This window comes from Mesorhizobium sp. P3_A2 (assembly GCF_056403115.1).
Map to the genome: position 1 here is coordinate 907,438 of NZ_JBFUGC010000001.1, position 44,149 is coordinate 951,586.

The 44,149-nt window shown below is 60.3% G+C and carries 37 protein-coding genes and 1 pseudogene (1 of these 38 cut by a window edge); 11 read left to right on the plus strand and 27 right to left on the minus strand.

Going from position 1 to position 44,149, the window contains the following annotated elements; genetic code table 11:
- On the plus strand, positions 1–651 hold the 3' portion of the coding sequence (locus tag AC1DXM_RS04280; RefSeq protein WP_477231895.1) for a LacI family DNA-binding transcriptional regulator. 564 nt of this gene lie to the left of the window's left edge; only the last 651 of its 1,215 coding nucleotides appear in the window; the start codon falls outside the window, past its left edge; its stop codon occupies positions 649–651.
- 380 nt (positions 652–1,031) lie between these two features.
- Here AC1DXM_RS04280 and AC1DXM_RS04285 read toward each other — a convergent pair whose 3' ends face one another.
- The 6 genes from AC1DXM_RS04285 to AC1DXM_RS04310 all read right to left on the minus strand — a co-directional run bounded on the left by AC1DXM_RS04285 (position 1,032) and on the right by AC1DXM_RS04310 (position 7,377).
- Positions 1,032–1,913, minus strand: a complete 882-nt coding sequence (locus AC1DXM_RS04285; protein WP_477231896.1) for an ROK family protein — start codon at positions 1,911–1,913, stop codon at positions 1,032–1,034.
- A 317-nt stretch (positions 1,914–2,230) separates the two neighbouring features.
- Positions 2,231–3,004, minus strand: a complete 774-nt coding sequence (locus AC1DXM_RS04290) for an SDR family NAD(P)-dependent oxidoreductase (protein ID WP_477231897.1) — start codon at positions 3,002–3,004, stop codon at positions 2,231–2,233.
- Between the two features lie 111 nt (positions 3,005–3,115).
- Positions 3,116–4,147: an ABC transporter permease gene (locus AC1DXM_RS04295; protein WP_477231898.1), complete on the minus strand. Its 1,032-nt coding sequence runs from the start codon at positions 4,145–4,147 to the stop codon at positions 3,116–3,118.
- Between the two features lie 26 nt (positions 4,148–4,173).
- Positions 4,174–5,700, minus strand: a complete 1,527-nt coding sequence (locus AC1DXM_RS04300) for a sugar ABC transporter ATP-binding protein (protein WP_477231899.1) — start codon at positions 5,698–5,700, stop codon at positions 4,174–4,176.
- Between the two features lie 142 nt (positions 5,701–5,842).
- On the minus strand, positions 5,843–6,799 hold the full coding sequence (locus AC1DXM_RS04305) for a substrate-binding domain-containing protein (protein ID WP_477231900.1): 957 nt from the start codon (positions 6,797–6,799) through the stop codon (positions 5,843–5,845).
- 143 nt (positions 6,800–6,942) lie between these two features.
- The gene (locus AC1DXM_RS04310; RefSeq protein WP_477231901.1) at positions 6,943–7,377 is read right to left on the minus strand and encodes an RbsD/FucU family protein; all 435 of its coding nucleotides are present in this window, start codon (positions 7,375–7,377) and stop codon (positions 6,943–6,945) included.
- 169 nt (positions 7,378–7,546) lie between these two features.
- Between AC1DXM_RS04310 and AC1DXM_RS04315 the strand changes: the two genes are divergently transcribed.
- The 3 genes from AC1DXM_RS04315 (at position 7,547) to AC1DXM_RS04325 (ending at position 12,606) form a co-directional block, all read left to right on the plus strand.
- On the plus strand, positions 7,547–8,887 hold the full coding sequence (locus AC1DXM_RS04315) for an ROK family protein (RefSeq protein WP_477231902.1): 1,341 nt from the start codon (positions 7,547–7,549) through the stop codon (positions 8,885–8,887).
- Positions 8,888–9,943: 1,056 nt separating this feature from the next.
- The gene (locus tag AC1DXM_RS04320) at positions 9,944–10,417 is read left to right on the plus strand and encodes a hypothetical protein (RefSeq protein ID WP_477231903.1); all 474 of its coding nucleotides are present in this window, start codon (positions 9,944–9,946) and stop codon (positions 10,415–10,417) included.
- 101 nt (positions 10,418–10,518) lie between these two features.
- A complete protein-coding gene (locus AC1DXM_RS04325; protein ID WP_477231904.1) occupies positions 10,519–12,606 on the plus strand; it encodes a sigma-54-dependent Fis family transcriptional regulator in 2,088 nt (695 codons plus the stop codon).
- A gap of 103 nt (positions 12,607–12,709) precedes the next feature.
- Here the strand turns inward: AC1DXM_RS04325 and AC1DXM_RS04330 are convergent, their stop codons facing one another.
- The 10 genes and pseudogenes from AC1DXM_RS04330 to AC1DXM_RS04375 form a co-directional block, all read right to left on the minus strand.
- The gene (locus tag AC1DXM_RS04330) at positions 12,710–13,345 is read right to left on the minus strand and encodes a DUF1097 domain-containing protein (protein ID WP_477231905.1); all 636 of its coding nucleotides are present in this window, start codon (positions 13,343–13,345) and stop codon (positions 12,710–12,712) included.
- Positions 13,346–13,949, minus strand: a pseudogene (locus AC1DXM_RS04335) (aquaporin).
- A gap of 71 nt (positions 13,950–14,020) precedes the next feature.
- Positions 14,021–15,064: an NAD(P)-dependent alcohol dehydrogenase gene (locus AC1DXM_RS04340; RefSeq protein WP_477231906.1), complete on the minus strand. Its 1,044-nt coding sequence runs from the start codon at positions 15,062–15,064 to the stop codon at positions 14,021–14,023.
- Positions 15,065–15,095: 31 nt separating this feature from the next.
- The gene (gene groEL, locus AC1DXM_RS04345; RefSeq protein WP_477231907.1) at positions 15,096–16,727 is read right to left on the minus strand and encodes a chaperonin GroEL; all 1,632 of its coding nucleotides are present in this window, start codon (positions 16,725–16,727) and stop codon (positions 15,096–15,098) included.
- A 77-nt stretch (positions 16,728–16,804) separates the two neighbouring features.
- Complete coding sequence (locus tag AC1DXM_RS04350) at positions 16,805–17,602, minus strand: iron-sulfur cluster assembly protein (protein WP_477231908.1); 798 nt, start codon at positions 17,600–17,602, stop codon at positions 16,805–16,807.
- 5 nt (positions 17,603–17,607) lie between these two features.
- Positions 17,608–18,630: an amidohydrolase family protein gene (locus AC1DXM_RS04355; protein ID WP_477231909.1), complete on the minus strand. Its 1,023-nt coding sequence runs from the start codon at positions 18,628–18,630 to the stop codon at positions 17,608–17,610.
- 69 nt (positions 18,631–18,699) lie between these two features.
- Positions 18,700–19,071, minus strand: coding sequence for an MmoB/DmpM family protein (locus AC1DXM_RS04360; RefSeq protein ID WP_477231910.1), 372 nt, complete (start codon positions 19,069–19,071; stop codon positions 18,700–18,702).
- 16 nt (positions 19,072–19,087) lie between these two features.
- Complete coding sequence (locus AC1DXM_RS04365; protein ID WP_477231911.1) at positions 19,088–20,146, minus strand: aromatic/alkene monooxygenase hydroxylase subunit beta; 1,059 nt, start codon at positions 20,144–20,146, stop codon at positions 19,088–19,090.
- 48 nt (positions 20,147–20,194) lie between these two features.
- Entirely contained in the window at positions 20,195–21,256 is a 1,062-nt protein-coding gene (locus AC1DXM_RS04370) for a 2Fe-2S iron-sulfur cluster-binding protein (RefSeq protein WP_477231912.1), read from the minus strand.
- 54 nt (positions 21,257–21,310) lie between these two features.
- Entirely contained in the window at positions 21,311–22,984 is a 1,674-nt protein-coding gene (locus AC1DXM_RS04375) for an aromatic/alkene/methane monooxygenase hydroxylase/oxygenase subunit alpha (protein ID WP_477231913.1), read from the minus strand.
- Between the two features lie 555 nt (positions 22,985–23,539).
- Here AC1DXM_RS04375 and AC1DXM_RS04380 point away from each other — a divergent pair.
- Genes AC1DXM_RS04380 through AC1DXM_RS04395 form a run of 4 tightly spaced genes read left to right on the plus strand, consistent with a single transcriptional unit; the run spans position 23,540 to position 25,674 of the window.
- Positions 23,540–24,013: a hypothetical protein gene (locus AC1DXM_RS04380; RefSeq protein ID WP_477231914.1), complete on the plus strand. Its 474-nt coding sequence runs from the start codon at positions 23,540–23,542 to the stop codon at positions 24,011–24,013.
- Complete coding sequence (locus tag AC1DXM_RS04385) at positions 24,010–24,327, plus strand: hypothetical protein (protein WP_477231915.1); 318 nt, start codon at positions 24,010–24,012, stop codon at positions 24,325–24,327. Before AC1DXM_RS04380 ends, AC1DXM_RS04385 begins: the two co-directional genes overlap by 4 nt.
- Before the next feature lie 13 nt (positions 24,328–24,340).
- Positions 24,341–25,468 (plus strand): WD40 repeat domain-containing protein, encoded by a 1,128-nt coding sequence (locus AC1DXM_RS04390; RefSeq protein WP_477231916.1) that lies wholly within the window; start codon positions 24,341–24,343, stop codon positions 25,466–25,468.
- Positions 25,469–25,500: 32 nt separating this feature from the next.
- On the plus strand, positions 25,501–25,674 hold the full coding sequence (locus tag AC1DXM_RS04395) for a hypothetical protein (protein ID WP_477231917.1): 174 nt from the start codon (positions 25,501–25,503) through the stop codon (positions 25,672–25,674).
- A gap of 1,457 nt (positions 25,675–27,131) precedes the next feature.
- Here AC1DXM_RS04395 and AC1DXM_RS04400 read toward each other — a convergent pair.
- From AC1DXM_RS04400 to AC1DXM_RS04430, 7 genes are all read right to left on the minus strand, one after another.
- Entirely contained in the window at positions 27,132–27,572 is a 441-nt protein-coding gene (locus AC1DXM_RS04400; RefSeq protein ID WP_477231918.1) for a hypothetical protein, read from the minus strand.
- Between the two features lie 164 nt (positions 27,573–27,736).
- The gene (locus AC1DXM_RS04405; protein WP_477231919.1) at positions 27,737–28,279 is read right to left on the minus strand and encodes a hypothetical protein; all 543 of its coding nucleotides are present in this window, start codon (positions 28,277–28,279) and stop codon (positions 27,737–27,739) included.
- Positions 28,280–28,346: 67 nt separating this feature from the next.
- Complete coding sequence (locus tag AC1DXM_RS04410; RefSeq protein WP_477231920.1) at positions 28,347–31,445, minus strand: efflux RND transporter permease subunit; 3,099 nt, start codon at positions 31,443–31,445, stop codon at positions 28,347–28,349.
- On the minus strand, positions 31,445–32,416 hold the full coding sequence (locus tag AC1DXM_RS04415; protein ID WP_477231921.1) for an efflux RND transporter periplasmic adaptor subunit: 972 nt from the start codon (positions 32,414–32,416) through the stop codon (positions 31,445–31,447). Before AC1DXM_RS04415 ends, AC1DXM_RS04410 begins: the two co-directional genes overlap by 1 nt.
- A gap of 334 nt (positions 32,417–32,750) precedes the next feature.
- Positions 32,751–33,581, minus strand: coding sequence for a 3-hydroxybutyrate dehydrogenase (locus tag AC1DXM_RS04420; protein ID WP_477231922.1), 831 nt, complete (start codon positions 33,579–33,581; stop codon positions 32,751–32,753).
- Positions 33,565–34,350 (minus strand): acetoacetate decarboxylase, encoded by a 786-nt coding sequence (locus AC1DXM_RS04425; RefSeq protein ID WP_477231923.1) that lies wholly within the window; start codon positions 34,348–34,350, stop codon positions 33,565–33,567. Before AC1DXM_RS04425 ends, AC1DXM_RS04420 begins: the two co-directional genes overlap by 17 nt.
- A gap of 105 nt (positions 34,351–34,455) precedes the next feature.
- Positions 34,456–35,628: a patatin-like phospholipase family protein gene (locus tag AC1DXM_RS04430; RefSeq protein ID WP_477231924.1), complete on the minus strand. Its 1,173-nt coding sequence runs from the start codon at positions 35,626–35,628 to the stop codon at positions 34,456–34,458.
- Positions 35,629–35,778: 150 nt separating this feature from the next.
- On the opposite strand from AC1DXM_RS04430, the gene AC1DXM_RS04435 reads away from it, so the two are divergent.
- Entirely contained in the window at positions 35,779–36,378 is a 600-nt protein-coding gene (locus AC1DXM_RS04435) for a TetR/AcrR family transcriptional regulator (protein WP_477231925.1), read from the plus strand.
- A gap of 102 nt (positions 36,379–36,480) precedes the next feature.
- Here AC1DXM_RS04435 and AC1DXM_RS04440 read toward each other — a convergent pair whose 3' ends face one another.
- Positions 36,481–37,182 carry a TetR/AcrR family transcriptional regulator gene (locus tag AC1DXM_RS04440; protein WP_477231926.1) on the minus strand — a complete coding sequence of 234 codons (702 nt, stop codon included), beginning with the start codon at positions 37,180–37,182 and terminating at the stop codon, positions 36,481–36,483.
- A 124-nt stretch (positions 37,183–37,306) separates the two neighbouring features.
- A complete protein-coding gene (locus AC1DXM_RS04445) occupies positions 37,307–38,200 on the minus strand; it encodes an alpha/beta hydrolase (RefSeq protein ID WP_477231927.1) in 894 nt (297 codons plus the stop codon).
- Between the two features lie 591 nt (positions 38,201–38,791).
- Here AC1DXM_RS04445 and AC1DXM_RS04450 point away from each other — a divergent pair.
- Positions 38,792–39,283: a tetratricopeptide repeat protein gene (locus AC1DXM_RS04450; RefSeq protein ID WP_477231928.1), complete on the plus strand. Its 492-nt coding sequence runs from the start codon at positions 38,792–38,794 to the stop codon at positions 39,281–39,283.
- Positions 39,284–40,172: 889 nt separating this feature from the next.
- Here the strand turns inward: AC1DXM_RS04450 and AC1DXM_RS04455 are convergent.
- Together AC1DXM_RS04455 and AC1DXM_RS04460 are read right to left on the minus strand one after the other, a co-directional pair.
- Positions 40,173–41,771 carry an adenylate/guanylate cyclase domain-containing protein gene (locus AC1DXM_RS04455; RefSeq protein WP_477231929.1) on the minus strand — a complete coding sequence of 533 codons (1,599 nt, stop codon included), beginning with the start codon at positions 41,769–41,771 and terminating at the stop codon, positions 40,173–40,175.
- Between the two features lie 30 nt (positions 41,772–41,801).
- Positions 41,802–42,026 carry a hypothetical protein gene (locus AC1DXM_RS04460; protein WP_477231930.1) on the minus strand — a complete coding sequence of 75 codons (225 nt, stop codon included), beginning with the start codon at positions 42,024–42,026 and terminating at the stop codon, positions 41,802–41,804.
- 817 nt (positions 42,027–42,843) lie between these two features.
- On the opposite strand from AC1DXM_RS04460, the gene AC1DXM_RS04465 reads away from it, so the two are divergent.
- A partial coding sequence (locus tag AC1DXM_RS04465; protein WP_477231931.1) for an Ig-like domain-containing protein occupies positions 42,844–44,149 on the plus strand: 1,306 nt, incomplete at its 3' end.

Sequence of the window (44,149 nt, forward strand, 5' to 3'; positions counted from 1 at the left end):
GTGGTGCTTGTTGGCTCAACGCACCGGCCAGCAACGCTGGCCATGTTCGAGCAGAAGCGCATCAATTACGTTTACACCTACACGTCGAAAGCGACCGAGGCTGGTGCGGCCGTGGGGTTCGACAACGAAAAAGCAGGGCGAACGGCCGCACGTTACCTACTCGACCTCGGCCACACAAAATTCGGGATGATCGCCGGCATCACACAGGACAATGATCGCGCGGCCGGCCGCCGCGACGGTTTCTTGATTGAACTCGAACAATCAGGCATCGATCGACGCATGGTTCCGGTCGTCGAGGGAGCCTACAGGTTGGATGACGGCCGCACCTGCATGCAGCGGCTGATGGGCGACGCCAGGAGGCCTACTGCGGTATTTTGTGGGAGTGATATTCTCGCCGCCGGCGCCATCAAGTACTGCCACGCCGAAGGCATCGCAGTCCCGCAAGAGGTTTCGGTGGTCGGATTCGACAATCTGGAGATTGCAGAATTGACCTCGCCCGAACTGACCACACTGGAGGTGCCCGCGCGCGACATGGGCCGGATTGCCGCCGACTACATCCTGGCCTCACCATCGCAGCGACTGCATCTCAGACAACGGGAACTGGCCATTAGGCTGATTGTTAGGGGAAGCACGGCTGTCGTGAGACGCTAAAAACAGGCGGTCGCGTGAGCCGTACCCATCCTGAGGCGATTGGACCGAATGACCACTAGGGGCCGTTTGCTGCCAGTCCGGTTCGGCACAATCTGCAAGTAAGTTGCCGTTTGGTCCGCAGGATCGTTCAACACGTTCTCCATCAACAAGGCGTGCTGTGCCACACCAACTGGCCTTGACAATGATCATCGCTTTATAGACGCCGTCCGTCATGATGCGAGCGAAAGCGACGAGATCGTCGCACTCGGGATTAGCGAAGGCGAATATCGGACCGCTCTGCCCGCGCTACCCGGATTCCGCCAAGTCCGCCGTTTCATGACCAAAATCGTGAACTGCGCCGAAACCGCGTTGCCTTGAAGCGCAGCGACTGAATTGCGCGATCACACTGCGGCGAGCAGCACGGCGCCATGAATGGCCACCTGCCAGCCAAGGGCCGCCCAGCGTATATCCACAGGCTCGACAACACGCGAATGCCGCAGGCTCTCGGCAATGCGCTGCATGAGCGTCTGGCGGGGATAGGACTTCATGTCCACGATGCCGCCGCCGATCAGGATTGTTTGAGGAGAGAACAAGGCGGCTGCAGTTGCGATGGTCACCGCCTGCTGCCAGACGATCTCGTCGAGCGACGGGCGCTGCCCGACAGCCGCAAACAAATCCGCCACCGGAAGCTCATAATCTGATACAAGTTCGACCAGTCTTGCCCCCGACGCGTACGTCTCGGCGCGCTTTGGCCGTCCGCCATCATCAGGCCTGTACACTGGCATATGGCCGATTTCGAGCGCCCAGCCGCCGCCGCGAGAAATGCCGTCCTTGCCGAGATAGGCAGCGCCAACGCCCGTACCGAGATAGACCGCCAGCACCTCGCTCTGCTGCGCCACTGCACCGGCAACGCTTTCGCCCAGTAACTGCAGCACAACGTCGCGTTCCAGGCGGACGGGAACGCCGAGCTTCGACGCCAATTCGGTGCCCAGCCGAATGCCTTCCAGCTCGGGAAAGTTGGCCGTGTGCAGTACGGTGTCAAAATCCTTGCCTATGAAGCCAGGCACGGTCGCCACCACGCTGGCCGGCTTGAGGCCGGAGTCGCGGGAGGCCGCCGCGACGACATGGGCCAGCCCTGCCACTGGCGCCCCTTGGCGCAGCTGCGCAGTGGGGTAGGTGCGGGCAAAATTCACCGGGATGCCATGGTCGGCAAAGCCGACCTTGACCGACGTGCCGCCGATCTCGACCACGGCGATTGTTTCGTCCGTCGTATTGTTGGTCATACGAGCGTTTCCAGAAACTCCGAAAGACAGGCGCGGAATTCCCGCCGGTAGGCTTCGCGATCCTGCGATTTGGCGGTGATGGTGCAAAGCCGGGCGGACGGAATGAGCCCGGCCAGCGCCTGCGCGTCGGCCAGTCGATGGACGAGGTCATGGTCGTGACCGATAACCAGGACATTCCAGCTCAGCTCTACGCACAGTCTTGCCTCGATCCGCAGGATCGCGCTTCACGTGGCGAGCCGGCCGTGCGCAACCGGCCCTGCTTCTGAAAAGCAGCCAAACGGGATCGCGGCAACGATCCCATTCGGCGTCGATTGATCTCACGCAATTGACCAGCCGCCGTCGATCATCAGGTTCGCTCCGTTGACAAGAGAGCCTGCCTGTGAGGCCAGGTAGATGACGGCTCCGGTGACATCTTTCGTCTCCCCAATTCGACCCAACGGGATATGTGCGAGCGTCTGCTGGTGAGCTGCAGGGTCGCTCAGATACGGACGGGTTGAGTCTGTCCAGATAAAGGTCGGTGAAATGCTGTTCACGGCTATTCCCAGTGGCCCCCACTCCGCTGCCAGGCACCGGGTGAGGTGATTGATCGCTGCTTTCGACATGCAGTAGATCGCTTCCCCACGCAATGTGACGGTCCCCGCTTGCGAACTTATGTTCAGGATGCGGCCGGCCCTACGCTCGATCATCGTCTTTGCAACAGCCTGCGTCAGGAAGAACGTGCCTTTCAGATTCGTGCCGAGAACCAGATCGAAGTCTTCTTCACTGACGGACTCGGCCGGGCTTCGGCGCGATATCCCGATATTGTTGACCAACACATCGATCCGTCCGAAATGGGCTGCCGCATCTCGCACACCGTGCTCGATTTGCCGGGTTTGGGATATGTCCAGCCTGACGAGCAGAGCGCGGCGCCCGAGCGCTTCGATGGCAGAAACCAGATCTGCGCCGGCACTGTTGTCGCGAACAATTGCCACGATATCGGCTCCGACCTCGGCGCATGCCAGCGCACAGGCACGACCGATGCCGCGCCCGGCGCCGGTCACCATCACGACCTTCCCGTCAAGACCGAAATTGGGCAGAGAACTTCTTGTCATCTCAAGGGACCTCCATAGGTGACGAGGCTTTTCGACGAGGCAGTGTTTGGGTGTTTGCGAACTGGCGAAACTCAAGAGCGATGGGTGGCGCTCGAGCGTTCGCACCGGCCCTCACAAGGCTCTACGCCGAGATTTCACGAAGGTGTCGAACGCGACTGCCAGAACGATGATGACGCCGATGATGATTTGCTGGACGTAGGCGGAAACGTCGAGAAGGACCAAGCCGTTGAGCAACACGCCGATCAGAACGGTACCGATGACCGTGCCGAATATCGTGCCGGTGCCACCAAACAGACTGGTCCCACCGATCACGACCGAGGCGATAACAGTCAGTTCAAAACCGGTCCCCGCCACAGCTTCAGCCGAGTTCAGCCGTGCAGCGAGGACGAAGGCTCCCAGCCCCGAAAAGAAGCCAGTGATGACATAGACGCTGAGGATTATCTTCCGGACATTGAGGCCCGCGAGACGCGCGGCCTCAGGGTTTCCCCCAACGGCGTAAATCTGCCGGCCGTAGCGGGTGTAGCTCAATGTTATGTGGGCAATGATGGCGAACAGGACAAAGATCAGAACTGGAACCGGGACCGGCCCAACTTTGCCTTGACCCCACCAAACGAATGCATCGTCGAATCCGCTTACGGGGCCACCTCCAGAAAAGAGCAACGCCGCGCCGCGAAAGGCTGACATGCCCCCGAGCGTCACAACAAAAGGCGGCACCTTGAACCTGGTGATGGCCAGCCCTTGAACAAGACCGGCTGCGACGCCGACACCAACCGCTGCAAGTGCGGCGAACTCCCAACCCAGTCCCAACGAGGCGGAGCCATCGCCGACGCTGAAACGGTTGTCGAGGCCGCCTTTTGCTACTACCGCAGCAACCAGCCCGGCCATAGCGAGAATTGAGCCGATTGAAAGGTCAATGCCGGCCGTGAGAATGACGAACGTCATTCCGATCGCCAGCAATCCGTAGATGGAGACTTGTCGAAGGACATTGAAGAGGTTCAGCGGTGTGAGAAAGCGCGGCTCAAGGATCGAGAATCCGATCATGAGAACAACCAGGAACAACACCGGCGCGAAACGTGCCGCAACATTGATTGGCCGAAACTGGTGCCGCCTTCCGACCGCCTCACCTGCTGTCACTTGTACCATGGTCTTCTCCCCTGATTCATCCTTCCTCATGCCGCAACCGCATCCACGGTCATCAGGGCCATGAGCATCTCAGGACTGGCGGCATCCGCTTGCACTTCGCCCGTTACACGGCCTTCGCGCATCGTGATGATCCGGTCGCTTATCGCCAGCACCTCAGGCAGTTCCGAAGAGATCACGACGATCGCGATCCCACTGCTTGCCATTTGAAACAACAAATTGTGGACTTCCGCCTTGGCGCCGACATCAATTCCGCGGGTGGGCTCGTCGACGATAAGGACCTTGGGACCTAAAGCGAGCCAGCGCGCCAGAACCACCTTCTGTTGGTTGCCGCCGGAGAGGTCGGATACAATCTGCTCTGGTCCCACCATTCGGATGCGAAGCAGTTTCTTGTATTGCGCGATTAATGTGTCCTCGGCGTTTGAATCGATGAAGACACCCAGTCGGGAAACTCTGTCGTGCGCAGCCACCGTCAGGTTTGCGCGTATCGACAATGACAGGAACAAAGCTTGCTGCTTTCTGTCTTCCGGAACCAATCCGATGCCTTGGCGAATTGCGTCTTGCGGTGAAGTCGCCTGCAACAAAACCCCATCGATGAAGACCTTGCCGGAATCGAAGGGGTCAGCGCCAAAGATAGCTCTCGCGGTTTCCGTCCGGCCGGAGCCAACCAGGCCGGCAATCCCAAGAATTTCTCCGCGTCGAACCTCGAGGCTAATGTCACTAAGGGCCATCGCATTGAGCCCTTCAGCACCCCGGCGCCGCGAAAGATGCTCGACACGGAGAACGACCGCATCGGTGGCCGCCAGCGCCGGACGCCGTTGCGTTGCGGTGATCTCGCGGCCGACCATGTGGTGAATAATTGCATCGACGGATGTGTCGGCAACGTTTCCGTCGCAAACGAACCTGCCATCCCGAAGTATGGTGAAGCGGTCGCACACGCGCATCACCTCTTCCAGGCGGTGCGTGACGAAGATGACACTGAGACCATTGGCCTTGAACCCGCTCACGATATCAAAGAGCCGGTCTACTTCAGCATTTGAAAGGGCTGCGGTCGGTTCGTCCATGATGATAAGTTTCGATCTCATCGAAAGGGCGCGGGCGATCTCGACCAGTTGCTGTTCGGCCACCGACAAGTCCCGGGCGGGTGTGAGAGGATCTTTCTCCAGCCCGACCCTCGCCATCAAACCTTGCGCTTGGTTCACCAACCTTCGCCAGTTCACGAGGTTCGCCCAGCCCGGTTCACGACCCAGGAAGATGTTCTCGGCAATCGACATTCCAGGAACGAGCGTCAATTCTTGATAGATCGTCGCAATGCCACAGCGTTGCGCATCCTGGGGAGAATTGAACGCCGCCTTCACGCCGAGAAAGGTAACCTCGCCACCGTCTGGCAGCTGAGCGCCCGATAGGATCTTGAGCAAGGTTGACTTGCCGGCACCGTTCTCTCCCAGCAGTGCGTGGACTTCACCCGTGTCCACGCGCAAGTCCACCGACCTGAGTGCGGAAATGCCGCCAAACGACTTGGTAATGCCGTTCATCTGCAAGAGAGCCTGAGACATAGGAGTATCCGAATGAAAATCAGTGGCTCGGAAAGCGCGTGAGGCTGTGAGCCGGTCGGGGTGAGGCCGCTGCTGGCGGCCTCACCCATGCCCGCGATCGAAATTGGGGGGAATTTGCGTTCGCGCGCTGACCGCCGGATGGCTACTTGAGTTCGCCCAGGCGTTCGCCTGCATCCAGGTTGTCCTTCGTCACAGCGATCGGGGTCAGGAGGGTGATCTTGTTTTCCGGCGTCTTTCCATCGCGCGCGAAAGCGACCAGAATATCGACCGCCTGCCTGCCCTGCTTGCCCGGCATCTGCTCGATGGTCCCGGTCATGCTTCCATCGCGAACCTTGCCGAGGGATTCCGGCAGGGCGTCAAATCCGATCAGTTTTACCTTGCCAGTCAACTCGCGGCCCTTCAGCGCCTCCAAGGCCCCGAGCGCCATGTCATCGTTTGCCGCGGCAATCGCGTCCGGCGGCGTTCCCATCGACGCCAAGGCAGACTCAGTAACGGAAAGGCCTTTGGCACGATCAAATCCGGCGGTGTCCTCGAAGACGAACTTGTATTTGGTCGCCAGTGGATCAAGCGCGTTGTGTAGACCTTTGTTGCGGTCGATCGCTGCGCTGGTGCCCGGCTGCCCCTGCAGGTTCATCACGTTGGCTCCGTTCGGAAACAGCTTGACGATGAGTTGGCCCTGAACCTCGCCGCCTTTCACATTGTCGGCACCGACATGGGCGAGAATTCCCTTGACGCTGTCGACAGAGCGATCGACGGTCACAACCGGAATCTTGGCATCGATCGCCTCCTGGATTGCCGGCGCCAGTGCTGCGGAGTCATTCGGGCTGATCACGATGCCGTCGACGCCCTTTGTGATTGCAGCCTCGATGTCGGCGCTCTGTTTGCTAGAATTGCGCTGACCGTCACTCACCACCACATCGATGTTGCCGAGTTTTGCCACTTCATCCTGCATCTCTTTCATGATGTGGACCGAGAACGGGAACGCGAGATCGGGGCTCGACAGCATGATTGTCAGATGCTTGTCCGCTGCCGATGACGGGGCCGACATCAGCAGAGAGCCGACAACTGCCAGGGCTGTCGCTAGGGTCCTTGTGCTCATTTTATCCATCCTCCCAGGTTTGATGCGCAGGCTGCGGACAAATGTCCTCCCCAGAAAGCCGACGCCGGAATTTGTTTACATTCAATACATATTCTCGAAACAAGAAAAACGCAAGCCCCCCCTCGGCAGATGCAACGAGCTCGTTAGTTCGCAGGGGCGACAACGCCCTTCTTCAACAGGATGTTTCCATAGAGGCGCCCGTCGCCGCTCAGGACGATTGCAAAGCCTTTCTTGGCGCGCGCCTTGAACTCGGCCGGCGTAATCGGCGCCAACGCCAACGACCGGCTGGCATGCTTCGAGACGATTTCCAGGAATTCGCCGAATATCGGCAGCTCGGTTTCAGGATTTCCGTCGACAATCATGCGGCACGCCGCATTTGAATCGGCACTTTCAAGCGGCATTACCGAGAGGATGGCTTCGAGGATCCGACTGCCTAGGACACCATCCAGGCGAATGATGTGGGCGTCGTTATCGCAGGGATAGTTGGCATCCACGATCGCGATCTCATGGCCATGCCCCATGGACCGCAACACATGGAGCAGATCGGGTGACAACACGGGATCAATACCCTTCAGCATGACAGATGTCCTTTTTTGGATTGGGATTTTCGCCGGATGAGTGCGCAGGTCACCCATCAGCCAGAGGTTTGGTCAGAGGTCGTCAAAACTGATCGCTATCAAGGTTCTATCTTGTATTTGCATTGAACCTATACTAATAGGCTTCAGTGGTCGTCAATGGGCAATTTCGATGCAAGTTGCCACGGCTCTGAAGTGGGGAGCGTCCAATCACGCTGGACGCGACCGGCTGCCTGACGTTAACAGGACGATTGCAACCGAACAGACGATCGAAAAGACGAGCAACTTGAAAACCACCAACCTCATCCGACACGTCAATGAGACGAGGTGTCTGCGCTTGTTGCGAAGGGCTTCCCCTCTTTCGCGCGCCGACATTGCCCGCGAACTCGGCCTAACCCGCGCAACGGCTGGCAACGTTATTGCAGTGCTGCTGCAGGCAGATCTGGCGATGGAACTGAACGAACCGCAGGAGGCCGCCAAGGTCGGCAGGCCGGGAATACGGGTCGCGCTAAACCCGAAGGGAGCCTTCTTCATCGGGATAGACGTGTCGAGCACGTGGCTGACCGGCGTGCTTGTCGACTTCAGCGGGACTTTGCTCAACAAGATAGTCGTCCCCAACAGCAAGAATTTTCGCGATGCGGGCCCTGTTGCTCAAGCAATTGCGGACCTGGCCCGCCGTCTCGTCGTGGGGGCGGGAGTCGATACGAAGCGGGTGCGGGGCGTAGGAATCTCCGTCCCCGGCATCGTGGATCGCAACGGAGTCGTGGTATCGGCAAAACTGCTGGAGTGGGAGGATGTCGATATCGGACAACTGATCGCAACCTCGCTTGGAGCACCTTGGCCGATTCGGGTGTGCAACGACGCAGTCGCGCTTTCCGCCGCCATCGGTGCGCTGGATACGCATGACACGGAGGACTTGCTGGTCGTATTGCTGTCGGAAGGCGTTGGCGCGGCGATCATTCGCAACGGGCGAGTTGCTGAGGGCGTCAGCGGGTTTGCTGGCGAAATAGGTCATATGGTCCTCTCCGCCAAACCCGAAGACGCCAAATCGCAAACCCTGGGCCTGCTTGGAGGCTATGGCCCTTTCTTGTCACTTCTATCCGATGAGCAATCGATCGCAGAAGGGCTGGCAAATTTGGCAGCTATGCCCAACCCCGGCAGAGCCCTTGAGACCATGCTCGACACGTGGGCAGCGGTCATCTCTGTTGGTCTGCTCAATCTGATCCACATATTGAACCCGGCGCGGATAGTCCTCGGCGGCCCACTGGCTGTCTTGTTTCCGAGAGTTCAAAAGAAGGTCGAAGCGGTTCTTGAGGCCAACTTGCTGCACGGTTTGACGTTGCCGCCTATTGAGGTCGCCGGAAGTGAAGCCGACACTGTAGCTCGTGGCGCTGCCGGTACCGTGCGCGACGGCCTCTTCCTGCTGCCTGAGCTGGATCAGATCGGCAATGGAGTGCCCGCTGGCCCACCATCCCAATCTGCCGAAATCGCTGCGGCGTATGACGGGCGCTAGTCGCTCAGGAAGCCATTTCTTGGCCCAAGAGGTCGAGAGCACTGCACAGTTTTTTGTATCGTCAGTTTCGAGCCGGGGCTGGAAGACGATCGAGATACTTGTCGAGCGTTATCGGGTAATGACGAACCCAAACATCGGTCGCGTTGTAAATCCCTTTCGCCGGCGCGGCCGCCGCCCGCGAGATGCAAAGCTCTTTGACGCGAGCCTTCGCACAACCCTGGACCACTTGGCTGTCGAGAATGGGAGGGCAGGCAGGGGCCATGGCTGAACGAGCTCGAGAACGAGTTGATCACCGACGCCTCTAACATCTGGCCAATGGCGCACCATTGGATGCAGAAATCAGGGCGATGACGGGAGCACGAAATCTGCTGCGGGAAATTGTTTCGGCCCTTCGCGAGCGCCTTGAGCAGGGGTAGACTAGCGCGCAGCCAGGATCTCTTAGTCGGCGCCGGCAGCGTCTGCTTTCAGGCAGTGGTGCCGATTTCATTAACGACTGATATTCCGCCCTCAGTTATCCGGAAGGACTCAACGATCAATTTCGCTGCAGTCGCCGAAATCGTTCTCGAACACAATCCGATTTAATTTTTATGGGGGTTCGAGTCCATGGCGTGGGCAACGAAAAAATAACTGTATGAAATCAAGAGTTTAGGTGGGTATCTTGGTGGGCCCGGAGGACCGTGTTAAGAGCATTGGTTTCATTGGGTTTTTCGTGGGCCAAAATCAGAAGACTCCCCGTATGGTTCCGTATAGTGCCGGTGTTGGTCAGCAAAACCTCCGTCCGATCATCACCCCAAACGCGAGAAGCGCGGCTCCTGGTCGAGACGCTGCAGGACAGCGCCCCCCGGAAATGACGAGCAAGGCGGCCTGACACGCGGGCACTACTCAAACGTCCGAATACCGCAAGTCCCGTGTAGCAGCCGCCTGCTACCACCGACCCGAATTCTGGCGCTATGTGTGTGATATGAATGGCGAACTTCACCGGGGCGGTGTAGGGTTCACCTCAAAAGAAGAAATAAGCCGTATCGACGGCAACGCACAGCGAATCTGGGAGGATTCATGGTCGAAATCATCTCCAAGCGGGATGGCCCGCGGCGCGAGGACATGCAGGTCAAAAGGCTGATCGAGCAGAACCGCTCGACCATCGTTCGACTTGCCGACCAGATCAGCGGCGGCGGCTATTCGGCTTCCAGGAAGCCACGCCAGCAGCCAAAGGCGGAAGGCCTGATCATCCATGTCGGCGGCAGTGCCGCGCCCGTGGCCGAAGCCAAGCCGTCCATCCAGGTCACCATGAACGGCCGCGTGATTTCGAAGGATCAGAACACAGGCCGCCAACTTCATCACATCGGCGACATCCGCAGCCGCGGCGAGGAGCAGATATTCGTGCTGGCGACAAAGCAGAATGGCTTCTTCTCGCCGGTCGACGAAGCCGTCGCCGAGGCGCTTGCGGGCCTGGACGGATCACGCCTCGCCGCCACCTATACCGAAGAACAGCTTGCCGCCGACATAGGCGCGAAACTTGGCATCGACTGATCCGGCAGACGCCTGGGCGTGCTCTTCACGTCCAACCGCGGCAGCATACGAACGCGACAGCATACAGAAATGGCATGCCTCGAAGGTTCTGTGATGACTGAATGAAACGCGAGATAGGCCCCAACCAGATGAAGATCGATGCTCTTCCGGCGCGTGCGTCGGCTGCTGCCGGGCAAATGCTTCTGGGGAACATCGATTATGACGAGCGCGCCACCATGCGCGCCTGGGAAGATTTTCTGGCAGACGAGCCCAAATGTGCCCGCGACCCGGTCCACCCAGGCAACGTCCGCTCCCTCATTCACGAGTCCTGGTATCGCAGCGCCACTGGCGGCATCAACGCTCAAGGGATTGAAGCGCCGCTGAGCAGCGATCGCGACGAGATCGAATATCTGACCCGCGCCAATGCAGAACTGCTTTCAGCGGCGCGCCGGTCGTTCGCCTCCCTTGGCCAGTTGCTGGACGGGACAGGCGCTATGCTGGTTCTGGCCGACAGCGACGGCGTGCTGATCGACGCCATCGGCGACAAGAAAACGCTGCATGACGGCATGGACATCCATCTCGCCATCGGCGGCAAATGGAACGAGGGCGCCGTCGGCACCAACGGCATCGGCACGGCGCTGTGGACCGGAGAGCCGACTTTCGTCCATGCGGCCGAGCACTTCTGCGCCGGCATCAAATCCTGGACATGCGCCGGCGCGCCGATCCGCGATCCGCTCGACGGCAAGATCATCGGTGTGGTCGACCTGTCGGGTTATTCGCCGATCTTTCGGCCACACAACACCGCGCTCGTCGCCGCCACAGCCCGGCAGATCGAAAAGGCATTGGCCGAACAGCAGCAGGAACAGCGCACGCGCCTGCTCGAAGCCTTCATCTCGTCGGCTCCCAGCTACCGCCGAAAAGACGGGCTGGTGATCGTCGACCATCGCGGCCGCGCCATCTTCTGCAAAAACGTGCCTGACGGCGAGACCACCGAGATGATGGATGGTCCGATGGAGCCAGGTCGTGGCCGCTGGCTGATGAACCTTCCATCCTCCGGCTCCGACGCCGACTTGGCCAAGGCGCTGCCGGCCCATCTGCGATCCTGCCACATCACGCCGCTCAAGCTCGACGGCGACCTGCGCGGCGCGGCGCTGGTATTCCCCCCCGTGCCGGCAGCCTCCAGCGTGGCAGTGGTCCACCGGGAAGTGGACAAGCATCTTCAGGATGCTGTCGCCATGATTGTCGGCGACAGCGAAGCGCTGCAGGCCGCAATCGACGTCGCCTGCCGCGTCGCCCGGTCGGGCAGCGTCACATCGCTGTTGGTCGAAGGTGAAACAGGGACCGGGAAGGAGCTGTTTGCGCGGCTCGTCCATGCCGGCAGCCGGCGCACCGCGAACGATCCGTTCATCGCGATGAATTGCGGGGCAATCACCAGGGATCTGTTCGGCAGTGAATTGTTCGGCCATGTCGCCGGCGCCTTTACCGGCGCCTCGCGTGAGGGCAAGCCGGGCGTTTTCGAGCTCGCCAATGGCGGCGTCCTCAGTCTCGACGAGATCGGCGAATTGCCGCTCGAGATCCAGCCGTTTCTGCTGCGTGTCCTGGAAGAGCGCGTGGTCAACCGCATTGGCGACAGCCGGAGTCGCCCGGTGGATGTGCGCCTGGTTGCCTCAACCAATCGCGATCTCAAGCAGGAAGTTGCCGCTGGCCGCTTCCGCCGCGATCTCTATTATCGAATCGGCGCGGTCTCGATCACTGTCCCGCCGCTGCGCGACCGCGGCGAGGATGTGCTGCTGCTGATCGAACACTTCAACCGGCAGATCGCCACCGCATCGGGCGAGGACCCGCTGGAATTCTCGCACCAAGCGCTGGACGCGTTGCTCGCCTATCGTTGGCCGGGCAATGTGCGCGAACTGAAGAACCTCGTAGGGCGGTTGCACATCTTGGCGCGCGGTGGGGCTGTCGGGCTCCAGGATCTTCCCGGGGAAATCAGTGCCGGCGATCGCCACAATATGACCATGCACAGCGATCATCCCGCAGCCATGCTCGAAGCACCGGTGTGCACATTCGAGGATGCAGAATGCCAGGCGATCAAGAACGCGCTTGCGGCTGAGAATGGCAATCTCAGCAAGGTCGCCCTGAGGCTCGGTATTTCGCGGCCGACGCTCTATCGCAAGCTGGGACAATACGGCATCCGGCGCGGTTTCCTCTAGGCCAGCTCCATTCACCGGCACAACAAAAACCCGCGGCATTCGCGCCGCGGGGTTGGGAAATTCATCAATCGAGATTGCCTTCAGGCAGCCCCCGCGGCAATGATCAGGCCTTTGCGACAGCACCGGTCACTTTCTCCGAGACGTAGCCGAGGATGTTGCCGATGATCAGCGAGATAACCACAGCGGCCGCGACCTTGGTGATGCCGCTGATGCCTTCGCCATAGGCGGCCGCGCCAAGTAGAAAAAGCGCGGCGGTCGTTGCATAGCCATAGACCGCTGACGGAATGGCGCTCAGCAATGGCAGCTTGGCGGCGAGTATCAGGACGACGATTGAAATGCCGACGCAAATACCGGCCATGATCGCCGTAACACCAATGGAGGTCAGTGCTATCAATGCGCCGGCGGCGCAGACCGCTCCCCAGAGGTTTGCGACCGCCGAATTCTTGAAACCGGCTTCCTTGCCGCCACAGTGATAGAAACTCCCCCAGCCGACAAATACCGCCCAGATCAGCAGATAGGGGTTGCCGATGGTGATCGCTGCCCACGTTGCAATGCCGCCCATAATGCCGATGACGACGGCCAACCCTGTGATAAGATCCATATTGTCCTCCCGTTTTTCCAAAGCTCGAAGCAAAGAAACTCGTTTCAGGATCGCGCTTCGCTGACGTCCCGACACGGAAAACGCCATGGCATCAGCCACGGGGTTCAGGAAGAAAAGCTTGCCGGGTCCGGCAAGCAATCAGGCCGGCTGAGTCGCCGGTTCACCCGCGCCGATCACCCCAGCGCGCAATGCCAATCCGGCTGCGGCCGCGCCAAGGCATGGCGCCACGATATAGAGCCAGAGCTGCGACAGCGCAGCTCCGCCAGCAAAGAGCGCCGGGCCGAGCGAGCGGGCCGGCGCCGCCTTCGGCGGTGGCGCGAAGGATGACGAGCAGAAACAGGAAGGTGGCGACCGCCTCGAACAGGAACGCCGAGGTCACCGAGTAGGTCGACCAGCCATTCTGGGCAAAGCCGTTCGCCGCCACATCATAACCGCCACCTTTGCCTTGCGCGATCACATAAAGCACCGCCGATGCGACGATCGCTCCAACGCATTGCGCAACGACATAGCCGATAAGATCGTTCGATTTCATGCGGCCGGAGATGAAGAAACCGAGGCTGACAGCCGGATTGAGATGGGCGCCCGAAATCGGTCCGATCGAATAGGCCATCGCCACCACCGACAAGCCGAACGCGAAGGCGACGCCGAGTAGACCAACCTCGGAGCGCATGAACAGAACCGTTGCGCAGCCGAAGAAGACCAGCGCGAAGGTTCCCATGAATTCACAGATGTATTTGTTCATATCTTTTTCCCTCTGGATGATGGGGGGGACCGGACGCCGCACCCGTCCGCGCGAAGTCCGGTCCAAATGTTTTAGGGTACGATGACGCCGCGACCGGTGAACCGCCGGTTCTTGAAATCGTCGAGCGCGGTGTTGATGCTGGCGAGATTGTATTCGGTGTAGTGCATCTTCACCTTGCCGTCGGCGTTGAGCTCCATCAGTTCGACAAGCTCGGTGAAATTGCCGACTAGGCTACCGCCGATGTTGATCTCCTCGATGACGAGATGCGCGGTCGGTACGTTGATGTTGCCGCCATAGCCGACGACGAACAGTTGCCCGCCCTTGCGAACCATCTTCCAGCAGATGTTCTCGACGCCGAGTTCGCCGACAAAGTCAATGACCACATGGGCGCCGCCGCCGGTGATCTGGCTGACCTCCTCGACGACATTCGGCCCGCCATCGAGGACGAAGTCGGCGCCAAGATCCTTGGCCAACACCTGTGCTGCCGGCTCGCGATCGACGGCGATGATGCGGCAGCCCGAGATGGCGTGCAGCGATTGCAGCGCGATATGACCGAGCCCGCCTATGCCGAGCAGAACGCAATAGCTGCCTGGTCGCAGCAGTTTCGCCGCCCGCTTGGCGGCGCGGTAGGCGGTGATGCCGGCATCGGCCAGCGGCGCCACTTCGATCGGCGTGATGTTGGCATTGAGCTTGATCAGCGAACGTTCGCTGGTGATGAAGTACTCGGCGAAACCGCCATTCATGCCAAGGCCGGGGAACTGGCCATTGTCGCAATACATGTCTTCGCCATGGCGGCAATTGAGGCAGATGCCGCATGAGCGGAAGGGATGGCAGATCACCGCGTCGCCGCGCTTGACCGATCTGACGCCGCTGCCGACCTCCTCGACCCAACCGGCATTTTCGTGGCCCATGATGTAGGGCAAGAGCGTGCCTTCGGGATCCATCGTCGGCTTCCACACACCCTCGATGATGTGCAGGTCGGTGCGGCAGAGACCGGCGGCACCGACCCGCACGATCACTTCGTCCGGGGCAGTGATCGTCGGCGCCTTGACTTCCTCGATCCTGAGCTGGACGTTCATGTGCGGATCGTATTCGTAGAGTCTGGCAGCTTTCATCGTCGTATCCTTTCACGTCGAGATTGTTTGCTTAGGCGCGGCCGAGCTTCTCAGAGCCGCCGCCGCGAGCCGGTCCGGCTGTCGGGTCCTCGTCCTCGGCGAGATGGCCAATCAGCGTTTCGGTGGTCAGGATCAGCGTCGCCACCGAAGCTGCGTTGGCGAGCGCCGTGTAGGTGACGCGGACCGGATCGATGATCCCGGCCTCGAACATGTTCTGATAGGCGCCGGAGGACGCGTTGTAGCCGTAGCCGCCGTTGATGCGCGTGACTTCCGCCACGACCGCTTCGGGATCGGCGCCGGCATTGGCGGCGATACGCCAGAGCGGCCGCGACAGCACCGAACGCACCAGGCGCACGCCTTCAGCGACATCGCCTTCGACGCCTGCCGCCACCTTGTCGAGCAGCGGCGCGATCTGGGCAAGCGCCGACCCACCGCCGGCGACCACGCCCTCTTCAGAGGCGGCGCGCACCGCATTCAGCGAATCCTCGATCAGCTGGATGGTTCGCTTCTGCTCGACCGGCGTGACACCGCCGGCATAAAGGATCGCGGTGCCGCCAGAGAGCTTGGCCAGGCGTTCGCGCAGCTTGTCCTGGTCGATGTTCGGCGGCGAGGCTTCATACTGCCGCTGCACCTGGGCGCGGCGCGATGCGATTGCCGCATGGTCGCCGCCACCGCGAATGATCGAGGTGTAGGACGAACTGGTCTTCACCCGGTCAGCCGTTCCGAGATCGTCGGCGGTGATGTCCTCCAGCCGGCCGCCAAGGTCGCGCGCGATCACCTTGCCGCCGGTGATGATCGCCAGGTCCTCCATCATCGCCTTGCGCCAATGGCCATATTCCGGCGGGTGGACCACGAGATACCGTCCCGGTCCCTGCTTGCCGAGCAGCGTCACCACCACTTCCGGCGACATTTCTTCGGACACGATCAGCAGCGGCCGACCAGCCTCGTCGGCAATGCGACGAGCCGCATCCAGCGCCTCGGGTTCCTTGATCTTGAGGTCGGTCATCAGGATGTAGGGCCGTTCGAGAACCGCCTCCATCTTCTCCTGATCCGTCACCATGTGATGCGAGAGGTAGCCGCGTTCGAAGGACATGCCCTCGACCACATCGAGCGTGGTCTCAGTGGTCACGCTGAAGTCGGTGGTGATGACGCCTTCAGCCCCTACCCGCTGATGGGCTTCCGCCACCAGCGCGCCAAGCTTGGCATTGGTTGCCGCGATGTTGGCGACCGAAGCGAGAATGCCGTTGCCCTTGGCAGGCTTGGCAGAAGCCTTGAGCGCCGCCACCACGGAGGCCACGGCAAGGTCGATGCCCTTGCACAGATCGACGGATTTCACGCCGCGTTCGTTCGCCTCCACACCACCCTGGATGAGCGCGTTCGCGAGCACGATGGCAGTCGTGGTGCCGTCGCCAGCGACCTCGTTGGTCTGCATCGACACTTCGCGGACGACCTGCGCGCCCATGTTTTCGAAACGGTCGTGCAGCTCGATCTCGGAGGCGATGCTGACACCGTCGCGGGTCACCATCGGCGTACCGATCGGCCGGTCGATCATGGCGTTCATGCCTTTAGGGCCGAGCGTCGGCTCGACGGCAGCGGCCAACCGGAAGACGCCACGGGCGAGAGCACGGCGGGCCTCGGAATTGTGAAGCATTATTTTGGGCATGATTCCTCCTTCCGCCTTACGGGCGGGTTGTTGGTTAGGGGCCTCGTGCGAGGGAGGCCGTTGCTGTCGGCTCTGCTTCAGGCGGTCGGCGCGGTCCCGGGCGGAACGCGATCCAGAATGAAATCGACGAGCGTCGGTTCGCCGTCGATCACATCCAGTTCCTTGTATCTGGTCTGCCTGAGCCCACGGCACAGCGCGCCGTTGAACTCCATGTTGATGCGCACGCCGCGCAGTTCGGCGAGATGGGCACTGAGCGCGTCAGCCGGTATGCGTTGCCCATCCCATGTCACGAAGACAGGATCGTCCGCCCGGCGGTCGGCAAAACGCTCGAGCAGAGCCGCTCGGTATCGCGGCTTCTGTTTGGCAGCGTCGCCCGCTTCGAACCGGGCGACGTCGTATGCCGCCAGGTCCATGCCCAGGATTTCGCGATCGGTCAGACCGTTTAGCCGCAGGCCGCGCAAGACCGCCTCCTGGCGCCGCTTGAAAGCCTTCATCGCAAAGGTTTCGCGCAAGGCGCCAAGATCCTGGTCCTCGGCAAGCACGGCGAAGATGTCGCCGAATGTCTTGCCGGCCTCCATGCCGCGATTGACCTCTTCCGCGAACATGTGGTCGTGCAGCTTGACGCGGTAGGCCGGCGCCCAGGAGAGCTGGTCGAGCGCCTTGCGGACGCCGTCCAGCATCAGGAACGCGAAGTTGGGCGAGCACCAGTAGGTTGGCAGGCGGAAATCGACCTCCACGCTGCCATCGCCCTTCACCGCGGCCCGCTCGACGAACCCCATCTCGGTGACGGGTTCGTCGAGTTCCGGGTCGTTGACTTCACCAAGGCGCCGCCAGATTTCCTTCTCGCGGTCACCGGAAACGCTGGCGCTTGCCATGGCTCCTACTCCGCCGCGATGCTGAAGGGCGAGCTGGCGAGCGCCTTCTTCTTGGCTTCGATGTCGATGTTGTAGAGACGCGCGGCGTTGAGGCCGAGGATCTTCTCCTTGATCTCGTCGGTCAGCTGCACGCCACGTTCTGCGGCGATATCCTCGGGGATCTGGTAGGCCCAGAATTTCTCGACCAGCCAGCGCGGCGTCCAGATCGCGTAGTCGGAACCGAACAGGATTTTCTCCGGTCCGAGCCAGAACAGCAGCTCGGCGATGACCTCGCCGAAATAGCGCGGGCGTGCGTGGATGAAGGGTAGCGCCACCGCCAACCCGCCATAGACATTGGTTTCCTGCGTCGCGATCCAGCAGAAATCGTCAAGGCGGGGCAGGCCGCAATGCTCGATGATCCAGTTGAGGCCCTGGAAATCCGTCGCCGCATGATCGACGTCATGGACGTCGAACGCATCCTTCGAGAGCGGCAGGATGGTCGGGCCCTTGTGGACGTGGATGTTCTTGATGCCGAGCTTGTCGCAGAGTTCGAAGCATTTGTAGGCATCTGGATCGGTGAGCTTCCAGCCCTTGGAAGCGCCGTTCCACTCGGCCGTGTACATCTTCACGCCCTTGACGTTGTAGGTCTCCTTGAGGAAGTGGATGTACTCGAGCGCCTTCTCGCCGTCGCGCGGATCGAAGGCGCCATTGACGATGAAACGCTCCGGATAGCGCTTGGCCACCTCGGCGTTGCGCTCAATCGTGTTGAAGCCGTTTTTGTAGAAGTCCTTGAGATAGGTCGACTGCACGATCGCCACATCGTCGGGACCGTCGATGAATAGGTCGCGATAGAGATCATCGGCGCTGTACTTTTCGAACTTGCTCTTCTCCCAAAGCTGGTCCTTGGGGCTCAGCCCCGTGTGATAGGCGTAGAAGCAATCGATGAACTGCTTGCCGTGGACATTTTTCTGGTTCTCCGGGCTGCCGTCCCAGAAATGGGTGTGGCCGTCGACCACGAAAATATCCTTGCCTTCCGGTGTCCTAAACATTCTTCTCTCCGCGAGATGCGTGTTGATCGGATCGGCGCGCCGCAACCAGGCGGCGCGCCCTTTTGGCGGCTATTCGATGTATTCGAACATCTCGTCCATGTTGCCGAACAGGATCACGGTGTTGTCGTCGACGCGAACCATGCGACCGTAGTGGGTGGAGGTGTTGACCTCGAAGGTCTCGGCCGAAATCTCGCGGCCGAGATATTCACCGATCGCATCCATTTTGAAGATCAGCTTGCCGTCACCGTCGATGCGGATCAGGGCCGGCTGATAGGTGATGGTCACCCCTGGCTTCTTACCCATGAATTCGGCGATGGCCCTGGCCTCGACGGAGTCGTTCATGGTGACGCCGCACTGATGCGAAATCGTCTGCTCGAAGGTGATGTCCTTCATCGCCTTGAAGATGTTGGAATGGGTTGCGTCGCGTGCTGATAGTGACATGACGATTTCTCCTGTTTCAGCGCTTGAGGCCGAGTTCACCGAGGATCTGGCCAATCCGCTCTTCGGATTTGGCGCGGACGTCAGTGAACGCGACCGGCTTGGAATGCGGCATCGACCAGATCGGCTGCAGGCCGGTGGCTGCCTTGTCAGCGAGCGCGCCGTGTTTCCTGACCCAGCCCTGGAAGAGCTTCTTGTTGGCGGCGCCATGCTTCTCGTCATTGGCGAGCAGGTGCATGAGGTCGATCGTGTTGGCGAGGTTGCGCTCATAGTCGGCCTCGGCTGCCGAAATCACCGCCGGGGTGATGAAGTCATGGTTGGCGGCGGCAATCTGCATCAGAAAGCCGGAGCGGAACACTTCGCCCACCAGCGGCTCGAAGATGATGTTGATGGCGAAATACTGCTCGAGATAGTCGGTCGCGCCCATGATGGTCTCGACCGCTTCGCGCGTGCCTTGCCAGTTCTTGTCCTCGAGCCAGGCCTTCTTGCCGAGCTCGTCGTCCCAATCGGGAAGATCCATGCCGATCTCGGCAAGGTAGAGCGTGATGTCCTGGGCGAGCCGCAGCTTGTAGGACGAGTTGGTCAGCGTCGCGTTGTTGATCATCTGGGTGTAGCCGTAACGCTGCGCCTGCATCAGCGATGTGCCGAGTCCGAATTCGGCATGTTTCCAGGCGCCGAGCTGCGTCTGCAGGATCTTGACCCAGGCCTTGTCGAAGGTCTTCGGGGTGCCCGATTTGCGCGCGTTGTTGATGACGCTCTGCACCATCGTCTCGATCTTCGACTGGCGCTGGTAGTGCGTGCGCTCCCATTCCTGGTCGGGAGCGCGGAAGGCGTGCCAGTTGGAGCTCTGCGCGGCGGTGTTCTGCTTGACATAGGCCCCCTTGCCGTCGGCAAACGAGATGATCCAGTCTTGGATCAGGTAGCGTTCCGGGTCGGGCTGAACGTCGACCGTCATGTCCTCGTAGTGGGTGGCGCGCTGGCCTTTCGGGTCGAAATACCGGTATTTCCGGCTGTCGGAGTCGGCGAAGATTGCCGCGCCGGCGGCTCCTGATCCGACTGAACTCGAGGTTGCAGGCATAGTCTCTCTCCCTTGTTGCAGTGTGGTTGGCTTGGCATGGCCGGCCCTTTAATGGGCCGGCGTTGCACCTGCCGATGTGGTGAACTTGTCGAAGAAGATCCGCTCCGCTTCGAACCCGTTCATGAACAGGACCGGCTGCAGCGCATCGATCATCGGCGGCGGGCCACAGGCATGGACATCGCCCTGCCCGTCGACCGCCAGTTGCTTGAGCTTGGCGTCGACACTCTGGTGTACGAAACCGCGTTCGCCTTCCCATTCGGCGTCATCATTCGCGTGCGACAGTACGGGAATGAAGGTGACGTCGGAATGATTGCGGACCAGCTCGGCGATCCTGTCCAAATAGAACAGGTCGTTGCGGGTGCGAGCGCCGTAGAAGAAATAGACCGGACGCTTCTCGCCGCTCTTGAGATGGTCGTTGAGGATCGACCAGATCGGCGACATGCCCGAACCGGCGCCGACCAGGATCAGGGGTCCTTGCCGTTCGTCGCGGCGGAAACAGGTTCCGTAAGGTCCGACGACCGTGACTTCGGCTCCGGCTTCGATGCCTCCGGAATCGAGTTCTCCGGAAAACTTTCCCTCAGGGTATTTTTTGATGATGAAGGAGAGTTTTTCGGTTTGGTCCGGCGTATTTGCCATGGAGAACGAGCGCGTAATCGTCTCCCCTTTTTGCGTGGTAACCGTGATGTCGACATATTGCCCCGCCCAGAACTTCATCGGCGAGCCGAGTTCGATCTCGATGCCGCGAATGTCGTGGGTCAGGTGCTCGATCCGAGCAATCCGGCCCTTGTACGTCTTCACGGCGATCGCTTTCGCCAGAATCTCCTCGTCGTAGTTGAGAAGCTCGACTTCCAGGTCGGAGAAGGCGATGCAGCGGCACAACAGCACGTGCCCGCTCTCCTTCTCCATGTCGTTCAGCGCGAAGGTCGAGTATTTCAACATGTCGACTTCGCCTTCGAGCAACACGCTTTTGCAGGCCGAGCATTGCCCTTCCTTGCAGCCGTGCGGCAGCGCAATGCCCTGGCGGAACGCGGCGTTGAGCACCGTTTCACCATGCTCGACGTCGAACTCGACGCCGACTGGGCTTAGCCTGACCGTGTGGGTTTCCGACATACGGACCTCCAGTAAAAGGAAGGGGTCGGGACGAACCCGCCCCCCTTGGCCTGATCAGTTGCAGGGATTGATGGTGAAGCCCTTGGCGTAGTCCGCCAGGTGCTTCTCACGATCCGCGGGCGACATGGCACGCAGCGCGTTGAGCGGCGAGCCCAGCTTGTTGCCGCGCACGTCGTCCAGCGTCCACATCTCCTTGTCGTCGAAGCGCAGATGCGGCTGCGGGACGAGCGTCTTGCCGTCGGAACGGACGAAGTTCAGGTCCTTGATCGCATCGGCCAGATCCCAGCCGTCATAGAGCGTCTCCCACTCGCGCTTGCCGCTGAAGCGGCCCATCGCGGGCGTCGGCCGGCCCTGATACTCGTCGGCGAAAGCAACCGTTGCGGTCCACTTGTCGAGCTCGTGGGCGAAGGTATGGAGTTGGCCGTCGATCTCGCCGACCACCATGTCCTCGCGGATCAGGCAGGGTACGAGGCAGGACCAGCAGCGGTGCGGATAGACGTAGCCGACGTCGCTGTTGAACAGCAGCACCTTCTCACCCTTGTGGCTTAGCTTGGCATACCATTTCCAGAAGTCGCCGAATTCGGCGTACCAACCCGGATATTTGTGCTCGAACCACTCGAAGTCCTTGTCGGTCTGGGCTTCGATGCGCCAGAAATTGACCGGCCAGCCGACCGCGAAGAACTGTCCGACCTTGTGGACATAGTTCTTCTTGGTGATGCGCTCCCAGGCCGCCTGAACGTCGTCGTGATGGACCTTGATGCCGTATTTCTCGAGCGGCAGCATGTAGGTGCGATAGTAGTCCTCATAGATCCAGCGGTGCCACATTTCCGCGTAGGACTCCTTGTTCTTGTCGCGGTTGGTGGTGCCGTATTCGATGAAGGTGCCGATCGCGGCATCGACGATCGCGTGGTTCTGCCAGAAGGCGTAGCGCAGGTCGCGCTCGAGCAGGAGGTGGTTTTCCGGCTCCTTGAGCGCCGCCATCAGCAGCGAGTGGCCATTGCCGATGTGCCGGCTTTCGTCGGATTGCACGGACAGGAAGACGGTGGGCAGCGCATAGTCGCCGTTGCGGGCGGCTTCCGAAGGCATGGCGACAAACAGCGTGTTCGTGAAGGCGGTCTCCGCGACCACGGTCAGGTACATGCAGGCGGCGGTCATCGTGTCGCCGGTGATGAAGCCTTCGGCGAACTGCCGGCCGATGGTCGTCGCGTAGCATTTTCCGAAGGCTTCCTCGGTGATGTCGAAGCCGGCCGGATCGATGTAGTTCTCCATGTACCATTTCTTCAGGTTCATCTGGATCGTCGAGTGACGGAACTCGTCGATCATCTGCATGGTGAAGCCGGTCCTGAGTTCCTCACCGGGCGCGATACGGGCAACCATCGCCATCGAGCGGGCGGCGGAGATTTCCGGGAAGGGAATGATGGCCAGGAAGAGTTTCATCCACTCGACCCAGCGCGGTTCAACGTTGCGGAACATGTCGCCGCGCAATGCCGCGTCGAGCGCACCGTAGACGCGGTTGTCCTTCTCTTCCTGCATCGGGAAGTACGACCGCAAAACCTGCTTCATCGGATCGCGCGGCGTCTTGTTGATCTTGTAGTCCGTGGGAAACGTCATCGCTTCCTGCACGTAGGAAGGATTCCAGCCGAGATCGGCAATCTTCTTGGTCGCCTCGCCGACGGAGATTCCGCGTTGCGAGGTAATCTTGTTGAGCGTCAGAGACGTCATGGTCATAAGCCTCCACCAGGTTTGAGCCGCAGGTCCCTTGACCCCGGCATGAAGCGGCACACAGCACCGCAAGTGAGAATGCGAACGGCATGACAAAGGGTTGCGCATTCAGGCGCGACTCATGGTCCGGCCATTCAAGTGGATCGCGGCAAAGGTTCTCGAGGCGTCTGGCAGGATCCGCAGCGCCAACCGCATATGCGGTTGGCGTATCGAAGCGGCCTGCTTCCTCCGTTCCTTCGTTCTTTTGGCACCGCGTCAAAGCGCGATGGGCTTCTTGTGGAAAGATACAAAGCAAGCGTCGTGCCAGTTTCGAAATGACGCCCGCGGCTGGCGCTCAAACAAAACCCGCGCTCTTTCGGTGCTTGAGTTGAAGGCAAACTGTAACGTTCTTTTACAGATGTAACTTACGCCTGTAATATTTACGGTATATTTCGCAACTGCAACATATTTAGTTAGCAAGTGCAGCAAAAAACGAAATACATATCATCTATTTGATTCTTGAACTTTCTCTACTATTTGGAGGCCTCGGCCCATCGACGGGCCTGGCGCTGGAGAGAGACCATGCCTAGCGATGAAGACAGAAGCGAGCCGCGCGGACCAATGTCCAGCCATGCCGACGGCGTCACCGGCGATCTTGTCAAGCTGATGCCGCGCGATCTGGTGTTTGTCATGCGCTTCATGGGCGAGAGCCAGCACCGACTGCAGAGCCATTTCCAGGATTTCATCCGGGCCGAACTCGCCGTCGGCGGCGTCACCACGGAGACGCATCCGATGATCCATCTATTCATCGAAAGCCACGCGATCCTGCTGCGCGACTTCGTGTTTTCCGGCGTTTCATTGACGCGGCAGTTCCGTGTCGACGAGATCGAGCACCTGACCGGCGACACGACATCGATGATCCGCGTCGACATCTGGGATCAACTCAAGAGCCACATTGAGACGGCCGAAAAACAATTCCAGTCGCAGGCCGGCACGTTGCCTAAATTGCTGTCGGCCTTCGAAAAACCGCAGGGATCCTTGGGGAGCGAACAATGACCGGAGAATCCGACAGGCGTGACGCGCTGCTTGCTCGCCGGCTCGATCTTGTCGCCAGCGTCTCCGCCCTCACTGCGGAAGCGTTGCGGCTCAACCAGAAACGCGCCGGTATCGAAATGGACGTGCTGCGCCTGGAGCTGGAGATCGGCAGAAGCGGCACCAGCGCGCAACTGGTGCGGGACTTGCATGAGGCTGAAGAGAGCGCGGCGACGATCATGCAGGCATGCACGGCTTGCGAGGACCGCATCGTTGCGGCCGAAGTTGATGTCGAAGACGTCGATCGCCGGCTTGCCGCAGCGGCGAACGAAGACTGATGGGAGAGAGACCGTGAACCAGCAGACGATGCAGAACCTGACCTTGTTCGATCTTCTGGCCCGTAGCTGGCGACGACCATCGGCGATCGCCGATCTGCGCTTCAGCACCGACGGTTCAGCGGCCGCTTTCACCGCCGTGGACGGAACCGTCGCCATTGCCACGGTCGCGGATCACGAGCCACCGGAATCGCGGCTCAGGGTGAGCAATGATCTCGGGCAGACGACGATCCGGCCGAGAGAGAAACCGCCAGTGCCGTCGATCGCCACGGCGGCATTCTCGGATGGCGATGTGCCGCTCGTTGCCTATGCGCATTCCGGCTTCCTGGTCGGCGCGGCGAGCGGCGACGTGTTGCATCTGACCGCCGGCGGTGAAGTCGCCGAGACCCTGGTCAAGATCGACGGGCCAATCGTGGCCATCGACCATAGCCCCAGGGCGGGCATGACGGCTGTCAGCAATGGACATGATGTCTTCCTGTCGTGCGGCCAGGGCGATGCCGTGAAGCTGAAGCATGCCACGACATCGTCGGCGGACGCGCTGGCCTTCTCGCCAGGCGGGCGGCGCCTCGCTCGCGGGCTCGATGACGGACTGTCGATCTGGGCGGTCGAAGGCGATCCCGCCTTGATCCGCGACGTCTCTCTTCCGGCGCGCCCGCTGTCGATCCGCTGGAGCGACGACGGCACGTGGTTGGCCTGCGGGCTTGAGACAGGCGGCTTTGCCCTGGTCAGCCTGGCCAATGGCCGAGCTGACATCGTCGCGGGATTTCCATCGCCGGTCCGCACGGTGTGCTGGAGCCAGCCAGCGAATGCATTGTTTGCCTCGGGCGCCTTCAGGATCGCAGGCTGGTCAATGGCCGCTCCCCCAGTTGACGGCGAAACCTCGGGCGCACTGGAGACGGGCCGCGCCGGGCTGGTCCTGGTCGAGGCGATGGCGGCGCATCCGGAGAAGAAGCTGATTGCCGCGGGTTACGCCAATGGCCGCATCACCATCGCCCAGATCGGCGCGCGGGACGAACTCCTTGTCACGCCCTTGGGTAGCGCGGTCACCGCGCTTGCCTGGTCCACCGACGGTCGGCATCTGGCGATCGGCACCGTTGACGGCACCGCCGCGATCGCCACCTTTCCCGCGCAGATGTTCAAATAGCGGCCGCAGTCCGCACGAAACAGGAGGACGAAATGCAGACCGAACTCACCGCCGAGGACGAGAGCAAGGACGAATTTTTTGATCGGCTCGCCAAGCTGTCGGAAGAGATGGTGGCCAAGCACGGCAAGGATTTCAGTATGGGCGCCTTAGTGCTTGCCGCCCGCTGGATTGCCGAAAACCGAGTCGGCCAATTGAAGACCAACTAGGCTCATAACCGATCAATTGCGCTCGCAGGCCATGGCTCCGAAGGAGCCTCAGCCGGCGCCATAGCCTGGTGGTCGCCTTGATCGCCGGACATTCGCTGATTTCTAACTAGCCATGCTCGCGGCACGGGGGTGCCGCGGAGAAGCTGTCCTTGAATGACTGAAAGCCTCGGCGCCAGCTTCCACGTCGGCGAGCGCATATTTCCAGCCTCCGGGGCTACCATGCCTTTATCGGTACATACAAAGTCACTACCTGACGTGGCTAGAGCCTTGCCGCGGTTCCTCAAGCTTGCCCCGTGGCTTGCGCCAAAGATGGAGTGGATGATGTTAGGACCTGACGGCAATGGCTGAACAGGTCACCATCTGAAGTCATCGGCTGGCACTCGGGTGTTGGCGGACCAAGCTGGCTCCGTGTAGCGGCAATGGCTTACGCGGCCACTACCCCAAAAGGGCACAGACTCCGGCTCGCAGAAGAGGTTGGCAACCGTCTTGCCCGGTGCGTGGAACGAGTGCGTAAGGTCGGACGGAATGAAAGCCGCGCCATAGGATACTCAGGCCGCCACATCACTCGTTCGGAATTGCACGCGATCGGATCGGCCCATGCTGACCTGAATGGCATGGTGGGAGTGACACTCAATCAGGCCAACTGCTTGCCCGATCCAAAGACTTCCGCCAGACCAGAAGATGATCCTGCCAATGCCCGAGATCTGCATACGGCCTCTATGCCATAAATCTCGCAAACAATGGAGATGGCTGAAGTGGTCCCCGGTCGCTATCGCGAGAGCCGCCCTCCGTCGGTGTCTCGTTGCCTGACTGAATGTCTAGAAGGCGCCTCCGCAGCGCCTTTGCCCCTACCGGGCTGGATACTTTCAAAAAGAGTTCCATCGGAATCGGCTGCCGGATCGGCAGAGATCAACCGAATGGCGAGCGCCTTCGAGCATTTTGAGGCCGTGGCCGAGTTCAGAACCGGCCTAATTGCACGTCGTTGCCGCCGATTACCGCACGCATCGTTGCAGGGCCTTTCGAAGCCGGAGTTGTTGAGCTACGTGTGACGGGTGCCATCAGCGAGACGGAGAAAATTGACGGACGAGCCCAAAACCATTTCACCCAAAAGGCAGAGACTTACCCGACAACGCTCAATTCAAACTCAAATAATTAAGCGTAAGCCATTGATTTATAATAAGTTGGTGGGCCCGGAGGACGTAGTAAGAACGTTGATTTTATTGAGTTTTTCGTGGGCCAAAATCAGAAATCTTCCCGTATCGTTCCGCATCGTTCCGTGACGCCATACAGTCGACCTTGGCTAACTTCGTTTGCGAACGTTCGGAGCCGTGCTCCAGGGGACGGCGAGCGTTTCTGCCGTGAACAGGCTTCCCATCCCGCTATTTTGAACGGCGAGCTGGCTTCTTCTGGCACAGGCGTGGCGCTGATGAACTTGTTCAGCGAGGTCCTCCCGGAGTTTAGCGCACGGACGCCAGCTCCGCGCGGCAGGCCTCTGCAAACACGCGCAGAATGTCATGGGCGGCCACGCGCGAGTGCCGGACCGCCAAGGCGGACGAAGTCGTCTCGTATGTCGTGACGACGTGTTCAAGCACTGCCTCGGCGGCCCCGATGGTACCTGGCATCGCAAACAGGCGAAGCTTGCTAATGGCGGTGTACATCGGGACCAGCTTGGACGGGTCATCCAGGCGTTCCTGGACCACGCCGTCAGCATAGGCCCTCGAAGCTTGGTCGATGAACTCGCCGAACAGCCGCTCGCGACGCGAGGCCTCCTGCTCGAGCCGCTGCATCCGATTCTGACGATGCTGGGTAAGCCAGCTCGTGGCGACGGATGACAAGGCGCCAATGGCGGAACCGGCCAGCGCGGAGACGGCGGTGATGGTTGCTGGGTCCATAGTCATGCGACTTTTCTTGAAGTTTCCGGTCGGGCGCCGGCCTGGCGGAGGAGTTGATCCTTGCCGAGCCGAAGCGCTCCCTTGCAGTTGCGGGAAAGGCGGTGAGGTCGGCTGCTACGCTTCCCAGCCTCATAGCTCGTGGTCTCGTTTCAAATTTGTCATGTTGCTCATCAGGCCAGCGTGAAACTTCGAAGAAGCTGCTCGCCACCCAGCACGATGAAGGACAAGACGGTCATCAGCAGGCCGCGGTGGAAGCGCGCCTGCTTGATGGTCCGGACACGCGAGGTCTTCAGCAATTCGGTGGCCAGCACTGAGGTCCAATCGGACTTCAACGCCTGGTGGACCAGGGCTCGGACATCTGCGAAGGAGCCGGGGTCGATATAGTAGACCGGCGCGACGGCGGAACCCCCGGACACCTTGCCATTGAATTCTTTTTCCGCGCGCATCCGGCTCGGATAAAGAACGTGGCCGAACTGCATGATCGGCATGATCACGATACCCCAAACGACCGCATAAAACAGCGGCCCGATTGGCGCATGGATCGGCAACAGATCGCCGAACCGCAGCACCAGGTTGAGCGCGAGGATGTAGCCCACACCGACAATCTGGGCCCGCGTGTCGTAGGAGCGCGCCGCCGATTGCGCTTCCTGCAGCGCTGAGAGCAGCATCTTGTCGGCATATTCGCGGGCGGTCTCGCCCGATCCGGGGTACATCGTGGCATCCGATCCGAAGTAGCGATGAAGGAGAGTGGACGACGTTTGCGGCATACCGATCCCCTTCTCAGTACTGAGATGCGAGCATGGGCGCAGCAATCGCATCCGGCTCGGCCGATGCCGTCGGCTCGTCTTTCTCCTGGATACGATTGACCGCGACATAGAGCGCCGGGAGGAAGACCAGGGTAAGCACCGTGGCCACGGCGAGCCCGCCGACAATCGCGTAGGCCATCGGCCCCCAGAACACGTCGTGCATGATGGGGATCATGCCAAGGATGGCTGCAGCCGCGGTCAGCATGATCGGCCGGAACCTGTGCGTGGTCGCGTCGATCACCGCCTGCCACGGATCGATGCCGCGTGCCCGCTCATGCTCGATTTGATCGACGAGGATCACGGAGTTGCGGATGATCATGCCTGCAAGTGCGATGATCCCGAGGATGGCGATGAAGCCCATCGGCGTGCTCGTGGTCAGCAGCGCGATCGCGACCCCGATGAGGCCTAGAGGCGCCACGCTGATCACCATCGCCATCCGGCGGAAGCTGCCGAGCTGCACGATGAGTACGGTAAGCATCAGCGTGATCATCAGCGGAAACTGGGCCAGTAGCGCGGCGTTGCTTTGGCCGCTCTTCTCGACCGTGCCGCCGGTCTCAATCAGGGTGCCCGCAGGCATCGACTTGTGCAGCGCCTCAATCGCGCCTGCAAGTTTCTCGTGAACGGAGGCGGGCTGCAGCCCCGGCAGCGGTTCCGCCTGAACTGTGATCGTAGGCAGGCGGCCGCGACGCCAGATATAACCCTCATCGAGATCATACTGGAACTCGGCAAGCTCGCGCAGGGGCACTGAGGCGCCTGTCGCGGTGGGGATCTGAAGATTGCGCAAGGCCTCAACGCTTGAGCGCTCGCTGCTCTCGGCCCGCGCAACGACATCGACCAGATAGATTGAGTCGCGAAGCTGGGTAACGGTCGAGCCGCTGGTCACGCGGTCGAGTGCCTGCGCGACCTGTTGCGAGCTCAGGCCAGCCTGACGCACGCGATCCTGATTGACCACGATGCGCAGCTCCTTGCTCTTCTCCGCCCAATCATAGTTCACGTTTCGGACGAGTCCGGATGCCCGCAGGACATTTGCGAGTTCCTCCGCGTGCTTCCTCGCCTCGTCGGCCGTCGGTGCGCTCACCCGGTATTGCACCGGCCAGCCGACGGGCGGGCCGAGTTCCAGGCGCGAGATGCGGGCCTTCACGTCCGGGAAGCTGTCGGCAAACAGCGTCTCGAGCCTCACCAGAACGCGGTCGCGCGCCTCGAGGTCCTTCGCAACGACCACGGTCTCCGCCATGAAGTCGTTGTCGAGTTGGACGTCGAGCGGCAGATAGAAGCGGATGGCCCCGCCGCCGACATAGGAAGAAAAGCTGGCGATGTCCGGGTCGCTGGCAAGCCACTCTTCCAGCCGTTTCGTCTCCGTCTCGGTCGCGGCGATCGAGGCATTCTTCGGCAGCGTCATCGTTACCACAAGCTCGGGCCGGTTCGACGCCGGGAAGAACTGCTGCTGCACAAAACCCATGCCGTAGAGCGAGGCACCGAAGGCGGCAAGCGAGGCTGCGATGGTGAGCCAGCGGTGCCGCATGCTGAAACCAAGCAAGCCGATGAAAGCGCGCATGAAGCGGCCAGGCCCATGAGCGTGCGCCTTCATGCGGGAAGGCAGCAAGGAAAGCCCGATTACCGGCGCGAAGATCACGGCCACGAACCAGGACGCAACCAGCGCAACCCCAATGACCGCAAACAGCGAAAACGTGTACTGTCCGGTGTTGTTGTCGGCAAAGCCGATTGGGAGGAAGCCGAGGATCGTGATCAGAGTTCCCGATAGCATGGGGAACGCGGTTGACGTGTAGGCGAAGGTAGCCGCCTTGATTTTTTCCATGCCTTCCTCGATCTTCGAGATCATCATCTCGATAGTGATCATCGCATCATCCACCAGCAGGCCGAGCGCGATGATGAGAGCGCCCAGCGAGATACGCTGCAAGCTGATGCCCATCGCTTCCATGGCGATAAAGACGATCGCGAGTACCAGCGGTATTGACAGGGCAACCACGAGCCCTGCCCTGAGCCCGAGGCTGAGGAAGCTGACGGCGAGTACAATGACAATCGCCTCGACCAGCGCCTTGGTGAATTCGCCGATGGCCTCGCGCACGACCTCGGGCTGGTCCGAAACCAGATTGAGATTAATGCCGACGGGAAAGCGTTGCGTCAGGCGCTTGGCCGCTTCGTGCAGGCCTTCGCCGAATTCGAGGTTGTTGCCGCCCTCGCGCATGTTGATGCCAATGCCGATAGCCGGCTTGCCGTTGACGCGGAACATCTTCGTGGGCGGGTCGCTGTAGCCGCGTTGAACGTTGGCGATGTCAGTGAGTTTGTAGAAGCGCCCATCGATCCAGAGATTGAGGTTGGCAACATTCTCGGGCGTCAGGAGCGAGCCCGTGACGTCGACAAGCATGTTCTCATGCGGCGTGTTGATGACGCCGGAGGGCACAACGGCGTTCTGGCGGGCGATCGCCGTGAGTACTTCGTCGAGGTTGAGCTTGAGATTGGCGAGCTTCTGGGGTGAGAAGCTGAGATAGATCTTCTCGTCCTGGTCGCCAAAAATCTCGACCTTGCCGACATCGGACGACCGCAGGAACTCGGTCCGCGCCGTCTCGGCGAAGTCGCGGGCCTGTCGCGGCGTGAAGCCGTCGTAGGTGATCCCGTAGATGACGCCGAAGACGTCGCCAAACTCGTCGTTGAAGAAGGGGCCGATCACGCCAGGGGGAAGCGTCGCCTGAACGTCGCTGACCTTCTTGCGGACCTGGTACCAGATGGCGTCGAGATCGCTCTTGGGCGTCGACTCCTTGAGGTAGACGAAAATGGTGGCCTGGCCGGGTTTGGTGTAGCTCTTGAGGTAATCCAGCTTGGGAGTTTCTTCGAGCTTCTTCTCCAGCTTGTCGGTCACCTCAGTGAGCATATCGGCCGCGGTGGCCCCGGGCCAGACCGCCTGGACCACCATGGTCTGCACGGTAAAGTCCGGATCCTCCTGCCGGCCGAGTCGCTCATAGGCGCTGATGCCACCGATGACGCAGACGAGCATGAGGAATACGACGATGGCCCGGTTGTTGACGGCCCATTCCGAAAGATTGAACCGTGTCATCACTTCACCTCCGTCTCAGCGTTGACCAACTCACCGTCTGCCAGCGAATTGACGCCGGCTGTCACGACCTTCTCTCCTGCCGAAAGACCGTGGCTGACGACGACGGAGTCCGTATCGAATTGAAGCAGCTGGACGTTCCGGCGCTGAACCTTGCCGTCACCGCCAATCACCCAGACCTGCGGCTTGTCTCCGGACTGCAGCAGTGCGGTCGGGGGTAGTGTGGTGACCTCCTGGGCTCCTTCGCTTTCGACGCGGCCTACGACGATCGCTCCCAGCCGGATCTCTGGCGGCGGCGAAGTCAGCGCCACCTTCACCTGATAGGTTCCGGTCGTGTTGTCGGCCTCGGGCGAAATCTCGCGGATCGTGCCGGTGGCCGCGATATCGGGCCGGCCCTGGATCGAAACGTTCACCGCCATACCGAGCTTTGCCCCGGTGATATCTGACCCGGCGACAGCGAACACGGCCTCGCGCGCGTCATTGCGGGAGACTTCAACAACCGTCTGGCCCGCGACGACGACCTGACCGGGGTCCGCCGCCGTCGCCGTCACGATGCCGTCGTCGGGCGCGAGCAGCTGCGTGTAACCGAGCTGGTTTTGAGCGATCCGGAGATTGGCTTCGGCCGCCTGGACGGCAGCTTGTGCGCTCTGTAGCGACTTCAGCGCCTCGTCGTACTGGGAACGCGTGGTAAAGCCCTTGCCGAGCAGAATGCGGAAGCGTTCCTCCTGGGCCACGACCTGGATGAGCGTGGCCTTGGCCGCCGTGAGGTCGGCCTCCGCGGCCGTCACCTTGTTACGGTAATCGACGGCACTGAGCTCGGCGAGCTTCTGACCTTTCTTGACGATGGCGCCTATGTCGACATCGCGGGAGATGACGCGGCCGCCGACTTCGAAGCCGACCTCGCTGACATAACGCGACTGGACGCGACCGGCGCCCTGCGCCACCGTGGCAAGCTTGTGAGGCGTCACCACCACTGCCCGCGCCTGCCGCGGTGCTGGAGATGCTGCCTTCTCCTCTTCGGAACAGCCGGCAAGACAAAGGCCGGCAAGACAGACACAAAGGAATTTGCCGTACGATAGGCGCATGAAAGCCTCCGCTCGAAAGGATCGGGGTTGCAGGAACTGATGATGAATGAGCCCCGGTTATCGGCCGGGCTTCGATTTCATATTGGACTTATATGTCAAAACGACGATATCGTCAATATGAGAATCGTACAATTGTGCTATGCAAAAAAGGCACGACGAATAAGTGGAGATCGATCTAGACAAGGACGGAAGCGCGCGATGAGACGCGCGTCTCCGAACCCCGCTACTGCATGGACCATCCATGGCTGACCACCATCGACTGGCCGGTCAGCGCGTTCGATGGGAAGGCCGCGAGGAACAGCGCTGCTTCCGCCACGTCCTGGACGGTCGTGAACTCGCCGTCGACCGTCTCCTTCAGCATCATGGTCTTGACCACGTCCGCCTCGGAGAGTCCTAGCTCGCGAGCCTGTTCGGGAATCTGCCTCTCGACGAGCGGCGTCAGCACAAACCCGGGGCATATCACGTTGGCGCGGACGCCGTGCGCGGCCCCCTCCTTTGCCACGACCTTCGCCAGGCCAACGAGGCCGTGCTTGGCGGTGACGTAAGGAGCCTTGAGCGGCGACGCCTCCTTGGAATGCACGGATCCCATATAGATGATGCAGCCGCTGTTCTGGCTGTACATCTGCCGCAAGGCTGCACGGGTCGTCAGGAAGGCCCCATCGAGGTGGATGGAAAGCAGCTTCCGCCATTTCGCGAATTCGAACTCCATGATCGGCGCCACGATCTGGACGCCGGCGTTGCTGACCAGGATGTCAAGGCGCCCGAAGTTTTCGATCGCCTTCGCCATACCGCTTTCCACCTGCTCCTCGCTGCTGACATCCATGCCAACCCCGAGCGCACATTTGCCCGTCGGATCGATCTCGAACGCGGTTTTTTGCGCCGCGGTCTGATCAAGGTCCGCGATGACCACCTTTGCTCCCTCACGGGCGAAGCTGAGCGCAATCTCCTTGCCGATGCCGCTCGCGGCCCCAGTGATCACCGCCACCTTGTCCAGGAGCCGTCCGCCGGCTCCATCGGTGCGCTTGTTCGATGAAATGTCAGTCTGCAAGTTCATGGATTCTTCCTTTCCGATGGCGAGGCTCGGCCTGCCCGAGGTAGTCATGCACGACCTTGCCGAGCGCGAGCGTGAGATCTGCGACGATGTGAACCGCCGATACCACTTCCAGGACCGGCAGCTCGGCGACCGGCGCCAGTGCGTGTGACCAAAGGTTCAGGGCTGCCGGGCCGGTCCAGGCGCCTTTCAGATCGATATCCTCAAGGTGGTATTCGACGAGCTCGCAGATGCGCGGCGTGCCGTCGACATGCGGAATGATCTTGAGGAGGAAGTTCGGTTGGGCGAGCGAGGCCTTCACGCTTGCGAGGTCGGCGGCTCGGTGCTTGTAGCCCATGGTGCCGGTCGCGACGCGGACCGGGCCGTAGTTGAGCGTGCCAACAAAGGTATCCGTCTCCGTTCGAAGCGTTGGGCTGGCGAGCTTCTTCGGAAAACCCCACAACTCGCGTCCACCGGCGATCGGCGGATGGTCATCGAGAAACATGCAGTGGGTGTAGCTGCCCTTGCGGCCTCGGAAGGAAACCGGGATCACCTGCCCGCTTTCGGTGTAGTCGCCAAAGCCGGTCGAGTCCGGCATGCGGATGAACTCGAATTTTACGAGCGGCTCGACGACCTGAAGCGGCTCAGGCACCAGGTCGCGCAGCTTCTGCGGATCGGTGCGATATGTGATGATTAGATACTCCCGGTTTCGGAAGCGATATGGCCCGGCCGGATAGGCCGGGCTGGTCAGGGGCATGGCGAAAGCCCTCGCCCGGACAGTGTCTTGGTGCATAGCTTGAAATTCCTTTGGGCTGGATCGAGCGGTTCATTTCCGTTCAGGAGAAGCCGGGTCGCCTTCGCGACCGGCAGGGGACGTCAATCGTCTTTGGGCTGACCGCTATTCCAGCCCGTCGATGGCAAGGTCATAGGTGCTGACCCCGTCCAGATTGTCCGGCCGACTCAGTGCCTCAGGATGGCGCAATGTGCGAACGGCATCGAAGTAACCGGCCCGCCAATGCTCCTCCATCGACAAACGCGAGAACTCGTAGTCCTTCGAGTGGTCTTCATACTGTTTTGCGCGGTAGATGAGGTGCACGAGCTTGTAGACCTTGTGGTCTGCAATCCCGCCCAGCATTCTTGCCTCTTCGCTGGCAAGCAAGTCGGCCGGCAGCTTCGAAAGCAGGTTGGCGAGAGCGTGCCGGGCGCGCTGATACTGCTTGAACTGGTCGGTATGGGCGCGCGAGCGGCTCGAATACTGGATGTCTTTTTGCCGCGCCGCGACGTCGGCCAGGTTGCGGGGTATCTCACCGCGCGCGCTCCAAAGGTCGACCTGGAAGGCAATCGTGTCTTGCCGCGTCCCGTGCTCGACGACCCACTGCAGCGGCGTGTTGGAAACGAGGCCGCCGTCCCAGTAGAGTTCGCCTTCGATCTCGACCGCAGGGAAGCCGGGCGGAAGGGATCCGCTGGCCATCACGTGCTCGGGCCGGATCGTATGGGTCTCGTTGTCGAAGTAGACGAGATTTCCTGTCCGCACGTTCACCGCGCCGACACTGAAACGCATGCCGCCCGCGTTGATCCGGTCGAAGTCCACAAGCCGCTCCAGAGTGCTCTTCAGGCGGCTGGTGTCGTAGAAGCTTGTACCTTGGAGCGAGCCATCCGTGTGCAGCCAGGGTGCGGGCTGCCGAAGGCTGAAGAAGCCTGGGGCGCCGGCGACGAGCGCGCAGGCTGCACTGAATTGATTGAAGAGTGCGCGCGGCAGATTGCCCTTAGGAGCAAGAGCGTCTGTGGCGGCAGCCCAGTCGAGAAGCGGATTGGCAGTGATCTCGCGCCAGAAGGCCCGCAGCTTCGCAACCCGTTCGGCCGGCTCGTTTCCAGCGATGATCGCGGAGTTGATGGCGCCAATGGAGACGCCGGCAACCCAATCTGGATGAATGCCGGCTTCCGCAAGGGCTTCGTAGACGCCAGCCTGGTAGGCTCCAAGTGCCCCGCCGCCTTGCAGCACCAACGCAATGCATTCGAAAGGGAGACGCCGTTCCTCCGTTCGGAAATCCTTCTGGGACTGAACGTTCATCAAATGCTTTCCTTATCACCGAGCGTGACCTCGCGGCCCTTCGCCGTCCGCATCGCGACCTCCAATTTTCAATTTGCACTTATATGTCAAAACGACTATATAGTCAATATGAGAATTGCGTAATGGTGCAATGCAAAAAGGACATGACGCATGGCAAAGGTCGATGTGGCGCGCAGGGCAGAGATAGGGCGCGAGAAGCGGGCGCGGACGCGTGCGCAGATCGTGGAAGCAGGCGCGACGCTCCTTGGGGGACGTACGCACGAGGCGGTTACGGTGGATGCTGTGGTCGAGGCCGCGGGCGTTGCCAAGGGGACCTTCTACTGCCATTTCAAGAGCATCGGAGATCTGGCCGCTGCGGTGGGGGCCGGGCTCAGTCAGAGCTTTGATGAGCTGCTGTCACCTGCGAGGCTCGAGCGGCAGGATCCGATCGAGCGCTTCTCTTTCGCCTTCATGAAATTCCTGGAGAGAGCGAGCGCGGACATGGACTGGGCCCGCCTTGTTATTCAGAGCTCGCAATCACCCATTGAGTTCGGCATAGGGGTTCGCGCGAACCTCAAGGCGGACATCGAGGAAGCGATTGCTCAGGGTCGAGTGAGCGTGCGCGACGTTGAGCTGGCAGCCGACATCGCCATTGGAATATGGCTGGAGGTGACGCGCGGAATTGTTGCGCGAGGTCCCCGTCCCGAAACGACCAGCCAAGCGCTCGACGCAACGCTTCGAGCTCTGGGCCTCGGTCTCAGCGCCGAATAGGGTTGGATAAAGCATCACGGCCGGACGCATGTGGGGTCGCGACGAAGCACGCAACCTCAACCAACAGATAACGGAGACCGCGTGAGGGTCGGCAGTCCAATGTCAGGCCCCGCTGCCCCCCGCACCTGGGCGCTGAGACTTCCGTTGCCGCGGGCCATCAGCCATTGCGCCGTCAGCAGATGTAGGCAAGCGCGTGAGGACCGACTTTGCCTCCCGGGCATTGAGGCCGATCGCGCGCAGGATGGCGCTTATGGCCGCATCACGATCGAGCGGCGACAGCCTGCGCTCGCCAAGCGCGCGCATGAGCTGGAGCATGATCCCAACGACGATTTCCAGGTTCAGCTGCGCGGATGCCCCGCCGTCCGGAAGGTTGTTCGAGAACTGTTGCAGGTCTTCGAAGATTCGGCCTCGGAGGAGTTCGCCACCCTTTGCATCTACCGTCGCCATCCTGGCGACAAGGCTGGCCCAGCGAGGATCATTGAGGGCCTTGTCGATGAATGCGCTGCACCCGAACGCAATCCGAAGGGCAGGATCGTCGAGTGATAGCCGGTCGGACTGCAGCATTTCGTCGAAAGATTGGACCAGTTCCTCCGCGACTGCCGCCGTCAAACCCTCGAGGCCATCGAAATGAACGTAGAACGTGCCCTTGGCAACTGCGGCCTCCCTGACCACATCGTCGACTGTTACCGATTCCACGGCCTGTCTGGCGAACAACGAGTTGGCCGCGGCAACGAGCTCTGCACGGGTTCGCGCGCGCTTTTCACGCCCAATTTCAGCTCGACGAATAGGATTGATCTTCGCCATCGTTGGTCCTGTCTTTAACAACGGATTGCACAATAGGTCATATTGACCATAACGTCCACAACAAGCTCGCCGTTGATCACACTCTCGTTGAGTCTGGAGTGAGCCCGCCGTCTACACAGATATGTCAGTACGAGATCTGACCATCAACGATCTGTCCCATCGACGTGACAGGCTCGCGCTTCAACAATTTGCGTGCCTCGTTGCTATCTACTCGGGCGGGCGCCGTTATGCGGGGCAACGGCCGGTCGTAGACGGTGGGTGACGCTACGCGATCCGAGAACTTGGCTTCGCCTGCCGGTACCGATCGACCGCCCAGGCGCTGCGCCAGCAGCCGAACAATCTCCGGGCTATCGGCATACCCATTGTGCCCGAGTGGATCTCCCGACCTTATTGCGCTCGTGTCGATGACGGTAACTCCGAGCTCTTCAAGAACCGCCGCATAGGGCGTGAGATCGGTACCGCCGACACGCGAAATTCCGCCCGATAGCAATCGCGAAAACTCAAGGGCCTTGTCCCGCGTCGACGTGAAGATTGTAAACCGCGGCTTGTTTGGCCCCATCTCGACAAATTGACGGCGAAACACGTCGATGTCGATATCCGGAGACGCCAAGACGACATTCCTGACCTTAGCTGGGATCCCGTTTTTACGCATGGCAACGCCGCGTAACGCCTCCACCGCAAGCCACGTCCCCATCGAATGAGCGAGAATGGTGACGTCGTCGACGTCGGGGCTCATGGAAGCCTGCAGGATCAAGTCCTCCAGGGCTCGACGCGAGTAGTTCGCGCTCTCCTTGTCGTAAAGATAGTCGAAGACCCTGGCCCGCGAGGGCCAGGCGAAGAGAATAGGCGCAGCGTCGGTTCCTGTGTCGAGAACGATCTGAGCGAAACGAAAGACGGAGTCGGCATAGGAGTTGTTGTAGCCGTGCACAAAAATGAGCACCTGACGCTTTGCATTTCGGTTCTTGCGGAACCAATCGAAGATCTGCTTCTCCGTTGCGACTTTGTCGACCTCGGCCATGGCGAACTCCCGAGCGGGATCAGAAGGACGGTGTGAAGGCCGCTGGACCTGACTGATCTTTCGGTTTCGATCCGCAGGTGTGGTGACGGTGACGCTGTCCAACGAGATTGCCGTCCCGCGCTCTCCTGAATAAAGTTGGTCAGGGTCCGTCGACGGTTTGCGTGTTGTGGCGACCAGCAGGTTAACCCGCGTGGCCTCGCTCGTGGTGACCGCGGGAGGTTGAGGCCCGTTTCCCGCCCGGGTCGCGCAGCCATTTGCGACCAAGCAAAGGGTCACCAAAATCGAAAGCGCCAAGCGCGAGCTTCCGAATTTCCCCGACTGACGTCGGCGGACATAGGTTGGCATTGTGGGTCTGACCTATTTCTATACGCGCGCAGCCGGCCGTTTCATCGCCCAAAAACTGTCAAATCCCGCTACCCTGGAAGACGCGGCCGTCGACGCAATTCATACAGAATAGTCAAAACGACCATAAAGTCAATATGAAATTATGTTCTGCGACTAAGAGAGCGCGAGCCGTGCAAACCTGCCTTTGCTTCTAGAGCGATCGACCTCGGTCGCGACGATGCCATTGCGCTTTCGTTTGGAGGCTACGTGCTTGGCTATGTCGGTGGCGACATTGAAGAGGCTGCGGCCCGCCTCGACGAAGCGCTTGCGCTCAACCCAAACCTGGCTTTGGCGTGGGGCTACAGCAGCTGGGTCAAGACGTGTTTGGGCCAACCGGACAAGGGAATTGAGCACGCCGCGCGCGCAATGCGCCTCAGTCCGCTCGATCTGCGAATTTACTCTTGGCAGTTCTGCACCGCGCTGGCCCACTTCTGTGCCGGCCACTACGACGACGCGTTACTGTGGGCGGAGCGGGCGCTTCGACAGCAACCCAACTACGCAAGCGCGTTACGCGTTGCTGCCGCCAGCCACGCCCTAGCCGGGCGATCAGATCAAGCGAAGGAGACGATCGAGCGACATGCGAAGGTCGCTCCTGCGCTGCGGCTTGTAAATATTGCTGACGTGCTGCCGCCGTTCCGACGACCCGAAGACCGGAAAAAGTATGTCGAGGCTCTGAAGATGGCGGGAATGCCGCACTAGTAACTTCGTGCATTGCGCCTTTGAAGACGAGAGCAGACGGTTCGGTTCTGGAAGAACTGGCAGAAAGGCACCACTCCCTTGGTGACGCCATCTTGGCCGCAACGGCTGCCCGTTCAAACTTTTGTCCAGGAGCCTACTGTCTGGGGGGCATCAGCGATCTCTGCTCTCGGGCACCGGCAGAGTAGTCCTCTGTGGCTGACATGAGGCGCAAAGCTGCCGTCCGCCAGAAATGGAGATCTGTGTCCAATCAAAACCCGCCTATTCGCACGTCGTTGCCGCCGATCACCGCACTCATCACTCGGAGATCTTTCAGAGTAAGAGCATCTGCACTACGTGTTGCTGGTGTTAACAAGCAGGAGAATTTAGCTCCGGGATGAGGATGCGCGTTTGCCCTTACGCTGCACCGATTCCGGGAAACGATCAGATGTACGAATAACTAACAATCAGCTCTAGATAGGCCCACTTTTGCGGCGAATTCGGGTTAACCCGCTGAAATCTAAGAATTTTGGTGGGCCCGGAGGATGCTTGGAAAAGAAGCTAAATCAGGGAGTTAGGAATTAGTGGGACAGCAAAGCATTCAAATCTGCTCCAATGTTTTTCGATGTTCTTGTCCCACCTACAACGCTGCATTTCGCCCGATGAACGCCTCACTCGCCCTATCTCGCGAAGACGGATCGTGACGGTGTTTCAGTCTCTCATTGGAAAGTCGCGGTAGCACCATTAACGACGTTCTTCGACGAGCAAGGAGCGTCTCGATTGGGGCCGAAACCGCACTGGCAGCTTTTAGCAGCGGAGGGTCCAAAGCTGACATTCAAATCGGTGCAACCTGAAGGCAACTAACGAGGCGGGGAAGGATGCTCTACGCACTGTACCCGGCCTCCAACCGAAACTACTTCATTGGCACTCCCGCGGCCACTAGGTCGGCCACCTGTCGATCAATCACTGCAGGATTGATATGGAACGTCATATCGCGCCACCGCGTGGCCTTGAGCCACGGTTGCATGGCAAGTGCCTTGAGGACTTCACTGCGTGCATCGTCAATTTTTCCAAGATGAACATCATTGACGGCACGTAGCAGCGGAACAGTGATCAGGAAGTCTGACGCCTTCGTGATCAGGGCAGCAGATTCGGCGTACTTTTCGATATCCGTCAGGGCATTCGCCTTCATCACGAGATAATAATCGGCGAAGTTTGGGTCGTTCCGGAGCCCGTATTCGGCTCGCTCGATGGCCTTGTCGGTCAAGCCACTGAAGCGGGCTGCTGATGAAAGGTCACCGATGAGAAACGCGTCTCCGGGCGAAAGCGCAATCACCTCATCGGCCCTACGCAGAGACAGATCGAACTTGCCCTCATGAGCGCTGACGTAGACGGATGACCACAAGCAGCTTTTTCTTGCGTCGGGTCCGAGGTTAGCCCGCGGAAGAATCTTTGCTTCCAGTTCAGATGCCATGCGCCAATGCTCTTCAGGCTTGTCGTCAAAAGCGAGGTTAGCCGCCAAGACGTGATCCCAGGCCAGTCCGCACGACAACAGCGACGAATCGGGAAATTTGGCCAAGCCGTCAAGAATTATGTCCGTCGCCTTTACCAGGCTCTCGGGCGTAAACTGCCCAAAGAAGAAATTGGATCGAAGGAAGAAGTCGTACTCTTCAAGATCCGGCGTGTCCTTTTCCCAGACCTTCTTGTATTCCATGTCGTACATTTTTCCGCGCTGGCCACCAAGCGTGCCAATGATGCGTTCGATCGCCTCGTCCTGAATCGCAAGGGGATTGCTTCCAGAGCGATCGAACTTTTCCGCCCAGAGATTTTCGCCTGTGCGCGCGTCGATCAGCTGTGCGGTGATGCGCACCCGGTCCGTCTCCTTCCAGACACTGCCCTCGATCACGTAGGCCACGTTCAACTCTTGGCCGATCCGGCGGACATCGGTTGGCTTGTCCTTGTAGACGAAGCTAGAACTACGCGAGAGCACCTTGAGTTCGGTGACGCCTGCCAGCATCGAGATCAAATTGTCTGTCATGCCGTCGCTAAAATAATCTAGCGTCGTGTCGCCGCTCATGTTCTTGAACGGCAAAACCGCCACGGTCGGGATGCCACCTTGGCCTATCTCGCGCTTTGTTCCATAGAACTGCCACCACGCCAGGACCGCTGTGACTGCTAAGACCAGCACTAGGAAGGTCGCCACGACTGGCAGCCGCGAGCGGCTGCGGCTCGCGCGCATGAGCTTGGCCTTGCCGTCGGTCGTGACACGGTATGCCTCAACCGGCTCCGCGATGTTCTTGACCTTCTGCAGGCCCATCGACTGAAAGCCGAAAGCCAGCTTCTTCTCAACCTCGCGCGCGACCTTCGCAGACACCCAGATACCGCCAGGCTCAGCAAGTTGTTCGAGTCGCGCCGCGATATTTACGCCCTCGCCGAACCGATCGTCACCCTCGACAATCACCTCGCCAAGATTGACGCCGATGCGCACTTCCACGCGCTGGTCTTTCGGCAACGAGGCGTTTCGCTCGGCCAGCCCACGTTGCTACGAAACCGCGCATTCCATCGCCTCGACGACAGAAGAAAACTCCGCCAGCAGACCGTCGCCCATCAGCTTGAAGATAGTGCCATGATGACGTGCTACTGTCGGCTCGAAAAGTTCCTTATGACCGGCGCGCACCCGTTCATGCGTACCCGCCTCGTCGCGCTCCATCATGGTAGAATATCCGACGACGTCAGCAGCAAGGATAGCGGCGAGCTTGCGGTCCATTGCGGAGCACTCTATCCGGCAGCCAACCTCGGAGACGAGGTGGCAGAAGGCATGCTAGCCTAGACTCTTGGGCGGCCGAAGTCACTGCGCATTACCACGCTCCAAGTGCCCGCCGCCTATTTGCGTCAGTTGGGGAAGTCTGCTTCTTGTCTGAGCGGCCCTCCAAGGGCGGTAGCAAACGATGGCCGCTTACAGGATGCGGAGGTGGTCAGCGTGATGATCGATATGCGGCGCATTACCGCCGGGCAGCTGTTGGGCCGAAAGCGGTCAGGCAGCTTCGGGCGCCTCGACTGTGGAAGCGGACGCTCACGTATGTACAATCGAATGGTGAGGGCCGCGCGTCCAGCGCTTTCCGGACGCGGCACGAGTAGCGAGCGTCGCCTTAGTAATCCAAAGGAGGCGAAGGAGGCCTCCAGTTTTCGACTCAGCACCGTCACTAACTTTCAAACGAAATGGTGACGAACCAGCGCTCTTACCGCGGTAACCTCGCCCCACCGCTTGTCACAAAGGGAAGAAACACCCGAGAGACGAGCACTGACAGAGCTCATGATCGACTCTGTCTGTGAACATTATTTATTGCTAAAATTCGTCGTTGAAGCATTGGATTCTTCCTACAATTAAGATATCACTAATATGAGGGAAAAGGTTGGGGACGCTACCCAAATAGGGGCAGCTCCGAATAGGTCAAATTTGGGCGGGGATTTCGCCGTCCGAAGCCGGTTTTTATTGCTCAGAGGTGAGTGACCTCTGCCCGTAAGAACGCCGAGCTACCCCCAATTGCCGGGTAACCCCATGAGTAACATCAGGGGTATGTCCTATGGCCAACAAGTTGCCCAAAGCCACACCGCAGACCAGCTTCAGCGGCTCAGAAGATCATCTCATAACTGTCACCTTAAGCGGAACGGATCAGGATGGGACGGTCACGGGGTATATCCTGGCTGCGCTACCTTCCAACGGCACCCTCTACCTCGACGCAGCTCATACGCAACTTGCCCTCATAAACACTGTCTACTCGACCAATACCTTTTACTTCCTTCCCGCCGCTGATTTTGGCGGTGCCGCCTCCTTCAATTTCAATGTCCGCGACAATCAAGGTGGCGTTTCGTCGAGTACCGGATCTATCACGATCAACGTTGCTCCGGTGAATGATGCTCCTGTTGTGGATCTGAACGGCGCGGGCAGCGGCACATCCGCAACCTTGAACTATGCGCCCGGTGGCTCAGCAGCAAAGATTGCCCCCTCGGCGACCGTTACTGACATTGACTCGTCGAAATTCGGCGGCGGATCGCTGCGTGTGTCGATTACTCAGAACAAGGCGACATCGGACCAACTCACCATTACCACCGACGCGTCCGTGACGATCTCGAACGGCTCTGTGTTTGTGGGAGGCACCAAGGTTGGAGCGGTTTCAGGCGGCAGCAATGGGTCAGATCTCGTCATAAGCCTGGCGAATAGCGCAACGCCGAGTTTGGTCTCGACACTTCTCGAGCATATTTCCTATTCGAATTCGTTGGGCGCTCCGCCATCGTCGGCGCGCACCGTGACGTTCACCCTGGTGGACGGCGGCGGAACTGCCAACGGGGGCACCGATACTGGTCTGGCAACAGCCACGATCAACATCGCTAGCGCCAATCATGCGCCGACCGGTTCGGTGACGGTTGCCGGCACTTCGACCGAGGATCAGGTGCTGACGGCCTCGAACACGCTGGCCGATGCCGATGGTCTCGGCACCATCAGCTAYCAGTGGCAGCGCAACACCGGCTCCAGCTTCGTCAACATCGGCGGCGCCACGAATTCGACCTACACGCTGGGCGACGCCGACGTCGGCGCGACGGTTCGCGTGGTGGCAAGCTATACCGACGGGCATGGCACGGCGGAATCCGTTGCGAGTGCCGCGACCGCGGCCATTGCCAACGTCAACGATGCGCCGACCGGTTCGGTGACGGTTGCCGGCACTTCGACCGAGGATCAGGTGCTGAGCGCCTCGAACACCTTGGCCGACGCCGACGGACTCGGCACCATCAGCTATCAGTGGCAGCGCAACACCGGCTCCAGCTTCGTCAACATCGGCGGCGCCACGAATKCGACCTACACGCTGGGCGACGCCGACGTCGGCGCGACGG

What these genes read in the sequence shown, in the direction of transcription:
- AC1DXM_RS04420 (WP_477231922.1), bottom strand. Translation starts at nt 33,581, where the DNA reads ATGAACTTGCAGACTGACATTTCATCGAACAAGCGCACCGATGGAGCC.
- AC1DXM_RS04370 (WP_477231912.1), bottom strand. Translation starts at nt 21,256, where the DNA reads ATGTCGGAAACCCACACGGTCAGGCTAAGCCCAGTCGGCGTCGAGTTC.
- AC1DXM_RS04285 (WP_477231896.1), bottom strand. Translation starts at nt 1,913, where the DNA reads ATGACCAACAATACGACGGACGAAACAATCGCCGTGGTCGAGATCGGC.
- AC1DXM_RS04380 (WP_477231914.1), top strand. Translation starts at nt 23,540, where the DNA reads ATGCCTAGCGATGAAGACAGAAGCGAGCCGCGCGGACCAATGTCCAGC.
- AC1DXM_RS04395 (WP_477231917.1), top strand. Translation starts at nt 25,501, where the DNA reads ATGCAGACCGAACTCACCGCCGAGGACGAGAGCAAGGACGAATTTTTT.
- AC1DXM_RS04360 (WP_477231910.1), bottom strand. Translation starts at nt 19,071, where the DNA reads ATGTCACTATCAGCACGCGACGCAACCCATTCCAACATCTTCAAGGCG.
- AC1DXM_RS04375 (WP_477231913.1), bottom strand. Translation starts at nt 22,984, where the DNA reads ATGACCATGACGTCTCTGACGCTCAACAAGATTACCTCGCAACGCGGA.
- AC1DXM_RS04340 (WP_477231906.1), bottom strand. Translation starts at nt 15,064, where the DNA reads ATGAAAGCTGCCAGACTCTACGAATACGATCCGCACATGAACGTCCAG.
- AC1DXM_RS04430 (WP_477231924.1), bottom strand. Translation starts at nt 35,628, where the DNA reads ATGAACGTTCAGTCCCAGAAGGATTTCCGAACGGAGGAACGGCGTCTC.
- AC1DXM_RS04310 (WP_477231901.1), bottom strand. Translation starts at nt 7,377, where the DNA reads ATGCTGAAGGGTATTGATCCCGTGTTGTCACCCGATCTGCTCCATGTG.
- AC1DXM_RS04425 (WP_477231923.1), bottom strand. Translation starts at nt 34,350, where the DNA reads ATGCACCAAGACACTGTCCGGGCGAGGGCTTTCGCCATGCCCCTGACC.
- AC1DXM_RS04320 (WP_477231903.1), top strand. Translation starts at nt 9,944, where the DNA reads ATGGTCGAAATCATCTCCAAGCGGGATGGCCCGCGGCGCGAGGACATG.
- AC1DXM_RS04440 (WP_477231926.1), bottom strand. Translation starts at nt 37,182, where the DNA reads ATGGCGAAGATCAATCCTATTCGTCGAGCTGAAATTGGGCGTGAAAAG.
- AC1DXM_RS04295 (WP_477231898.1), bottom strand. Translation starts at nt 4,147, where the DNA reads ATGGTACAAGTGACAGCAGGTGAGGCGGTCGGAAGGCGGCACCAGTTT.
- AC1DXM_RS04400 (WP_477231918.1), bottom strand. Translation starts at nt 27,572, where the DNA reads ATGACTATGGACCCAGCAACCATCACCGCCGTCTCCGCGCTGGCCGGT.
- AC1DXM_RS04325 (WP_477231904.1), top strand. Translation starts at nt 10,519, where the DNA reads ATGAAACGCGAGATAGGCCCCAACCAGATGAAGATCGATGCTCTTCCG.
- AC1DXM_RS04315 (WP_477231902.1), top strand. Translation starts at nt 7,547, where the DNA reads ATGCAAGTTGCCACGGCTCTGAAGTGGGGAGCGTCCAATCACGCTGGA.
- AC1DXM_RS04405 (WP_477231919.1), bottom strand. Translation starts at nt 28,279, where the DNA reads ATGTACCCCGGATCGGGCGAGACCGCCCGCGAATATGCCGACAAGATG.
- AC1DXM_RS04410 (WP_477231920.1), bottom strand. Translation starts at nt 31,445, where the DNA reads ATGACACGGTTCAATCTTTCGGAATGGGCCGTCAACAACCGGGCCATC.
- groEL (WP_477231907.1), bottom strand. Translation starts at nt 16,727, where the DNA reads ATGCCCAAAATAATGCTTCACAATTCCGAGGCCCGCCGTGCTCTCGCC.
- AC1DXM_RS04460 (WP_477231930.1), bottom strand. Translation starts at nt 42,026, where the DNA reads ATGGACCGCAAGCTCGCCGCTATCCTTGCTGCTGACGTCGTCGGATAT.
- AC1DXM_RS04300 (WP_477231899.1), bottom strand. Translation starts at nt 5,700, where the DNA reads ATGTCTCAGGCTCTCTTGCAGATGAACGGCATTACCAAGTCGTTTGGC.
- AC1DXM_RS04290 (WP_477231897.1), bottom strand. Translation starts at nt 3,004, where the DNA reads ATGACAAGAAGTTCTCTGCCCAATTTCGGTCTTGACGGGAAGGTCGTG.
- AC1DXM_RS04365 (WP_477231911.1), bottom strand. Translation starts at nt 20,146, where the DNA reads ATGCCTGCAACCTCGAGTTCAGTCGGATCAGGAGCCGCCGGCGCGGCA.
- AC1DXM_RS04385 (WP_477231915.1), top strand. Translation starts at nt 24,010, where the DNA reads ATGACCGGAGAATCCGACAGGCGTGACGCGCTGCTTGCTCGCCGGCTC.
- AC1DXM_RS04350 (WP_477231908.1), bottom strand. Translation starts at nt 17,602, where the DNA reads ATGGCAAGCGCCAGCGTTTCCGGTGACCGCGAGAAGGAAATCTGGCGG.
- AC1DXM_RS04305 (WP_477231900.1), bottom strand. Translation starts at nt 6,799, where the DNA reads ATGAGCACAAGGACCCTAGCGACAGCCCTGGCAGTTGTCGGCTCTCTG.
- AC1DXM_RS04355 (WP_477231909.1), bottom strand. Translation starts at nt 18,630, where the DNA reads ATGTTTAGGACACCGGAAGGCAAGGATATTTTCGTGGTCGACGGCCAC.
- AC1DXM_RS04445 (WP_477231927.1), bottom strand. Translation starts at nt 38,200, where the DNA reads ATGGCCGAGGTCGACAAAGTCGCAACGGAGAAGCAGATCTTCGATTGG.
- AC1DXM_RS04435 (WP_477231925.1), top strand. Translation starts at nt 35,779, where the DNA reads ATGGCAAAGGTCGATGTGGCGCGCAGGGCAGAGATAGGGCGCGAGAAG.